The organism is Psychrobacter okhotskensis (genome assembly GCF_013248965.1).
Classification (GTDB): domain Bacteria; phylum Pseudomonadota; class Gammaproteobacteria; order Pseudomonadales; family Moraxellaceae; genus Psychrobacter; species Psychrobacter okhotskensis.
Genome location: NZ_JABRVQ010000009.1, coordinates 1 through 57,671 on the forward strand (window position 1 = coordinate 1; position 57,671 = coordinate 57,671).

At 43.8% G+C, this 57,671-nt stretch carries 51 protein-coding genes, 4 tRNA genes and 1 pseudogene (1 of these 56 running past the window's edge); 28 read left to right on the forward strand and 28 right to left on the reverse strand.

The genetic code is table 11. The features are described from left to right. Nucleotides 1-194: 194 nt before the first annotated feature. From HQR03_RS06030 to HQR03_RS06035, 3 genes and pseudogenes are all read left to right on the forward strand, one after another. Nucleotides 195-569 carry a tetratricopeptide repeat protein gene (locus tag HQR03_RS06030; protein WP_173239597.1) on the forward strand — a complete coding sequence of 125 codons (375 nt, stop codon included), beginning with the start codon at nt 195-197 and terminating at the stop codon, nt 567-569. 30 nt (nt 570-599) lie between these two features. Then, nucleotides 600-683, forward strand: a pseudogene (locus tag HQR03_RS14280) (SEL1-like repeat protein); the annotation flags it as partial. Then, nucleotides 660-911 (forward strand): tetratricopeptide repeat protein, encoded by a 252-nt coding sequence (locus tag HQR03_RS06035; RefSeq protein WP_272487613.1) that lies wholly within the window; start codon nt 660-662, stop codon nt 909-911. The pseudogene HQR03_RS14280 and the gene HQR03_RS06035, both read left to right, overlap by 24 nt. 25 nt (nt 912-936) lie before the next feature. On the opposite strand, the gene HQR03_RS06040 is transcribed toward HQR03_RS06035, so the two are convergent. After that, on the reverse strand, nt 937-2,139 hold the full coding sequence (locus HQR03_RS06040; protein WP_173239530.1) for a serine hydrolase domain-containing protein: 1,203 nt from the start codon (nt 2,137-2,139) through the stop codon (nt 937-939). Between the two features lie 165 nt (nt 2,140-2,304). Between HQR03_RS06040 and HQR03_RS06045 the strand changes: the two genes are divergently transcribed. After that, complete coding sequence (locus HQR03_RS06045) at nt 2,305-3,063, forward strand: lysozyme inhibitor LprI family protein (protein WP_173239531.1); 759 nt, start codon at nt 2,305-2,307, stop codon at nt 3,061-3,063. Nucleotides 3,064-3,173: 110 nt separating this feature from the next. Here the strand turns inward: HQR03_RS06045 and HQR03_RS06050 are convergent, their stop codons facing one another. Next, on the reverse strand, nt 3,174-4,130 hold the full coding sequence (locus tag HQR03_RS06050; RefSeq protein WP_101211666.1) for a hypothetical protein: 957 nt from the start codon (nt 4,128-4,130) through the stop codon (nt 3,174-3,176). Between the two features lie 150 nt (nt 4,131-4,280). Next, nucleotides 4,281-6,416, reverse strand: coding sequence for an NADPH-dependent 2,4-dienoyl-CoA reductase (locus HQR03_RS06055; protein ID WP_173239532.1), 2,136 nt, complete (start codon nt 6,414-6,416; stop codon nt 4,281-4,283). A 336-nt stretch (nt 6,417-6,752) separates the two neighbouring features. Between HQR03_RS06055 and HQR03_RS06060 the strand changes: the two genes are divergently transcribed. Continuing rightward, nucleotides 6,753-8,417 (forward strand): AMP-binding protein, encoded by a 1,665-nt coding sequence (locus tag HQR03_RS06060; RefSeq protein WP_173239533.1) that lies wholly within the window; start codon nt 6,753-6,755, stop codon nt 8,415-8,417. A gap of 258 nt (nt 8,418-8,675) precedes the next feature. On the opposite strand, the gene HQR03_RS06065 is transcribed toward HQR03_RS06060, so the two are convergent. The 4 genes from HQR03_RS06065 to hemA form a co-directional block, all read right to left on the reverse strand. Beyond that, on the reverse strand, nt 8,676-9,095 hold the full coding sequence (locus HQR03_RS06065; RefSeq protein WP_173239534.1) for a DUF6691 family protein: 420 nt from the start codon (nt 9,093-9,095) through the stop codon (nt 8,676-8,678). Nucleotides 9,096-9,193: 98 nt separating this feature from the next. Then, on the reverse strand, nt 9,194-9,631 hold the full coding sequence (locus HQR03_RS06070) for a YeeE/YedE family protein (RefSeq protein WP_173239535.1): 438 nt from the start codon (nt 9,629-9,631) through the stop codon (nt 9,194-9,196). A gap of 242 nt (nt 9,632-9,873) precedes the next feature. Then, complete coding sequence (locus HQR03_RS06075) at nt 9,874-11,010, reverse strand: aminotransferase class V-fold PLP-dependent enzyme (protein WP_173239536.1); 1,137 nt, start codon at nt 11,008-11,010, stop codon at nt 9,874-9,876. A gap of 330 nt (nt 11,011-11,340) precedes the next feature. Then, a complete protein-coding gene (hemA, locus tag HQR03_RS06080) occupies nt 11,341-12,702 on the reverse strand; it encodes a glutamyl-tRNA reductase (protein WP_173239537.1) in 1,362 nt (453 codons plus the stop codon). Nucleotides 12,703-13,434: 732 nt separating this feature from the next. Between hemA and HQR03_RS06085 the strand changes: the two genes are divergently transcribed. The 11 genes from HQR03_RS06085 to HQR03_RS06135 all read left to right on the forward strand — a co-directional run bounded on the left by HQR03_RS06085 (nt 13,435) and on the right by HQR03_RS06135 (nt 23,068). After that, nucleotides 13,435-15,408 carry a tetratricopeptide repeat protein gene (locus tag HQR03_RS06085; protein WP_173239538.1) on the forward strand — a complete coding sequence of 658 codons (1,974 nt, stop codon included), beginning with the start codon at nt 13,435-13,437 and terminating at the stop codon, nt 15,406-15,408. 180 nt (nt 15,409-15,588) lie between these two features. Further along, on the forward strand, nt 15,589-16,233 hold the full coding sequence (lolB, locus tag HQR03_RS06090; RefSeq protein ID WP_173239539.1) for a lipoprotein insertase outer membrane protein LolB: 645 nt from the start codon (nt 15,589-15,591) through the stop codon (nt 16,231-16,233). A 146-nt stretch (nt 16,234-16,379) separates the two neighbouring features. Then, on the forward strand, nt 16,380-17,336 hold the full coding sequence (ispE, locus tag HQR03_RS06095; RefSeq protein ID WP_173239540.1) for a 4-(cytidine 5'-diphospho)-2-C-methyl-D-erythritol kinase: 957 nt from the start codon (nt 16,380-16,382) through the stop codon (nt 17,334-17,336). A 109-nt stretch (nt 17,337-17,445) separates the two neighbouring features. Beyond that, nucleotides 17,446-18,024, forward strand: coding sequence for a hypothetical protein (locus HQR03_RS06100; RefSeq protein WP_173239541.1), 579 nt, complete (start codon nt 17,446-17,448; stop codon nt 18,022-18,024). 172 nt (nt 18,025-18,196) lie between these two features. Continuing rightward, nucleotides 18,197-18,272 (forward strand) — tRNA-Gln (locus HQR03_RS06105). A gap of 164 nt (nt 18,273-18,436) precedes the next feature. Then, nucleotides 18,437-18,512, forward strand: a tRNA-Gln gene (locus HQR03_RS06110). A gap of 110 nt (nt 18,513-18,622) precedes the next feature. Then, on the forward strand, nt 18,623-19,570 hold the full coding sequence (locus HQR03_RS06115; protein WP_173239542.1) for a ribose-phosphate pyrophosphokinase: 948 nt from the start codon (nt 18,623-18,625) through the stop codon (nt 19,568-19,570). A gap of 331 nt (nt 19,571-19,901) precedes the next feature. Beyond that, on the forward strand, nt 19,902-20,594 hold the full coding sequence (locus tag HQR03_RS06120) for a 50S ribosomal protein L25/general stress protein Ctc (RefSeq protein WP_173239543.1): 693 nt from the start codon (nt 19,902-19,904) through the stop codon (nt 20,592-20,594). 205 nt (nt 20,595-20,799) lie between these two features. Beyond that, a complete protein-coding gene (gene pth / locus HQR03_RS06125; protein ID WP_173239544.1) occupies nt 20,800-21,381 on the forward strand; it encodes an aminoacyl-tRNA hydrolase in 582 nt (193 codons plus the stop codon). 159 nt (nt 21,382-21,540) lie between these two features. Then, nucleotides 21,541-21,921 carry an aspartate 1-decarboxylase gene (gene panD, locus HQR03_RS06130; RefSeq protein WP_025651868.1) on the forward strand — a complete coding sequence of 127 codons (381 nt, stop codon included), beginning with the start codon at nt 21,541-21,543 and terminating at the stop codon, nt 21,919-21,921. Between the two features lie 169 nt (nt 21,922-22,090). Next, nucleotides 22,091-23,068, forward strand: coding sequence for a calcium/sodium antiporter (locus tag HQR03_RS06135; protein WP_173239545.1), 978 nt, complete (start codon nt 22,091-22,093; stop codon nt 23,066-23,068). A 42-nt stretch (nt 23,069-23,110) separates the two neighbouring features. On the opposite strand, the gene HQR03_RS06140 is transcribed toward HQR03_RS06135, so the two are convergent. From HQR03_RS06140 to HQR03_RS06150, 3 genes are all read right to left on the reverse strand, one after another. Further along, nucleotides 23,111-23,764, reverse strand: a complete 654-nt coding sequence (locus HQR03_RS06140; RefSeq protein WP_173239546.1) for an RDD family protein — start codon at nt 23,762-23,764, stop codon at nt 23,111-23,113. A gap of 300 nt (nt 23,765-24,064) precedes the next feature. Further along, nucleotides 24,065-24,141 (reverse strand) — tRNA-Arg (locus tag HQR03_RS06145). Nucleotides 24,142-24,325: 184 nt separating this feature from the next. After that, a tRNA-Ser gene (locus HQR03_RS06150) sits at nt 24,326-24,415 on the reverse strand. A 354-nt stretch (nt 24,416-24,769) separates the two neighbouring features. Here HQR03_RS06150 and HQR03_RS06155 point away from each other — a divergent pair. Further along, nucleotides 24,770-25,576 carry a hydroxymethylpyrimidine/phosphomethylpyrimidine kinase gene (locus HQR03_RS06155; protein WP_173239547.1) on the forward strand — a complete coding sequence of 269 codons (807 nt, stop codon included), beginning with the start codon at nt 24,770-24,772 and terminating at the stop codon, nt 25,574-25,576. A 79-nt stretch (nt 25,577-25,655) separates the two neighbouring features. Here HQR03_RS06155 and HQR03_RS06160 read toward each other — a convergent pair whose 3' ends face one another. Both HQR03_RS06160 and proC read right to left on the reverse strand, forming a co-directional pair. Continuing rightward, a complete protein-coding gene (locus HQR03_RS06160; RefSeq protein WP_025651863.1) occupies nt 25,656-26,225 on the reverse strand; it encodes a YggT family protein in 570 nt (189 codons plus the stop codon). A gap of 132 nt (nt 26,226-26,357) precedes the next feature. Further along, entirely contained in the window at nt 26,358-27,188 is an 831-nt protein-coding gene (gene proC / locus HQR03_RS06165; RefSeq protein WP_173239548.1) for a pyrroline-5-carboxylate reductase, read from the reverse strand. Between the two features lie 227 nt (nt 27,189-27,415). Between proC and HQR03_RS06170 the strand changes: the two genes are divergently transcribed. After that, entirely contained in the window at nt 27,416-27,913 is a 498-nt protein-coding gene (locus HQR03_RS06170) for a GNAT family N-acetyltransferase (protein WP_025651861.1), read from the forward strand. A gap of 33 nt (nt 27,914-27,946) precedes the next feature. Here the strand turns inward: HQR03_RS06170 and tilS are convergent, their stop codons facing one another. The 3 genes from tilS to ppx form a co-directional block, all read right to left on the reverse strand. After that, nucleotides 27,947-29,527: a tRNA lysidine(34) synthetase TilS gene (gene tilS, locus HQR03_RS06175; protein WP_173239549.1), complete on the reverse strand. Its 1,581-nt coding sequence runs from the start codon at nt 29,525-29,527 to the stop codon at nt 27,947-27,949. A 363-nt stretch (nt 29,528-29,890) separates the two neighbouring features. Then, a complete protein-coding gene (locus tag HQR03_RS06180; RefSeq protein ID WP_173239550.1) occupies nt 29,891-30,694 on the reverse strand; it encodes an acetyl-CoA carboxylase carboxyltransferase subunit alpha in 804 nt (267 codons plus the stop codon). 198 nt (nt 30,695-30,892) lie between these two features. Continuing rightward, nucleotides 30,893-32,419 (reverse strand): exopolyphosphatase, encoded by a 1,527-nt coding sequence (gene ppx, locus HQR03_RS06185; RefSeq protein ID WP_173239551.1) that lies wholly within the window; start codon nt 32,417-32,419, stop codon nt 30,893-30,895. A 433-nt stretch (nt 32,420-32,852) separates the two neighbouring features. Between ppx and HQR03_RS06190 the strand changes: the two genes are divergently transcribed. Beyond that, nucleotides 32,853-33,185 carry an Mpo1-like protein gene (locus HQR03_RS06190; protein WP_227502370.1) on the forward strand — a complete coding sequence of 111 codons (333 nt, stop codon included), beginning with the start codon at nt 32,853-32,855 and terminating at the stop codon, nt 33,183-33,185. An 88-nt stretch (nt 33,186-33,273) separates the two neighbouring features. On the opposite strand, the gene HQR03_RS06195 is transcribed toward HQR03_RS06190, so the two are convergent. Both HQR03_RS06195 and hemL read right to left on the reverse strand, forming a co-directional pair. Further along, nucleotides 33,274-35,028, reverse strand: coding sequence for an AMP-binding protein (locus tag HQR03_RS06195; protein ID WP_173239552.1), 1,755 nt, complete (start codon nt 35,026-35,028; stop codon nt 33,274-33,276). 247 nt (nt 35,029-35,275) lie between these two features. Continuing rightward, nucleotides 35,276-36,577, reverse strand: a complete 1,302-nt coding sequence (gene hemL, locus HQR03_RS06200) for a glutamate-1-semialdehyde 2,1-aminomutase (RefSeq protein WP_173239553.1) — start codon at nt 36,575-36,577, stop codon at nt 35,276-35,278. A gap of 293 nt (nt 36,578-36,870) precedes the next feature. Here hemL and HQR03_RS06205 point away from each other — a divergent pair, with 293 nt between their 5' ends. Further along, nucleotides 36,871-37,257: a hypothetical protein gene (locus HQR03_RS06205; protein ID WP_157824022.1), complete on the forward strand. Its 387-nt coding sequence runs from the start codon at nt 36,871-36,873 to the stop codon at nt 37,255-37,257. 96 nt (nt 37,258-37,353) lie between these two features. Continuing rightward, nucleotides 37,354-39,426 carry an SWIM zinc finger family protein gene (locus HQR03_RS06210; RefSeq protein ID WP_173239554.1) on the forward strand — a complete coding sequence of 691 codons (2,073 nt, stop codon included), beginning with the start codon at nt 37,354-37,356 and terminating at the stop codon, nt 39,424-39,426. On the opposite strand, the gene HQR03_RS06215 is transcribed toward HQR03_RS06210, so the two are convergent. Continuing rightward, a complete protein-coding gene (locus tag HQR03_RS06215; RefSeq protein ID WP_217271551.1) occupies nt 39,423-39,776 on the reverse strand; it encodes a zinc ribbon domain-containing protein YjdM in 354 nt (117 codons plus the stop codon). The two genes, HQR03_RS06210 and HQR03_RS06215, sit on opposite strands and share 4 nt — an antisense overlap. A 322-nt stretch (nt 39,777-40,098) precedes the next feature. On the opposite strand from HQR03_RS06215, the gene ygfZ reads away from it, so the two are divergent. Both ygfZ and HQR03_RS06225 read left to right on the forward strand, forming a co-directional pair. Further along, nucleotides 40,099-40,851 (forward strand): CAF17-like 4Fe-4S cluster assembly/insertion protein YgfZ, encoded by a 753-nt coding sequence (gene ygfZ, locus HQR03_RS06220; protein ID WP_025651853.1) that lies wholly within the window; start codon nt 40,099-40,101, stop codon nt 40,849-40,851. Between the two features lie 66 nt (nt 40,852-40,917). Further along, nucleotides 40,918-42,243: a D-amino acid dehydrogenase gene (locus HQR03_RS06225; RefSeq protein WP_173239555.1), complete on the forward strand. Its 1,326-nt coding sequence runs from the start codon at nt 40,918-40,920 to the stop codon at nt 42,241-42,243. 56 nt (nt 42,244-42,299) lie between these two features. Here the strand turns inward: HQR03_RS06225 and HQR03_RS06230 are convergent, their stop codons facing one another. Then, nucleotides 42,300-44,498 carry a molybdopterin oxidoreductase family protein gene (locus HQR03_RS06230; protein WP_173239556.1) on the reverse strand — a complete coding sequence of 733 codons (2,199 nt, stop codon included), beginning with the start codon at nt 44,496-44,498 and terminating at the stop codon, nt 42,300-42,302. A gap of 85 nt (nt 44,499-44,583) precedes the next feature. After that, a complete protein-coding gene (locus tag HQR03_RS06235) occupies nt 44,584-45,366 on the reverse strand; it encodes a TetR/AcrR family transcriptional regulator (protein ID WP_173239557.1) in 783 nt (260 codons plus the stop codon). A gap of 288 nt (nt 45,367-45,654) precedes the next feature. Between HQR03_RS06235 and HQR03_RS06240 the strand changes: the two genes are divergently transcribed. Continuing rightward, nucleotides 45,655-46,884, forward strand: coding sequence for an NADH:flavin oxidoreductase/NADH oxidase family protein (locus tag HQR03_RS06240; RefSeq protein ID WP_173239558.1), 1,230 nt, complete (start codon nt 45,655-45,657; stop codon nt 46,882-46,884). Between the two features lie 456 nt (nt 46,885-47,340). Beyond that, on the forward strand, nt 47,341-47,544 hold the full coding sequence (locus HQR03_RS06245) for a CsbD family protein (RefSeq protein WP_101211315.1): 204 nt from the start codon (nt 47,341-47,343) through the stop codon (nt 47,542-47,544). A gap of 552 nt (nt 47,545-48,096) precedes the next feature. Here HQR03_RS06245 and HQR03_RS06250 read toward each other — a convergent pair. Further along, nucleotides 48,097-48,804, reverse strand: coding sequence for a ZIP family metal transporter (locus HQR03_RS06250; protein ID WP_173239559.1), 708 nt, complete (start codon nt 48,802-48,804; stop codon nt 48,097-48,099). A 327-nt stretch (nt 48,805-49,131) separates the two neighbouring features. Between HQR03_RS06250 and HQR03_RS06255 the strand changes: the two genes are divergently transcribed. Both HQR03_RS06255 and HQR03_RS06260 read left to right on the forward strand, forming a co-directional pair. Next, the gene (locus HQR03_RS06255; RefSeq protein ID WP_173239560.1) at nt 49,132-49,620 is read left to right on the forward strand and encodes a hypothetical protein; all 489 of its coding nucleotides are present in this window, start codon (nt 49,132-49,134) and stop codon (nt 49,618-49,620) included. A 245-nt stretch (nt 49,621-49,865) separates the two neighbouring features. Beyond that, complete coding sequence (locus HQR03_RS06260; RefSeq protein ID WP_173239561.1) at nt 49,866-50,228, forward strand: hypothetical protein; 363 nt, start codon at nt 49,866-49,868, stop codon at nt 50,226-50,228. A gap of 34 nt (nt 50,229-50,262) precedes the next feature. Here the strand turns inward: HQR03_RS06260 and HQR03_RS06265 are convergent, their stop codons facing one another. Both HQR03_RS06265 and HQR03_RS06270 read right to left on the reverse strand, forming a co-directional pair. Then, the gene (locus HQR03_RS06265) at nt 50,263-50,574 is read right to left on the reverse strand and encodes a YqfO family protein (RefSeq protein WP_173239562.1); all 312 of its coding nucleotides are present in this window, start codon (nt 50,572-50,574) and stop codon (nt 50,263-50,265) included. Between the two features lie 70 nt (nt 50,575-50,644). After that, the gene (locus HQR03_RS06270; protein WP_173239563.1) at nt 50,645-51,277 is read right to left on the reverse strand and encodes a DNA-3-methyladenine glycosylase; all 633 of its coding nucleotides are present in this window, start codon (nt 51,275-51,277) and stop codon (nt 50,645-50,647) included. A gap of 424 nt (nt 51,278-51,701) precedes the next feature. Here HQR03_RS06270 and HQR03_RS06275 point away from each other — a divergent pair, with 424 nt between their 5' ends. Then, nucleotides 51,702-52,103, forward strand: a complete 402-nt coding sequence (locus tag HQR03_RS06275; RefSeq protein ID WP_025651081.1) for a hypothetical protein — start codon at nt 51,702-51,704, stop codon at nt 52,101-52,103. Nucleotides 52,104-52,335: 232 nt separating this feature from the next. On the opposite strand, the gene purC is transcribed toward HQR03_RS06275, so the two are convergent. The 5 genes from purC to HQR03_RS06300 all read right to left on the reverse strand — a co-directional run. Next, entirely contained in the window at nt 52,336-53,049 is a 714-nt protein-coding gene (purC, locus tag HQR03_RS06280) for a phosphoribosylaminoimidazolesuccinocarboxamide synthase (protein WP_025651082.1), read from the reverse strand. A gap of 140 nt (nt 53,050-53,189) precedes the next feature. Then, a complete protein-coding gene (locus tag HQR03_RS06285; protein ID WP_244951990.1) occupies nt 53,190-53,510 on the reverse strand; it encodes a hypothetical protein in 321 nt (106 codons plus the stop codon). A 131-nt stretch (nt 53,511-53,641) separates the two neighbouring features. Beyond that, on the reverse strand, nt 53,642-54,547 hold the full coding sequence (gene dapA / locus HQR03_RS06290) for a 4-hydroxy-tetrahydrodipicolinate synthase (protein ID WP_173239565.1): 906 nt from the start codon (nt 54,545-54,547) through the stop codon (nt 53,642-53,644). A 487-nt stretch (nt 54,548-55,034) separates the two neighbouring features. Then, a complete protein-coding gene (locus HQR03_RS06295) occupies nt 55,035-56,243 on the reverse strand; it encodes a metallophosphoesterase family protein (RefSeq protein WP_173239566.1) in 1,209 nt (402 codons plus the stop codon). 255 nt (nt 56,244-56,498) lie between these two features. Further along, on the reverse strand, nt 56,499-57,671 hold the 3' portion of the coding sequence (locus tag HQR03_RS06300) for a Do family serine endopeptidase (protein ID WP_418889565.1). It continues 192 nt past the right edge of the window; the window shows 1,173 of its 1,365 coding nt (coding positions 193-1,365); its start codon lies off the right edge, out of view — the gene reads right to left on this strand; its stop codon occupies nt 56,499-56,501.

Here is a 57,671-nt window from a genome sequence, read left to right on the forward strand (position 1 = left end):
AACTGTAAGCCTGTGGGTCCGACAACACTAAATCCTGTAAAAGAGCAACAACAGCAAAGATTAAAAGCCGCTTAATTCGGCTTATGGTGACAACTACCTTGAAAAACTCCGAACCCTATGTATTATCATAAGCCTTCACTCGAACAGAGTAACTAGGTTACACACTAGTACTAAAAGGTAAAACCTATAAGCAAATGAGTACAAATCACCCTATTAAATATATAATTTCGAATAAGATTTCAATGTATCAAAAAAACATCACGCCTTTAATTCAGTCTTTACTAATAGCCACAATGCTATCCAGTAGCTTAATAACTTCTGCTTGCTCAGCGGAATCATCAAACACACCTATATTATCAAATCAAAGCACCCCTACCGAGATATACAAACTTGGGCTAGCCTACTACGAGGGCGACTCAGTTCCTGAAGATGATGACAAAGCTTTTAAACTGTTTCAAAAAGCTGCCGATCAAGGCTACGCACCTGCTAAACATTATCTAGGTATTATGTATTATGAAGGTATTGGTGTAGATCAAGATTATCACAAAGCATTTGAGTGGGTTCAGTGAGCTGCTAACCAAGGAGTTTCTGATGCTCAATATCGTATAGGCATTATGTATTATGAAGGTAGTGGTGTTGAGCAAGATTACCAAAAAGCAATGGAGTGGTATGTATTAGCTGCTGATAATGGATCTTTTGATGCTCAAAACAATATTGGCAATCTTTATGAAAACGGCTATGACGAAGCTTTTGAATGGTACAAAAAATCTGCCGACCAAGGCAATCAAGAAGCCAGTAATCGCATTGGTAGATTGGTCATGAATGATAAAATCGATGATACAGGCATCACTATCTACAGCACCCAAGAAACTGGTCTCACATTAGGTGATATTGAAGATATGAGCCATTAATTTTACGAAATGTCTAACAATCCCCTCACTCCGCTAACCCATCCAAAATCATTTTTACCTCACTGACATACTGACCCAAATCTGGCTCTAAATGAAATCCCTCTATTGGTGTGGGCAAACCTTTCTGCTTGCCAAGTCTGACGATAATTACGTTCTCTTCGGGCAGCACTAATACTCTCTGACCTAAATGACCCAGCATGGCATAAAACGGAATCGGACTGTCCATATCCGTCCACACCGAATGACCGTAAACTTGCGCTTGCCCGTCTGCAAATGCTGCGGCATTGGGCGTAATCATAAACTTAACATGTTCTTTACTGAGTAGCTGCTCGCCTTGCCACTCGCCACCGTTTAATAATAGCTGCCCAAATTTGGCAAAATCTAAAGCGCTGGCATTGAGACAGCAATATACTTTTTCGATGCTCTCTGAGCCATCAAGCGACCAATAAGCGTCACCTTGCATACCGAGTGGTTGCCAAAACTTCTCTTCTAGATAACTAGAGATGGTATAGCCATGCGGCTCTAAAGCACGTGATAGAGCAATACCGAGCATTTGTGTATCGCCGGACGAGTATTCAAACTGGTCAACACAAGGCTCAACAAAGTCACGATTGACCATTTGCTTGACCAAGTCATGACCATAATAGGATTCTGCAGTGGGGTTAATTGGGAAGTAGTAATCCTCGGTCCAATCGTAGCCAGAAGTCATCGCTGAGAAATCAGCAAGGGTACAATTTTGCGCATACTTGTTATCCGCATATTCAGGTAGCCACTTGGTAATTGGCTCATCAACGCTTGATATATAGCCATCTTCCACGGCTTTGAGATACAGCATGGTGGTGACGGTTTTTGCCATCGAGAAGCTGTTGGTATGCGAGTCGGCACTGTAACCTTGCCAATAATTTTCGTACAGCAGCTTGCCATCTTTGATAATGGCAAAGGCAACGGTTTCGTCAGTATCCAAAGCATTTTTCAAGGTAGGCGTAAGTTTGACTTGCCCAAAGTTAGCATCTTTGTCCCATTCAATAGTATCTTTTGCGCGGATAGTACGGTTATCAAAATCGATATAATCATCGATATTGGCGGTATTTTCACCTTTCAGATAAGTGAGCTGTAAGCCACGAAAAATATAAGCGTTGCCTGTCACCACTAAGCCTAAGCTGATAATAATGAGTAGCGCTACAATAGGCAAAACGATCCATTTAAACAGGGTCTTTAACACTACCATTATAAAATCCTTTTTTATGGCGTGAGTGATGAGTACGATTGAGTGTTGCTGATAGGTTTAGCGTAGCATTTATAGGTTATTTAATAGTGACAATGCTATATTCATATTCAGCTTTAGAACAATAGTATCAATTTTCGAAATTAAGCATTAAACGATGAGAATAACATGAAAAAATCAGCCGTAGCTATCATTACCACTTTAGGTGTTTGTCTACTATCTACTTATGCAAATTCAGCAAGTTTTGATTGTAAAAAAGCGACTACTTGGGTAGAAAAAACCATTTGCGAAAGCACTGAGCTATCCAAGCTTGATGAAGCGATGACAAAGAAATATAAAAATGATCTCATTAACGAGTCAAATGATAAAGACAGTAAAGATTGGGTGATTTATGAGCAACGAACATGGCTAAAGTTCCAACGTAATACCTGTAAAGATACATCGTGTCTTATCCGTGAGTATAAAGAGTATATTGAAGAAAAAAGTCATGATGCTTTGTCTAAAAGTGATTCAAGCAAGCCGAATCGTTCCGATTTACCTAGCAAAAATGCGTTTGGTAAATTTTCAGAGTCTACTCAAATCTCAATGTATAATCCAGATACTGAGCGTTGGGATGATGCCGAAGAAGCTGAAAACTCTATATCCATTCATAAAGTCGCTAACAAGCCTTACCTTGCCATAATTGAAGGCGTTTTAATTTTTACCAATGCGCATACCTGTGAGATTGAAGTTAGTAAGGCAACATGGTCACAGAATCACTGGGTTATCAGTGATGAGCAGCAAAACGAAGCTACTGAATTGCATTTATACCCAGCATCTCATAAAGGCAAAACGCAGTTAGTGTTAACAGATCCTGATAATCAATTTAGAGAGCGGCATTGTGGTATGCGAGGTTATTTTGACGGTATTGTATTAGAACGTGAGTAAAAAGAGTTTGTCTGTTCGAACTTTCGGAGCAACGATAAGCTAAACTTTATCTATATTGAAATTAAAAATATTAAGTCAAAACGCGGGGTTAAAAACCCAGCCTACGCTTGCTAATCGCTATAACTTTCTCTACATTTAATTTTAGTCTCCAGTATCTTTTCGAGATGCTTAATAAATACTTTAGTCTCAGGTCTACTATGCTCGTCAGTAATCACTAAACCTCCTATCGAGACATAGCAGACACCACCAAACTTGGTGGGTAGCAGGTTATTCCAACTACAGTTAAGATCTTTTTCTAGTTTTACCGTTTGCCAATATTCCGACAGATAATAATCTCCTGCTAAAGATTGCCACGTACAAATTTGAGATTCAGTTATGCTTGATCGTATCGCTAATGGGGTCTGAAAAAGGGCTTCTTTATGTAGTCCATCAAATGCTCGGACAACAAAGTCAGCGGGATAATCTGAGAACATATCTCTTTCCCTTGATCGTCGCATATCTTGTGCCTGCTTCGTCTGGAAGGACTCAATAGAGCTAAGAACCATTTGATCCGCCATTTTAGCTTCCATATCTCTTATGGGCTTTGAATATAAGGCATCTAAAAGCCCTACGTCAGTCAACCATATTGACAAACAGCCAATAATTCTTTCATCGTCTTCCTCTCTTACGCCACCATACATACTGACGCTGATCCTACAATTATCAAATACCCATTCACAGTGTTCTACTACATTATCACTATAGTAATGGCTATCGGAGGAATAGTCTGACCCTTGTCCTAAATAGGCTATAAGCTTTTTAATAACTTGTTGCCTATTTATCAGTTGTGCTGGAATATTAATCCATATTGAATCAATCAGTCGGTCATCATCTACTGCACTAAAATGACAGTGAGCAACATTAAGAGTCCAAAAATTAGGTAGTTTTATGGTGACTACTTCAGGCATGTAACTTACCTCATCAGAAAGAGTTATCGTATCTTTCTCAGGGAGTTGAGACTTAACGTCAGCTAACTTGTCACCCCATTTAAAATTTACGTCACCAAATTGAAAGTTTTCTTTTCTCATACCTCTTATCCTTTACCCAAATAGTTATTTAAAGACAAATATAACTTTTTGCGATCATCTATATACTGAGCAAGTGTATATTATCTAACAAAAAAAACGGCAAGATAATTAATCTCGCCGTTTCTGTATTCACTACAAAAAATCAAACCCTCAAATACTCGCCGCAACCTCTGCCCCATCACGAATGGCACGTTTAGCATCCAGTTCAGCAGCCAGTTTCGCCCCACCAATCAAATGATATTGCGCGTCTGGCGCATCGCCAACATTTGGCATCAGCTCAACCACCGACTCTTGACCGGCACAGACGACCACGCTATCGACACGCAGCAGCTGGCTTTGGCCTTGCGGATTGGTGACCCAAATGCCCTCGTTGGTGATTTTTTCGTACTGAACGCCCGCCACTTGGATGACGCCGTGCGACTTGATGTGGGCGCGATGCACCCAGCCAGAGGTTTTATTGAGACCTGCGCCTAAGCGGCCTTTGGTGCGCTGCATCAGATACACTTGGCGAATTGGCTTGATGCCTTCAGGACGGATTAAACCGCCATCGCTTTGATAGTTAGTATCGTCAGTGACGCCCCACTCTGCGCGCCACTCGCTGATAGACTGCGGCTCAGGGCGGTAGCTTGGGTCTTTTAAGGTCTCAGGGCCGAGCTCATCTAAAGGCTGACCATGACGCGCGGTTAGATATTCGCTGACATCGAAGCCAATACCGCCAGCGCCGATGACTGCCACCGTATCGCCGACTGATTTTTCACCAGAGAGCAATTCGGCATAGCTCATCACTTGTGGCAGCTCAGCACCTTCTAGCTTGCCTTCTAAGCTTCTTGGTACTACGCCTGTCGCAACGATGACATGATGGAACTTGGCTTTCTCAAGCATGGCTTTATCGACTTTGGTATTGAGCTTAATCTCCACGCCTAAGTGCTCAAGCTCATTGATATAGTAGCGAATGGTCTCAAAGAATTCTTCTTTACCAGGGATGACTTTGGCGTAATTAAACTGTCCGCCTAAGATGTCTTTTGCTTCAAATAAGGTAACGTCATGCCCACGTAGCGCGGCAACGTGCGCCGCTGACATGCCCGCGACACCGCCACCGATGACGGCGACCTTTTTAGGTTTTTTAGTTTTCTTATAGACCAATTCCGTCTCGTAGCAGGCTTGGGGGTTGACCAAACACGTCGAGCGTTTATTGGCAAAAGTATGGTCGAGGCAAGCTTGGTTACAAGCGATACAAGTATTAATGCGATCGGATTGACCATTTTTGGCTTTGTTGACCCAATGGGCATCGGCTAAAAATGGACGCGCCATTTGAATCATGTCCGCCTGACCACTGGCGACAATCTCTTCAGCCGTATCGGGCATGTTAATACGGTTGGCCGCCATCATCGGAATAGTGATATGCTTTTTAATTTCAGCGGTAAAGTCCACAAAAGCGGCACGCGGTACGCTGGTTACGATAGTCGGTACACGGGCTTCATGCCAGCCGATACCCGTATTCATGATGGTTACACCCGCTTCTTCTAGCGCCTTGGCAACGATGATAACTTCATCCATGACGTTGCCGTCTTTGACCAAATCAATGACTGACAAACGAAACAGGATAATAAAATCTTCACCAGTCGCCGCGCGTACTGCTTTGACGATATCAACAGCGAATTTCATACGATTTTGAATGTCACCGCCATACTCGTCCGTTCGTTTATTGACATGACGCGATAAAAACTGATTCAGCAAATATCCTTCTGAGCCCATGATTTCAACACCATCATAACCCGCCTGCTTAGCCAATTTTGCAGAGCGAGCATAGTCTTCGACCGTTTGCTCGATGTTTTTGATGCTCATCTTACGGGGTTTAAATGGCGAGATTGGTGACTTAATCGGGCTTGATGACACCACAAATGGCTGATAGCCATAACGACCACTGTGCAAGATTTGCATAATGATTTTGCTGTCATGTTTATGCGCTGCACGAGTGACACGCTGATGATTAATCACGTCAGCTTTACTGTTCATCGTGCCACCAACAGGCGACAACCAGCCTTCGCGATTGGGCGCAATACCACCCGTAATCATCATCGCCACGCCGCCTTTGGCACGCTCTGCGAAGTATGCTGCCAGCTTACCGTAATTATAAAAACGGTCTTCAAGCCCTGTGTGCATCGAGCCCATAACCATGCGGTTTTTAAGCGTGGTAAAGCCCAAATCTAACGGCTCAAATAAATGCGGATAGTGTTCGTTGGTGCTGGCGGTGTCAATCGTATTGGCAGTGCGGCTGGCGGTCATATCATTTTCCTTATGAATAATTTGCTGGGAGTGTTTCGTGAGAATAGTGATGCTATGGGATTTAGCGTTACCGCTATCGTAACACACCGCCATTATTATCAGCTATGCAGACAAACGACTGATCAGTGAACACTAAGCTAATAACAGCGCTAAGTGACATCTTTTAGAAATAAGTGACTTCTTTTAGAAAGGATCTTGCTGGTAAATGGTTAAAAAAACGCCACAAAACCCGCTGAATTTTTGCTTGTGACTGTCTATACTTAACAGTTACTGCTACAGTAGTTTCAATACATATTGCCTCACTGCATACTAGAACGACGATAAAGGATTATCAACATGACTGACTTTCATACGGGTCTGGGCAAAAATGCTGCCAACTACCAACCGCTTACTCCTATAGATTTTATTATTCGCAGCGCGCAGGTTTATCCTGACAAAACCGCCATCATCTATGACGACCTAGAACATAATAATCTGACCCAAAGCTGGCAACAGACTTACGATCGTTGCAGACAACTGGCGGATGGTCTGCGTAAATTGGGCATTGATAAAAACGATACCGTTGCGGTTATGATGCCAAACACGCCAGCGATGGTCGAGTGCGCGTTTGGTGTGCCGATGTCAGGCGGGGTGCTTTGCACCTTAAATACCCGTCTCGATATCAACGCGCTGACCTTTTGTTTACAACATTCAGAGGCCAAAGTCTTAATTTTAGACAGCGAATTTGCTGAGCATGCTGAGATAATTGACGAAACTTTTCCTAACTTAATCATCATTCATGCAACCGATGCTGCTGTCGATACCGAGCATTTTGGGCAAATGACTTATGACGAGCTACTTGCCAGCTCCGACAGTTTAGACAATTGGGAAAAACCATTAGACGAATGGGATGCCATTGCCCTCAATTATACCTCTGGTACCACGGGTAAACCCAAAGGGGTGGTCTATCATCATCGCGGTGCGACGCTCAATGCGCTCTCTAATATTTTAGATTGGGATATGCCTAAGCACCCCATGTATCTGTGGACGCTGCCATTGTTTCATTGTAATGGTTGGTGTTTCCCATGGACGATCGCTGAGCGTGCTGGGGTCAATGTCTGCTTGCGTAAGATTGACGCTGATTTAATTTTGCAGCTAATTGCTAAGCATAAAGTCAGCCATTATTGTTCAGCGCCTATCGTTCACAATATGATTGCTGGCGGTAAACCGGAGTATCAACAAGCGATTACCCATAAGGTTAAGGGCTGGGTTGCCGGTGCGCCGCCATCTGAGACTATGCTAGCAAAGATGGAAGCGATGGGTTTCGATATTACTCATACTTACGGCCTGACCGAAGTATATGGGCCAGTGACTGTCTGCGCTGAACAAGAAGAATGGAGCGACCTTGATATTACCGCGCGTGCACAAAAGAAATCGCGCCAAGGCGTAGCTTCTCACTTGATGAGCGGCTTTGATGTGTTTAAGCAAGGTACGATAGAGCCAGTCAAAGCCGATGGCGAAGAAATGGGCGAGCTGGCCCTGCGTGGCAATATGGTGATGAAAGGTTATCTAAAAAGCCGCAAAGCAACCGAAGTCGCCTTTGCTGACGGCTGGTTTCGCACCGGTGATTTGGGCGTAAAATACCCCGATGGCTATATCAAAATCATGGACAGGCTTAAAGACGTTATTATCTCCGGCGGTGAAAACATCTCTAGTATTGAAGTCGAAAACATCCTATATAAAATGCCAGAAATTCAAAGCTGTGCCGTTGTCGCCGCACCGCATGATAAATGGGGCGAAGTTCCCGTTGCCTTTATCGAGATTTATGCTGGCAGCACCTTACAGCGTGATACCGTTATAGAGCATTGTAAGCAGCATCTCGCTGGTTTTAAAGTCCCTAAATATATCGTGTTTGCCGAAATACCTAAGACCAGCACGGGTAAAGTACAGAAGTTTGAGCTGCGTCAAGCCGCCAAATCATTGGCACATGAAACGCCTAAAGTCACGGCCAGTACTAAATAATAGCTTTTGAGAAACTTGCGCTTTGAGCAACGTGCATAAAAAAGGGTCAGTCTAATCATTAGGCTGACCCTCTTTTCTTTAATTAAAAACATAAAACTTATTATTATAGGCGGTCCGCCATAACATGAACACAGAGCTACTGGTATTAATTTTGCGCAGCCTCTGTCTGCATAGGCACAGCAAGCAAGGAAAATTAATATCAGTAGCGCGTTATAATACTGGTACTGATTTTATTTAGGACTGACTATAACCAAACGACTAATCAAGCTTAGGTTCAAGCCATTGATAAACTAGCATGCCGACGATCATCGCTGGGATAAAGACATAGGCCTGCCATTGTCCTGTCCCAAGTAGCACGATACCCGGTCCTGGGCAAATACCCACCAAGCCCCAGCCGATACCAAAGAGCATCGCCCCGACTAGCAACTTCTTATTAATATCAGTTTTAGTTGGCATCTCGATTAAGGTGCCAATCCAGCTATTCTTTTGGCGCTTAGCGAATTGCACGCCGACCATTGCCACTATCAATCCGCCACCCATCACCAGTGCTAGAGAAATATCCCATGCACCAAAAACGTCCAAGAATCCTTGGACTTTCACAGGATCAGTCATGCCTGATATCAGCAGCCCCAAGCCAAATAATAGCCCAGCCAGTAATCCAATTATATTTTTTAGCATTATTGTGTCTCGCACTTAACATGTTAATCCAAGCTGTTATAAGCAGCTTTTATAAATAGTATTAACGCCGCCTGAGCAACGTGCCGCCTATGAGCTATTTAAATCATGCCTAAGACATGCCGACCAAGATAAACCGTCATAACACCAAAGAGCATAAAGGTTACTGTTGCTACCATCGAGCGTGGTGACAGGCGTGCATTACCGCAGATTCCATGACCGCTGGTACAGCCTGAGCCCAAACGCGTACCGAAGCCGACCAGCAATCCTGCCCCAATTAATAATGGCAAAGAGGTACTCATCTCTACATCAGGTAACGGTCTTCCTAGACTATATAGTATCGGTGAGACAACCATGCCAACTATGAACAATACCTGCCACATCTCTACCTGCTTGGGTTTCAGCAGATTTGAGAAAATACCACTGACACCAGCGATACGCCCAATACCTAATAGTAGAATAACTGTCGCTACACCCAGTATCAGACCACCCACTAAGGAGATAGGCGTAAATGCTTGCCAGTCTATTTGTATATTCATAATATTTACCTAAGCTTATTTTCATCCAAAATAACTTTAAAATCATTTTATAAAAAAACATTATATTATAAAATATAATAAAAAGGTAAAAAAAATACTGAACCTATTGTTATAAAGGCTCAGTATTTTTAAGTTGAACATACCTTTTGCAAAAATTTGAGTAGTAAGTAAAACAAGCGTAAGCACTACACCAAGTAGGCTAAGTAAGTTTTACGCAGATAATCATATTTTTTGGATAGGTACTATTTCGCCAATACTTTATCAAGCGCGCTTTCAAAGCGTTGTACCGCACCATCAACGCCTGTCAATTTATCTAAACCGAATAGACCCAAACGGAAGGTTTTAAAATTTTCTGGCTCGCCAACTTTTAGCGGTACGCCAGCAGCGATTTGCAAGCCCGCCTCAGCAAAGGCACTACCTTTATGCATGTCATCACGCTCAGTGTAAGCCACCACAACGCCTGGCGCTTCAAAACCTTTTGCCGCAACGCTTTCGACGCCTTTGTCTTCTAGTACTTTACGAATACGGTTGCCAAGCTCCCACTGCGCCTCAGACAGTTTGTCGAAGCCAACTTCTTTGGCCTCATTAATAGTATCGCGGAACTGACGCAGGCCATCGGTTGGCATCGTTGCATGGTAAGCATGACCACCATTTTCATAGGCGCGCATGATGTTTAACCATTGCTTAAGATCGAGACTAAAGCTATCAGATTCTGTGCTCTCGACTTTTTTGACTGCAGCATCACTTAGCATCACCAAACCAGCACAAGGGGTGCTGCTCCAGCCTTTTTGTGGCGCGCTGATGAGTACGTCAATGCCCAAGGCTTTCATATCGAGCCATACACAACCTGATGCGATGCAATCGATGACTAATAAGCCACCAACGCTATGGACGGCTTCGCCCAATGCTTTGATATAGTCATCTGGTAAAATGATGCCAGCTGAAGTTTCGACGTGCGGAGCAAAGACAATGGCGGGTTTTTGTTCTTTGATTTTTACTACAGCGACGTCGATATCGACTGGTGTAAATGGCTCTGGCGCTTCCGTATCTTCCGTACGATCAGCGGTTAATACCGTCGATGACTTAGCAATGTTGCCTTTTTCTAAGATTTGCGTCCAACGATAGCTAAACCAGCCATTACGGATAATCAGACAATCTTCATCCTTTGCCAATTGACGCGCGACAGCTTCCATCCCATAAGTGCCAGAACCCGGCACGATAGCAACGGCATCGGCGTTATAGACTGACTTTAGCTCACTAGATAAGTCGTTCATTACTTGTTGAAAGACTTTGGACATATGGTTAAGGGCGCGGTCAGTGTAAACCACTGAATATTCTAATAGGCCATTTGGATCAATATCTTGACGTAATGCAGTCATGGAACGCTCCTAGTTTATGGTTAGATAATTTGATGGCGCTTAAGTCTCAGTACAGCCATATCCAAATATGGATAAAGCTTAGGTATTAATACCGGATAAGAAACCAGAAAGCGACTAAATAGGCTAAAAATGAATATTGATAAAGCCTATAAACACTAAGCCAATATATTCATAGCCACACGCTTAGCGAACACCAGTACGGTATCTTAATCCAAACCATTTAATTAATGAGAGCTTGATATTAGCACTGATACCGAGGGTTGACAACGATACGTCTAGGCAATGATATGACTTGCACTGTTGACTGTTTATTGGTAAATGCGGCGCTCATCAACGTCGACGATTGGTATCTTTTAGCCCTGAAACCACAAAGTCTAGCAACTCACTGTCCCCTTCACGGGCAGCTTTGCGCATCAGCTTAGACGGTGCATGGGTCAGCGTCTGCGTCAGACGACGTGACAGCTCGGTTATGATGTCCTCTGGACTGGCATTGTCTTGCTGTAATTTAGCAATGGACTCATGCAGGAGTTTGTCCACTTGGTCATGCGTACGCGCACGATACTGCTGAATGTCCTTGCCCACTTGACGCACCTGAAAGCTGCGATCCATCTCAACCACTAACTGACTGACGAGCAACTCTGCATCAACTGCCGCCTGCCTGCGCTGCTCGATGTTACCGGCTATCACGTGCTGCAAATCATCGACAGAGTACAGATAAACATCATCAATACGACTAATGGTCGAATCAATATCACGCGGGACTGCCAAGTCAATCATCAGCATCGGCTGATAACGACGACGCTTTAATGCCTGCAAAGTCATGGTTTTATCAATCAACAAATCCATACTGCCACTACAACTACTGACTATATCGGCCTCTCCCAATACTTGCGGCAGCTCTTGTAATGTTCTGACTTCGACACGGCGGTTAGTGTTACGCAGCTCAGCGGCCAATGCTTCAGCACGCTCAGGATTACGGTTACAAATAATCACCCGCCCCACCCCAAGCCCTGCGATATGAGTCGCCACCAAGCGATTCATCTCACCTGCCGCGACCACCAATAAGGTACGACTGGGCAAATCATCAAATATTTGCGTCACTAATTTGGCGGCGGCATAGCTAAGGGACACCGCTTGCGCACCGACTTGGGTTTCATTACGCACCCGTTTGGCAGCAGCAAAGACTTGATCGACAATCCAGCCAAGCTGATTGCTTAGGGCTTTTTGATCTTGTGCGAGATGGACAGAGCGTTTTATTTGACCGAGGATTTGCGGCTCACCCAATATCATAGAATCGAGACCTGCGGCAACTCTGAGCCAATGGGTCAAAGCATGAGTATCACGGTGCACGTATAGATAGGGGTCGACCTCAGTCAATGGCAGCTGCTTAAATTCAGCCAACCACTTTTTAATTTTGATAATATGAGCGCTGATAGCAGCCGAGGACAAGTTAGCGCTTGCCTGTATAGACTTATCAGTAACTTGCGGCGCTGTTGATGGGGCTGTAGCTAAAATTTGAGGCACCAGTGCATAAATCTCAGTGCGGTTACAGGTCGAGACTATCACGCTGCCATCGGTAAATGCCTCTAGCTGTTTCAGTGCGACATTCACATCGTCACCCACAAGCGCCAAGCGCTCTCGTAGAGCGACTGGTGCAGTTTTGTGATTGACCCCAATGACCACTAATCTCATTATTGATAGACCATAAATATGACGCGCACCTGCCAGCCCTACTATCTGCTTGTTTTTAAAGAAACAGTTTTGGGCGACAGCGCTGAAAGGAAAACCCTAAAACCGCTTATTATATCATTATTGCGGCTTCAATTAACACTCACTCACCTATGCTGGCTATTTGCTTGTATCTGGGCACATGAGTGACAAATCAACTACCTAGACGACTTTTATAGGTAATAGTGTTGTTTCGTCTATATATTGGTGATGAAGGTCAGGAAAATAGTAGATTATTCGCTTTATCTTCGCTAAGCCATTATATTTGTAACGTATTTTGAAAGTCTTTTGAAAAGGTCTTTGACTATAGATAGTGAAAAATAATATAGATACATTACGCGCTGCTGATATCAATTTTTCTTGCTTGCTGTGCTTACGCAGACAGAAGCTACAAAAAATTGATATCAGCAATACCGTAGCGTTTTTAGGGTATTTTGACTATGAGTGCTGCTAAAACGAGATTCTTTAAGTTGCTTTACCCTATCAAATGACGTCACCATTAGCGATACGTGAGTCACAGACAGTCGAGTAACACGGCCACTATTGTTTATGTTGTCAATCTACTCTTATAATGTTTGTCATACATAATTTGTCATATATAAAACAGTATCGATATAAGTTTTAGTCTTCAGATTTGAGATGATAAAAATACAGTTACCTTGTCAATAGGTAAAGATTGGGCGAACACAGTTATCTATGATTTTTTTTGGATCATTATTTCGAGTACAACCGGCACTTAACGAGCAATTGAGCCTTCGTGCTTTATTAAATATCGTTATCGAGCGTCTATGCCAACGTTACAAGCTAACCTTATCGTTGGCCATTTGCTTGTGCCTAGCCTCACCCACTCAGGCCAATTCGCTCGACCCATCTGATATTCACAACAGTCAATCCTCAGTAAACCAGCCTTCAGCCGCAATGATGAATACAGATGCGGCTAATCGCGAATGGTCTATCAAGGATTATGATGTCGATAATACATTTGCCAATGAGCCAACACAGAATGAGTCAACAACGACCGTAACCAGCGTAGCAAATGTAAATAGCTTAGCACCGACGATTGCCGCACAACCGACGCTGACAGAACCAAGCTTATATGCGCTTTTGGACGCAGAATTTGCTGCTGATCGCAACGATACACGCCGTGCTGTGACTATCTATAAGCAGCAATCCTTTAAAGAAGATGCGACCGCCGTTTTTGAGCGTGCGCTTAGTTTATCTCTACGTAATGAAAGTATTGGCGACTCGTTACAGTTTGCCAAAACCTGGCAAGACCAAAACCCTGATCACGTACCGGCTTGGTTTTATGTCGCGCATTTGGCATTACGCGCCCATGATTATGTCTTAGCGGGTGAAACGCTTAACCGCATTTTACGTTATGACCCGCGGGCAGATCTCAGCGAAATCCTGATTGGTATCTATCCCAATACCGATGCTGATAAACGCGACCTACTCGCCGCATTGCAGCCGCTTGATAGTGAACAAAATGCCTCGCTATCGGTATTAAAGGCCGGTCTACTCTATCAATTTAATGAGCCTGAGATTGCCATTGTCCATATCAATCGTGCCTTGGAGCGCCAACCTGATTACGTGCCTTTTATTACCCTAAAGGCAGATATCTTGCGCAAAATCGTCACCGCTGAAACTGTGGTCAATTACCTCAGCCAAGCACGCCTGCGTAACCCCGACAGCAAAAACTTATACCTATATGAGATTCGCTACTTATTGGATCTGAAACAAAGCGAGCAAGCGTGGCAGCTATTACTAGCGGCGCACAATCGTTTTAGTGATGACGCCGAGATTACTCTGCTTGCGGCCTTGGTCAGCTTGGATATCGAAGAATACGATAGCGCTGACCAACTACTCAATATATTGGCAAAAAGCCCACGCTATCTTGATCAAGCTTACTACTATTTGGGTATCAGCGCCGAGCGCCAACAACGCTTTGAGCAAGCCAAATACTATCTCAATGGTGTCATGCAAGAAGACTTGGTGTTAGAGGCACGTAGAAAGGTCGTGGCGTTTGAATTGCTTAATGATGATGTCGATGCGGCAATCGCTACCTTACAAAAATTGCGCAAACAATTCAGTGTATTTGCCCCTGACACCTATGTGATGCAAGCCGACATACTATGGCAGCAAAACGAGTCAGAAGAGGCGCTACGCCTATTGACGCGGGCTGCCCGCAAATACCCTGATAATGAAATGTTGCTGTTCGCGCGCGTGCAGCTCCTCGACGACCAAAACGACTATATCGTCAAGCGCACCCTGCTTAACCATCTACAAGCGCTAGATCCGAGCAACTTAACCTATCAGCTCAGTTACGCGCAGCTGCTGCTAGCCAACGAGCGTAGCTCTGAGCAAGGCTTGGCGCTCGCAACCAACATCATACAAATCCCGTATGATGACCCACGCTATGATAATGAACTGCACTTACAAGCGCTCAACGTCTTGGCAGGCAGCGCTTTGGCCAATGAAAACTATCAGCAAGTCATTGATTATTTGCAGACACCTTATGATGTCTTCCCGACCCTACGCTCTGGGACGTTGCTCCTACGCGCCTATCAAGGCTTGGGTAATAATGAAAAGGTCGATGCCTTATTGGTGGATTTACAGCAGCGTTTCTCATTTGGTCAAAGCAATATCAATGACCGAATACAGCTGTATTAAATTGAGTTGTTAGTACACTCTATCGCTGATGAGCTATTTTTTTAGGCAATACCCATTCATGATTACAAGGCACTTATAAGAAGCTAACAGCCACGTATAAGCGAGTAACAAATAAAGCTTAAGCTACCCTCTGATGAACATCATTACTTTTGCAAACTTGTCTATTTTTGAGGATATATCATGTCAGTCGCCATCACGTCTTTTAAGCCAAACCCTAAGTCTAATAAGATAGCCCTACTCTCTGCAATGGCCGCCGCAATGCTCATTACCTCTGGTTGCCAGTCTCTAAAAACCGCCAATGCGACCCATCAATCAGGTACGATGATTCAAGGGCAAAACAGCGAGCAACCACAGAAACTTGAGAGCTTTAACATCACTGGTAAGATTGGGGTGACAACACCAGCAACTGATAGCAATGGTGCGCAAGGTGGTAGCGCCTTTTATGCATGGGGTCAGCAAAACGACCGCTTTGCTATTGAACTGATTGGTGCGCTCGGTATCGGCAAAACCAATATCGAATATGATGGCCAGACTGCGACTTTGGTCAGTGAAAAAACCGGCACATTGACCGCTGACGACCCTGAAACACTGCTAAAAAAAGCCACTGGCTGGCAAGCACCTATTTCACAAATGCCCTACTGGATTTCTGGTCACCCAGCGCCTTCAGACAGCGCGCCACAGCTCGATGAGCAGAACCGTTTAGTCAGCTCGGTCAACGGCGAATGGACTGCAAGCTTCACTTACAAAGGTTCTGAAAAACTGCCTGTGAAGATTAGCGCGGTTCAGCCTAACGGCAATAAAGTCGTCATGACTATTAATCATTAACGCAACCAATTAGTCATCAGGGCAACCCATAAGCGGTTATCGATGAGCCAGTAACCATTTATCAAATCATCACTGCATACCAACACCCGCGTCTGTCATGAAGAGCCATGAATCCTCACGATGACTGAGAATTACGATTAACCACTATGATTAAAAAATTGCCTGCGTCATCCACTACTACCATCACTCGCTTATCTCCGGCAAAGATTAATTTATTTTTGCACATCACCGGTAAGCGTGCCGATGGTTATCACAATCTGCAAACGGTTTTTCGTCTGGTTGATTGGGGCGATTATCTGCATTTTTCAGCCACAGATGAAGTGATCACTACTGATGGCTCTTTAGACATTGATACGCTATGTAGTCAGGTGTTAGTATTAACAGGCGCAGAAGCGATAACTACGAGCATAGAAGACAATCTAATCTTTAAGGCCGCACGCGCCCTATTAAAGGCAGCCATAGCATCGTACAAACTACCTAGCCAGCTTTCGCCAATACAAATCATCTTAGACAAGCATTTACCGATGGGCGCAGGCTTAGGCGGTGGCTCTTCCAATGCTGCCACTACCTTATTGGCTTTAAACGAGATTTGGCAGCTTAACTTTACTCAAGATGAGCTGATAAAAATCGGTGCTACGATTGGCGCAGATGTACCCATATTTATCTTTGGTCAAGACGCCATTGCCATGGGTATTGGTGAAGAACTGACAGCCATTGATTTGCCTGAGCAGCAGTATTTAGTATTGACGCCTGATGCGCATGTCAATACGGCTGAACTGTTTGCGCACTCTAAATTGCGTCGTGATATCGGCCCACTATCGATTGAGACCATCAAAAATCAGTTCAATGATTATGATCAACATTTAAATAAACCTTATCAAAATGTATTCACTCCAGTAGTGACGAGCCTCGCCCCTGCTGTCGATAAGGCGTTACAGTATTTGCATGGTCTAGAAAAAGCGGCGTTGGCCACAGCACGCATGACTGGCTCTGGTAGCGCGGTGTTTTTGCCATTGGATGCAAGTGTTGCCAGTGATGAAAAGCTTTTGGAAAAGTGGGTTGACGAGGCGCCTTGTGCGGGCCATGTGGTGAAGAGTTTATAGGGTATTATTAAAAAGATGGGCTGCGAACAGCGTACAAAATGGACACGGATGGCTAAAAATGGTGCGCTAGGCATACCCTATTCAAACTCTCAAATAAGTTGGTATTAATATGAACCATTCATATCTAAATAAGAGTCTAATAACCGCCACAGTTTTTATTTGCTTATCATCAAGTTTGACTGGATGTGCATTATTATCTAAATCTCACGATGAATCTAATGCGAATCGCTTATTCGATACAATAACTTTGCCACAACAGCTAGACGTAAAAGTAAAAGACAGCCCTCAAAATATAGAGGTTTCTCAGCAGGATTCCAAAGTCAGCTCGCCTACTGAACTATTCACTTATGCTGCTACGCTATCAATGCGCGAGATCAATTTTATTTTCAAAGGTAAATACGTTATCAAAAACAACTGCTTATACTTTGTCAAAAATAACAATGAGTATCTTAGCCCTATTTTTTATCCCGATAGAGCAATTCTTTTTGAGAATGAACAAGCCATTTCTCTAAATGGAACCAAAGCCAAACTCGGTGAGGAGGTTGTCACTAGCGGTATAATTAGAGAGCATATAGGCAGTTACTATTTACGAAAAGGGGATATTGTCATCGAAGACCCAGAGAATACAGCTTGTTTGACGGAACCTGCAATATTTATGAGTGGTAGAGTGGTCAATCCTCTCGTCTAAAAGAAAATCACACAACACCAGCTTACGATTGACAAACTTAATAAGAAACCTCTATTCACTACAATAGTAGTTATGCAACTCAAGATAATTCACTTAGTTTCGAATAAATGCCATAAAAAGCCGCAAATGACTTGCAAAATCTGAAAATTTACTTATAATAGGTCGCCTCAATAGGGGTATAGCCAAGTTGGTAAGGCATCAGGTTTTGATCCTGACATCCGTTGGTTCGAGTCCAGCTACCCCTGCCATTTTTAGTTCGGATTGCTGCTTTATAGCAATTGACAACACCTTCCCAATTTCGGTATAGTTCGCAATGAACACCGCTAGGGAACGCCGTCTTAGACGGTTAATAGGTAACGACGCTAGTCTAATGTTTTATTAGCATTCAGCGCTCGTACTACCTAGACATTACAGGGGTATAGCCAAGTTGGTAAGGCATCAGGTTTTGATCCTGACATCCGTTGGTTCGAGTCCAGCTACCCCTGCCATTTTTTACTGTAATAGTAGTCTTCAATTAGTTTCACCACTCTTTTCTATATTTGGGCAGTTAGACACTGCTTAGCGGTCGCTGCTTGAGTCAATCAATAGGACTTCAGTCATGCCTTATTTGGCAATTTTTACGGGCAACGCCCATCCTGAATTAGCGAAAACCGTCGCCGACCACCTACACATCCCTCTTGGTAAAGCTGACATCACGCGTTTTTCTGATGGCGAAATTGCTGTGGAAATCAAAGAGCACGTGCGCGGTAAAGACGTGTTTATCATGCAGCCTACCTGTGCACCGACCAATGACAACTTGATGGAAATCATGATGATGGCCGATGCCTTGCGTCGTTCTAGTGCCGGTCGTATCACAGCTGTCATGCCATACTTTGGTTATGCGCGCCAAGACCGTCGTCCTCGTTCAGCTCGTGTACCTATCTCTGCTAAAGTCGTCGCTGACATGCTAAACATCGTTAGCATCGACCGCGTCATGACCGTTGATTTGCACTCAGATCAGATTCAGGGTTTCTTTGATATCCCAGTCGATAACATCTACGGCACGCCTGTACTTTTGAACGATTTACAAAAGCAAGACTACGATAACATCATGGTGGTTTCACCTGACGTTGGTGGTGTGGTTCGTGCCCGTGCGATGGCCAAGCAATTAGGCGACACTGACATGGCGATTATCGATAAGCGCCGTGCCCGTGCCAATGAATCACAAGTCATGCACATCATCGGTGATGTTCGTGACCGTGATTGCGTCATCGTTGATGATATGGTCGATACGGCAGGTACGCTCTGTAAAGCGGCTGAAGCCCTAAAAGAAAACGGCGCCCGTCGCGTATTGGCTTACATCACCCACCCTGTCCTATCGGGTAATGCACTGAAAAACATCAGCGAGTCGGCATTGGATGAAGTGGTTGTGACTGACACCATTCCATTGTCACCTGCGGCTCAAGCCTGTAGCAAAATCCGTCAAGTAAGTATCGCCCCGATGTTGGCTGAGAGCTTACGCCGCATCAATAACGAAGAATCTATCAGCGCGATGTTTGACGCCTAATCTGATGTTTGAATGGTTGCTCAGCGATTGTTTTAGCCTTTGAGCGCCATAGTCGTTATAAAAGTCTATTTGAATACTAAAAAACAACGTCAAGTGTCCCCACTTGGCGTTGTTTTTTGTTTAGGCATTTGACGTAGGTCTTTATTATTGCTACAAAAGCACGTATAATGCGCGCCTGTATACATCATTAGCTAACCTCTATTATTTTTAGATACTTTATAGGTAGCGACATGATTGATACTTTCTAAAGTATCGATTGTCCAGTGGTAGACTGGTCGCAAGTCTATTCTCTCTGGTAGATACCTCACATACTCTCTATAGGATTATATCCATGAGCATTAATCATTTTGAACTAAACGCCATTGATCGTGCTGCTGAACTACAAGGTAAAGGTGCGAGCCGCCGCCTACGTAAGCAGAACCTAGTTCCAGCTATCATTTATGGTGGCAATGAAGAGCCAATGGCTATCTCTATCAAAATCAACGAGCTAGTAAAGTCGCTTGAATATGAAGCCTTCTTTTCACAAATTTTGACCATCACTACTGATAAAGGCGATGAGCATCAAGTGGTTATCAAAGACCTACAGCGCCATCCAGCTAAAGGTTTCCCAATGCATGCTGACTTCCAGCGTATTGTGAAAGGTCAAAAAATCCACATGAATGTTCCTGTGCATTTCACTGGTCGTGAAGATGCGCCGGGTACTGCTGCTGCTGGTGTACTATCAACGCTAGTATCTGATATCGAAATCATCTGCCTACCATCACAGCTACCTGAATACCTAGAAGTAGACGTATCTGGTATGGAAATCGGTGATTTGTTCCGTTTATCAGACATCAAACTTCCTGAAGGTGTTGTTATTCATGAACTTGAACTAGAAGACGGTCATGATCGCACGATCGTTAACATGCAGCCACCAACGGTTGAAGAAGTTGACGAAGACGCTGAAGAAGTGGATGCAGCTGACGTTCCAGCCACTGAGCAAGATGCTGAAGGCGAAACTGAAGACAAGAAAGACGACGAATAGTAAACAATCGCTATGTAGTGACTTATCGTATGCTACGTAGATAAAGGTTTGTTTAGTTAGAAAGCAGCAGGTGATAAATATCTCCTGCTGTTTTTGTAAGTAAGGTTTGAAAAGTAGGACAACTATTGTGTAGCCTAAATATTATAGAGTCGTCTTACTTTTCAAACCTTATCACTCATTTATTACAGCTAAGAAAGGGGTTTTTATGGCCATAAAACTTATTGTCGGTCTTGGTAATCCCGGTCAGCAGTATATGTTTACGCGTCATAATGCAGGGTTTTGGTTCGTCCATCATTTGGCGCAGCAGTTCAACATCACGCTCGCCCTTGACAAAAAATTCCACGGGGTAACAGGACGCGGACAAATTCATGGGCATGACGTGCGGCTATTGATGCCACTGACCTTTATGAATAAATCCGGTCAGTCAGTGGTGCCTATGGTCAACTTTTATGGCATCCAAAATGATGAGTTGCTGATTGCCCATGATGAGCTCGATATTCCAGCGGGCAGCATCAAGCTCAAAACCGATGGCGGACATGGTGGTCATAACGGTTTGCGCGATATTACGCCGCATATTGGCAACGACTTTCATCGCCTGCGCGTGGGTATTGGGCATCCGGGACACAAGTCTAAAGTCAGCGGACACGTCCTATCAAAAGCTTCCCCCGATGAGCAAATTGCCATTGATAGCGCCTTGAGCGCCGCGTTTGAAGCTTTGCCCCTGCTGTTAAGTGGTGATATTGAAAAAGCTCGCTCTCAGATTAATAGTTTCAAAGGTCCAGAATAATAGGTCGAATGAATAACAGCGCCTTTTATTTTGGCGATATTGTCCCCATTAACCTCTTGATTTGGTTAATTAATAAGTCAGTTGATATCTCATTTTTCTAATGATAGTTTTTAATAGCAGTCACGCTCATTAATATCAGTTACGCTAAGGAAGCAACCTATGCTACTTAATATGCTTAAATGCAAGTTACACCGTGCCCGTGTTACCCATGCCGAGCTTCATTATGAAGGCTCGTGTGGTATCGATGGTGATTTACTAGATCTGGCTGGTTTACGTGAAAACGAATCTATCGATATCTATAATGTGACCAATGGCAAGCGCTTTCGCACCTATGCTATCCGTGCTGAAGCAGGCTCTGGTATTATTTCGTTAAATGGTGCCGCCGCTCATATGGCCGACTTAGGTGACATCGTCATTATCTGTGCCTATGCGCATTTTGATGAAGTGGAAGCCGAAACTTATCAGCCAAAACTGGTCTATTGCAACGAAGACAATACGGTCAAAGACACAGCGAATATCATTCCAGTACAAGTGGCTTAGTTGTAGTAACTTTCGTTTTGTAACTTAGCTGTGGTAGCTTAGTTGTTAACGGCGAGACGCTGCTGTTAAGTTTATAAAAAATTGTGTTCGATAAGGAAGCTGAATCTATATAGGATTCAGCTTTTTTTACGTTTTTTTATCCATTTACGAGTCACAAGGAAACCTACTAATGTGGTTGGCAGTTATTGCAGTATTAATCGGTTTAGCCATTTTGGTATGGAGTGCCGATATTTTTATTGATGGGGCAACTGCTCTGGCTATAAAGTTACGCGTGCCAAGTTTTTTGATTGGGGTGATTATTTTAGGATTGGGCACGTCGGCACCTGAGATGGTAGTGTCGTTACTTGCTGCCTTAGAAGGCAGTCCCGAGCTGGCGCTAGGTAACGCTTATGGTTCAAATATTATCAATATAGCCTTGGTATTGGGGGCAACGGTACTGATTAGCCCCATCATCATTCATAAAGGCATCATCAGGCGCGATTTGCCGATACTGGTAGCGATTACCGCATTGGCAGCATGGCAGCTACGTGACGGGCTGCTGAGCTTAAATGACGGGCTAGTGCTATTGGCAATGCTGGTCATTGTCTTAGGGGTTCAAATTGTACTGAGCTTACGCGACGGCAATTCAGATAACGCAGATGAGACTAAAGAGGTCATCGATGCTGATCATAATGCACCGAGTTTAATGCGGGGTTTGGGTAGTTTATTCATTGGTCTGTCAATGCTGGTAGCAAGCTCGCAAGCCATCGTCTGGGGTGCAGTAGAGTTGGCAACATTTTGGGGCTTGAGCGAGCTGATTATTGGCTTAACCATCGTGGCAGTTGGTACCTCATTGCCCGAACTGGTTGCCAGCTTATCAGCAGCGCGTAAAGGTGAGCATGACATGGCGCTGGGCAATATTATTGGCTCTAATATCTTTAATACCTTAGGCGTCGTTGGTCTGGCCGCCCTCATCGCCCCTATCACTGCCAATCCGATTATCTTGTCGCGTGATATTTTAGCGATGGGCTTGATCACTCTATTACTCGTGGTACTGTGCGTCTTTGCCTTTATGAGCAAGCGTCCATTTGGTCGTATATCTGGCGCGACCTTAGTCATGTTTTTCGTCGGCTATACTTTATGGCTGATGCAGACAGCCAACATGTAACGCTTAACGTGTGTTGACAGACTATGGCGATGATAGTGCGGTTTATTTTCCTTGCTTGCGGTTTCTAATGACCCGCCATAAACTTTCATTCTCGGTTTTTGGCATTTTTAAGGTAATGGTATTCGATAGCATATCTTGTACCGCGAGTCCGCGACGATTAAACAGGCAAAAAGCATAATTAAAGACGAAGCCCAATAAAGCACTGGTTAATAAAATAGCGCGAGTGCCACCGATGACACTACCAATAATGCCAAATATAAGCGGCATAAGACTAGCCGCTAAAATACGCTTAAAAGACTGACCCCACGTTAGCAAATGACCGCCATTGTTGACCGTCTTTAGGCGCCACGTTTGCATCCCTAGTGTTTGACCACTACGACGCCAAAACAGACCATAGAAGCCCACTAACGTCAGTATAAAAGACGGAGTCATAATAAAGTTTTGATACCATGTCGGCAGTGATTTGGCCTCTTGTGATTGCGTGCCGGTGTCCATAGTCAATAATGTGCCAATCACCGTCAGTATGGTGCCTACCAAAAATAACAACGCTAGAACCAACATACCGTCATAAAGAATAGCCGCCATACGCGTACCAGGTTTGGCAATCGTCGGTTCTTCGGCTTCAGAGATATGAGGCTTTGGGGTTTTTGGTGATAATTTGGCTTTAGTAGCCGCTTTTGACGACGTTTTTGACATGATACAAGCCCATAACAAGCGAAAAATAGAGCGCTCATTGTACCGTAATTCAAGCGCCTATCGTACATTATGATGTGAGAAGACGTCAGATGCAAAAGACTGTCTATTCAAATGTAGAAGGAAGATGGCAAGTAAGACAGTCGTTTTATAAATAGAAGACTTATAGAAGCTATAGAGATAAAAACTATAGAGATAAAAGCTACATACATAAAAAAATCGCCAAATTGTCATAAGACAGGCGATTGATTTAGATTTTCTGTTAGCTTACTTATTACATGAAAAAATAAACTAGTATGCAAATGGTGCGCTTGGAGAGATTCGAACTCCCGACCCCTTAGTTCGTAGCCAAGTGCTCTATCCAACTGAGCTACAAGCGCGTACTTTGCACATCATCTACTGCATTGTTAACAACAATTACAGCAAATTAGGTTGGTTATTATATAGATAATATCGCTTGTGTCAATATCTTTATTAGTTAAATTCAAATTATTTTTGAACCAAATACTAAAAAAACAATTAACGCCAATCTCTGCGTTATTACTCTACTAACAACTGAATAAATGGCGGTGAAGGAGGGATTCGAACCCTCGATACGCTTACACGTATGGTTCCTTAGCAGGGAACTGGTTTCAGCCACTCACCCACTTCACCTAACGATTTAAGACACTTATCAAAGTATTTTTGAAAAAACACTTCTTTAAACACAGTATCGATGCTAACAATACGTCTTATGTCGTGGGCGAGTATTATAGCAAAGCCAAAACGAATTGCAAGCACTGTCTACAGTTTTAATCACGCTTTTGCCATAATTATGAATTTTAGAGCTATTAAACAGGTTTTCTACGCTTTTTTAGGCGGCCAGCCTTACTATTCGTAAAAAAACGGTGTATCTAATAAATAGTTTTAACAGACATAGCATAGCGCGACATCTGAAGCTGCTATGGCTTTTTTGGTGGTGGATGGCTATAGTATTTGTTATTCATCTTAGCAATAAAAGGAAGGGTTATGCGACCAGTGGTATTGTGTTTTTCAGGATTAGATCCCTCCGGCGGTGCTGGACTACAAGCAGATATCGAAGCCATTGGTCAAGCAGGCGCTCATGCGGCGATTGCTTGCACGGCGGTCACCATCCAAAACTCGCAGCAGGTCTTCGGCTTTGAGGCTTGTAGCGCTGAACTAGTCAGAAATCAAGCGATGGCAGTACTCGAAGACTTGCCAGTAAAGGTTATCAAATCGGGCATGCTCGGCACTACTGATAATATAAAAATGATGACTAGATTATTTGCTAATAAAGTTATTAAAAAAAATACCTCTTTTGTACTTGATCCAGTATTGGTTGCTAATAGTGGCGGTAGTTTGGGCGATGAGGCAACTTTAGTAGCAGCTTTCAAACAGCTACTGCCCTATGCCACTTTAATTACGCCTAATACTCATGAGTTACGCGCTCTGAGCGGCGAGCAAGACTTGCATATTGGTGCGCAAAAACTATGCGCACAAGGATCTCATGCGATATTGGTCAAAACCTCACACGACTTTAATAGCGGTGATATCGAGCAGTATCTGTATATAGAAGGTGAGATGGTGCATCAAAGCACCTTACCGCGCTTAGAAGGCGAATTCCATGGCTCTGGCTGCTCGCTGGCTAGCTTTATCGCTGGACGTCTAGCAATAGGCGACGCGCTCATTGATGCCGTCAAGGCAGCCGATAACTGGATTACTCAAACCTTGCGCGCCGCCGATGCACCGCACCCTGAGAATGCAGAAGCCCAACTGATACCCAACCGTTTTATAGACTTTCAGAATAATCTATAAACGATAAATAAAAAAAGACGCTCTGTATTAATAGAGCGTCTTTTTTTGACTCTGTTCTTACTTTTCTGTCTTTACTTTATTAGCCCAACATTGGCATAAAGCTCGATGCCAAACCACCGATAAATATCTCAAGCAAATAAAAGGCAAAAAATGCAACCATCGGTGATAAATCAATCATGCCTAAGTTTGGCGTGATGCGGCGAAAAGGCGCTAAAATCGGCTCAGCCAAATTAATGATGATACCAATAATAGGATGCTCAGATTTAGTAAACACGACAATCCAGCTCACAATAATAGAACCGATCACTAAATAGCGACACATGCGTAAAAAGTCTAATACTAAACTTATGGTACCTGTAAAAAATAGCGGCACAGGCGCGATGCCTTTGTGGGTCAACGCGGCTTTTCCAGAGATATCAATCAGACGAATCAAAAACATCAACACAATCGCGGCAATACTGATGCGACCGTGCGCAACAGTAGGAAAAATACGCCCAAACACATCGACGATATGAGTCGCCTTGTAAGCCGGTGCAATCATCGGATTGCTGGCATCCATCCCTGCAAACTGCAGCATAAAACGGATAAACACCAACATCATAGCGAAAGTGGTGACCAAATCAAAAATTTGAAATAACAGGTTGTTCATGAAGTGCTACTCAATGGGCTTGTACGCTAATAACAATAAAAGTAATAAAAGACGAATAATCGAGACCAGTATTAACCATTTATGATGACAGCCACTCACAAAGTGGCTGGTTGTATCTGCTGGCTATTGGTATTACTTCATCTCTTCGCTAAGCGCTTGACTACGATCATAACAGGCTTGCATGGCTTCGCCGATTTGACGACCAATCTCATTGGCTTGCATCGACTCAATAGCGGCTTGAGTCGTACCGTTCGGTGAAGTAACTTTGCGGCGTAACTCGGCAGGTACATCATCGCTATCCATTGCCATTTTTGCAGCGCCCAACATGGTTTGCATGGCCAATGCTGAGGCTTGCTCTTTATCCAACCCTAAGGCGACTGCACCATCAACCATCGATTCAATAAAATAAAATACATAGGCTGGTGCTGAGCCTGAAACTGCCGTTACCGCGTGCATATGCTCTTCGTCACCAACCCACATGACCAGACCAGAGGCTTCCATTACTGCAGTGGCTAATTGCTTTTGTTCAGTAGAGATATCATCCGTACCATAAAGGCCCGTCGCCCCCATCTGAATCATGGCAGGTGTATTTGGCATTGCGCGCACGATATTGCGATAGCCGCCTAGCATGCCAGACAAAATATCCGTCGACAAGCCAGCTGCCACCGAAATCACTAGCTGCTTGTCCAATACATCTGCAAAAGCGCTGACGACTGGTTTCATCACTTGCGGTTTTACTGCCAGTACGACAATATCAGCATCGGTAATAGCGGCGGTTGGATTAGCGGTTGGATCTACAGTGTTTAATCCCTTAGCGGCTAGTTGCTCGCGCGCGTCGCCGCTAGGATCAGCCACGGTAATCAGACTGGGCTTAATGCCGCAGCTTACAAGACCGCTAATCAAGGCCTGCGCCATATTTCCGCCACCGACAAAACTGATTTTCTTATTATCTAATACTGACATGTGTGTCTCCTACTCAAAAATTTCAAAGGCAATCAAAGTAACATAATGGTATTTAAAATGACACTCAGTTTACCATACTGCTACTACGACCGTTTGATAAATTCCCGAGCTCATTATTAGCCTAAAATCCTATTCAACTACTAAATTATCACAGACTCTTTCATAGCTTAGTTAGTAAATTGAGAAATGTCATTTTCAAACTATTTTTAAGTTTTTTGGAGTAAACGATGTATTTTGTGCGTAGAGGCAATCTAGACGACTTTACAGATATTGCTAACATGCACTTTGAGAGTTGGGGTGCCGCCTACTTAGGTTTGCTACCAGAGTCTTATATTAGCAACAAAAACAACCTATTCGAAAAAACAGAAATGTGGCAAGCGTTAATCGTTCATCACGATGTCGTTGTGTGGGTAGCACATGATACTAACCATAAAAGCTTAGGATTTATTGGATATTTTAATAAAAATAATAGCTATGAAATTACGACTTTGTATGTTTTACCAGAATATCAGAGGCTAGGTATAGGAACTGAGTTAATGAAGACGTCGTTGCAAGACATCTTAGAGTCTAATATCAATACCCACTTTTATTTATGGGTACTAGAATCTAATACAGCAGCTATCGATTTTTATAAAAAATTCGGTTTTGTCTATACTGGAGATAATAGTGAAGAATGCTACGAAGGTACTAAAATTACAGATATCAAAATGGTAAGAAAAAAATAATCTAACTTCTTAACTCAGAATGAGTAAAATTTATCACAAAAAATTATTTACACTTAGAACACTTCCGATAGCACTGTCTAAAATACTACTATCATTTCTAATGGCTGTTGATGACTTATCAGTCCCTAACACCCAACTTTCAAACGGTGATACTAGCAATAATGGCAATTCTTCATCATAAGTGCACACTGCACTAATAACCATTAAACTCTCACGCATCCATGAAGGGATACCCAAGGTTTGATACAGCTTTTTACCGGATTGCGGACGCGACGCCAATGCCGTTTGCACACGCTGCTTGCGATCTAATGCTCTTATATTAAATACTGGCTTCACTACTGTCTGTAACGCATGCTCACCTTTTGTATTGTCTAATAACTGTGCCAATACCTGAGGTAATATCTGCAACTGCCATGTAAAATCAGCACTCGTTCGTAAACAAATCGATACCAAATTATCATCAAATACGCCAGTGCTAATATTGCTAGATAAATTGGCTGGCGCTAACGGTTGAGTTTGTTCATCAAGCGGCATATTCAGCCATGTCAGCCACTCATTGCTCAGCCGATAAAGCTGCTGGCGGTAGCGCCGAATGCTATAAGACTGTGTGCGACCTTGCCAAAAAAGTGCCGTTTGGTGATCATTATCATTACGCTCAACTAGGTTTAGTACCTCATCAACTAACTGCTTAGCCGGCGGTAATGGCTCATCTTGAGCTAGCCAACAGTGCAGTAATTGGCGCTGCCGGTAAAGTGGTAGTTTCTGCAGCTCGTCGATATCTAGCACTCGCTGTGCAGGTGGCAGTTGTAACGAGGTAATAGCCGTTTGCTGCATGTCTTGTTCTGCTTGAGCGCTGACCGTCGCTTGCGCGTCACTTAGTAGCTGCGCACTACGAGCAATGTTATCAATGACGTTGGGGTTATATTTTGCTAATACTGGCATAATGTCTCGACGTAATCCGCTACGTACATTGTCGCCAGCGTCATTGGTCGGGTCGTCGATATAGGGCAATTTCAGACGCTGAGCATAGGCACTAATACTGGTACGCTGGACGGTCAGCCAAGGTCGCCACAATATATTTCGCCGCCTACCTTGCGTCTGTAGATGCCATGGCTGCATACCCGACAAGCCATTCACCCCAGCGCCTTGAATCAACCGCATCAGTACCGTTTCTGCTTGGTCATCGGCATGATGCGCTAAGAGCAACACATCGTCTTGATTGAGTTGCGCTCGCATAACGTCATAGCGCGCTTGCCTAGCGGCTTGCTCATCATGACCGTCTACTTGCGCTGATAAAATCCGACAAGGTATCTCTTGAGCCTCCGCCCATTTCGCCACATGCTTCGCCCAGATGCCACTGTCCACTTGTAGACCATGATTAACATGCAGTAATTGCGGCAAAAATGGCAATTTACCGTGTCGATAGAGCTGCACACATAACGCCGCTAATGCCAAGGAATCGCGACCACCACTACAAGCCAGCCAAAGACGGTGACCATGTAGCTGTTCAGCATAATTAGCCAAACTGCTCAATAACGCCTCAGCCAAATGAGTGTCAATTGGCAGCTCAGCTATTGGCTCAATAGTATATTGGAGGATTGCACTACTGGTCATAATTCATCTTATCTATTAAGTTGTTATGGTTAAAATATCCTAAAAACGCGACGGTATTGCTGATATCAATTTTTTATCGCCTCTGTCTGCGCAGGCACGGCAAGCAAGAAAAATTGATATCAGCAGCGCATGATGGTTCGATATTACTTTTCACTGACTATATATACGTTATTAATGCAGAAGTTTGTTGGCACAAAAAAACGCGCCATAAAATGACACGTTTTTATTTTAGCATTTTTTGTTTTAACATTAAGGATAACTATCTAATATCAAAAGCTGAGCGTTAAATACTGAATAGGTGCTCAATAATAAATTGACCTTACTCTAAACAAGCCAAATCTAAAAAAGCACAATGTTAGCCTATTAAGCAGGCAACATTACCTCCGAGTTAAAGGTTTTTAGCTTCTCATAACGCAGCTCACAACGCTCCTGCGCATCCAAATCCTTAATCTCATCTAACTGCTCAGCAATCAGCGCTTTCAAAGCCGTCATGACTGGTTGTGGCTGAATATGAGCGCCCTCGCCTTCATCAATCACTGCATCAATTAAGCCCATTTGATAGAGATTAATGGCATTTAATTTTAAGGCTTCACTGGCATCCTGCGCTTTTTCGGCTGTTTTCCACAGGATAGAGGCACAGCCTTCCGGAGAAATAACTGAGTAAATGCTATTCTGTAGCATATTGACCTTATCCCCAACGCCAATCGCTAACGCGCCACCTGAGCCACCTTCACCGATAATGGTCACGATAATCGGCACTTTTAGGCTAGAAAAAACCGCAATACTCTCAGCAATGGCTTGCGCCTGCCCGCGCTCTTCGGCACCAATACCCGGATAGGCGCCTTGGGTATCAACAAAGGTCATCACCGGAATATTAAAACGTTCCGCCATCTTTACCAAGCGAATGACTTTGCGATAGCCTTCAGGATTGGCCATACCAAAGTTATGGGCGATACGCTCGCGCGTGCTGCGACCTCGATGCTGACCGATAACCATCACTGGCATACCGTCAAAGCGCGCAAGGCCACCCAGAATCGCTTTGTCATCGGCAAACGCACGATCGCCATGCAATTCATCAAATTCGGTAAACAGCTGATTAACATAGTCCATAAATAATGGACGCTTGGCGTGCCGTGCAAGCTGCACACTATCCCAGACAGTGCTCATAGACCTTTCCCTTTAATAATTATATTTAACAATAGCATCGTTATCGGTTTGTAGATAATAAAAGTACAGTTGTAAACTCAGTAGGAGCTATAGTAGCACATCTTAAATGCCATGACATTACTGACAAAGCCGCTTTTGTTACGTTAATCTGTAGCTTACTCATCACAATAGTAACGACTCAATGCTAGCGCTCAGCACTTATGCCTCAAGCACAGTTAACGTCACACCCCACTTGGCAAACTGCTCCACCTCATTATGTAAATCTGATAATAAGAACGCATAATGCTCATTGTTATCCGTCACTGTGATTTGCCAACAGTTGGTATCAACGACTTGAAGCTGCAACGTTGGTAGTTCGTTATCGCTACGGCTGTGATGCGCGAGTACGGCTAACCGTAACAATAAGCATAAATACACCAGCGAATCACCGCCAATAGTACCAGTCTGCTCTAACATATCCGATTTGAGCTTGCGGCGATGATTGAGCATCAGCTGCGCCATACGCTTTTGATCGACTTGTGAAAACCCAGGAATATCAGAATGTTCAAGTAAATATGCGCTGTGCTTGTGGTAGCTACTGTGGCTAATGGCTAGGCCTATTTCATGCAAAAACGCTGCCCGCCTGAGCAAATCGCCATCGTCGCTACTGAGTGATAGCTTCGCCTTCACCTGTTCAAACAAATTGCGACTGGTTCTTACTACTTGTTTGGCTTGTTTTTTATCGCCTGAGTAGCGTTTAATAAGTGCCAGCACACTACGGTCACGCACGTCTTCACTGGCAAAGCGCCCCAACATGTCATACATAACGCCTTCGCGTAGCGCGCCATCTGAGTAAACAATGGTCTCAATGCCCAGCACCTTCATCACCGCCCGTAGCACCGCCACGCCTGCGGGGAAGACGGCTTTACGATGCTCCTTGACGCCTTCTAATTCAATGTCATTGACATTGCCAATCTTAATCAATAATTTTTCTAGTTTTTTGACGCCTTTATAAGTAATGCGTTCTTGCTCATCCGCCCAGCCTTTAGAGACGAGGACGTTACGCACCGCCTTAATCGTGCCACTAGAGCCAACCACACTACTCCAACCGGTTTTTTGGTAGCGACCATTAATCGCTAATACTTCTTTGCGCGCGCCTGATATCGCATTGTTAAACGCTTCTTTGGTAATTTGCCCGTCATCAAAATATTTTTTGGTAAAGGCAACACAGCCCATCTGTAAACTTTCGGTCAATAGCGGATCGAACTCTTGACCAATGATGAACTCGGTCGAGCCACCGCCGATATCGATGACCAAACGCTTATCGCTACTGGCGTTGGTGTGCGAGACGCCCAAATAAATTAGACGCGCCTCTTCTCGTCCAGCGATGATTTCGATCGGCTTGGGTAAGATTTTATTGGCCCGAGTGATAAAGTCATTGGCATTCTTAGCTTGGCGCAAGGCATTGGTCGCCACCACACGAATACGCTCAGGTGGTACTGAATCAAGACGCGCCACAAACCGACTTAGACATTCAAGTCCTCGCTGTTCAGCCGCCGCGCCCAATATATTATTCTCATCCAATCCTGCTGCCAACTGCACCTTTTCGGACATCGAAACCACTTTTCGTACCTCACCGTGGTCAAGACGGGCAATGGCTAAATGAAAGCTGTTGGAACCAATATCAATGGCTGCCATCATTTCATCATCGGCGATCGGTGGGTTTGCTAGGTAGTTATTAGGCATAGGATATATCGTTACCGTGTTAGATAAAAAGGATAGGATATTTGCTGAAAAATAAGAAAACGGATAGATAAAAAACACAGCTCACTGAGCGAAACACAGCGAGTTTTGCCATTAAAGCATTTATGCCAAATAGTGGCAAGTAAGACGCAACCTTGGCTAGTACCCGATGACAACACAGACAAGTAGCCCACACTTGACGCTTGTGTTACTCATGGCGATTTGCTACATTAAAAATCATGAATATTGTAATAAAGAACAAACACTTACTTATCAAGCATAAGTTTTAATGAATTAAAAAATCTCTCAATGATTTGCCCTAATGCCTGTTTTCGATAGACGATTAGCAAGGAAGCTAAAAATGAATCAAGTTGCCACACAAAACACTACGAAATATACCGACGCTGCTACTATCGGCACGGCCAAAAAAGACATCATGAAGACGGTCAGTCCAACGAAGCCAAACTTTTATGATTTTTATTTGGATGAACATCAAAATATGGCATGCCGACGACTGCATTTTGCAGGCAGTAGTTTTGGCTTATTAGGCTTGGCAAAGTCGGTCAAAACCCGTTCGCCAAAACCATTACTCAAAGGCATCGCTGCAGGCTACGCTTGTGCTTGGGTCGGGCATTTCTTTTTTGAGAAAAACAAGCCCGCCTCTTTTAAATTTCCGCTAAAAAGCTTTGCCAGCGATTTTCGTATGTATAGCGACGTGCTACGCGGTAATGTAAGTTTAAAAGATCGCAAGTTTGATAAAGCGCGCTAAAGCTAGGCAGATGATTGTTATAGAGAAAATATAAAAACTGGGCTGCTAAAATAGCAGACCCGTTTTTTAGCTTTAATAAAACGCTGATTTAGCGTAAGGATTTACGCAATATTTTACCGACTGCTGTCTTAGGCAACTCATCGATAAACTCGTAGGACTGCGGGCGTTTATAGCCAGTCATACGTTCACTGGCAAAGGCTGCCAGCTCCTCAGCCGTTAAGCTCGAATCTTTTTTTACTACAAAAGCTTTGGGTACTTCACCGCTATGCGCATCTTCAATTCCGATGACCGCCACCTCGAGCACTTTTGGATGCTCAGTCAACGCTGCTTCTACTTCGTTAGGATACACGTTAAAGCCTGACACCAATATCATGTCTTTCTTACGATCAACGAGGGTCAAAAAGCCCTGTTTATTCAGTAGCCCAATATCACCTGATTTAAAGTAGCCATCATTAGTAAAGGTATCGCTATTGTCTTGGCGCCAATAACCCTGCATTACTTGTGGCCCTTTGATACCGACTTCTCCCCGCGTTCCGATAGCACATGCTGAGCCATTGTCGTCTATGATTTTGATATCCATCATAGCGAGCGGTAGACCGACGCTACCATTAAAACCATCTATACCTGGTGGGTTAAAAGAGATAACTGGCGCGGTCTCCGACATGCCATAACCTTCGTTGATAATCATGCCAGTGACTTGTTGCCATTGATCAGACACTGCTTTGATAATCGCGGTGCCGCCCCCGATAGATAAGGCCAAGCGACTAAAATCAAGGCTAGCAAATTTTGGATGATGCAGCATCCCAATGAATAAGGTATTGACCGACGGAATGACATGCGGACGATGCTGCTCGATGGTCTTGACCAGCCCACCAATATCACGCGGGTTGGTGACCAGTATGTCTTCCCAACCACCATAGATGCCGAGCAGACCACAAACGGTGAATGAGAAAATATGGTACAGCGGTAGCGGATTGAGTATTTTAATCTGCTCACTGCGACCTGTTTCAATCGCACTGCCAAACATCGCATAACACTGACTGACATTGGCCATCACATTATAGTGTGTGAGCATCGCGCCTTTTGGCTTGCCAGTCGTGCCGCCCGTATACTGTAACAAGGCTAAATCTTCGCGCGTGATAGTAACGGGCTTATATTGCTCAGCGTGGCATGCACTCATAATGTGGGCAAAGCTGACACCCTGTGCTGAAGTACTGTTTGTAGCGCTATCGTCTGTGGTTGTGCGAACACTGTTGGCTTGGCTATTAGTTGTGTTTGCTGTCTGGTCGATGCGCGTCAGTAAGGCGATATCGTTATCGGCAGGTTCGGCATTGGGGTCTACGGAACAATGTACGACCAAGGATAATTGCGCTTTTACCTCTTCATCGAGCTGATCGTAAGCGGCTGTCATCCCATCAAGGACGATCAATCCGCAGGCTTGAGAGTCAGTCAGCTGATGCGCCAATTCATAATGGGTATACATCGGATTGACATTGACCAATACCGCGCCTGCCCGTAGACAACCGAGCAATGCCACCGCGTACTGCAATATATTTGGCAGCTGTACGGCAATTCGTGCCCCTTTTTCGATATTTTCTGCTTGTAGAAAGGCAGCAAAACGGCGGCTAGCAATATCTAGTTGGGCAAAGGTTACTGTGGCTGCTCCCATACTAAAAGCCACCGACTCACTATGCTGCTCAATTTTTGGTTGTAGTAAATCCAGCAGATTGTGCTTACCTTCTAACACATCCAAGTTATTTTTTAGTCCATATTGCTCATAGGCGGCTTGCCACAATGGAGGAACCGTGGCGCTAGGCGAGTTATTTTCAAAGCTATTACTCATTAGGTCGCGTCCTTGCTCAGTCATTATCGTTGGTTTTAGAATAGCACAGCTTACTGTCTGTTTTATATATAGGATAATGACAGTATCTTTTGGCTGCCAACCATTTTTTACGATGATCAGCACTCAAAGTTAATTGCAAACACCCATAAGACTCGCTAAAATTTTGTCACAAAAAAAACCAGCACAGTAGCTGGTTTTTATTTTTAAAATTTAAAACTTTGAGTTTTTAAAACGATGAATATTTAGATTATGCTTTGGCCATTTCTGCAAATATCTCATCAGCGGCTTTGATTGACGCTTCAATGTCTGCTTCGCTATGTTTGATAGACATAAAACCCGCCTCATAAGCAGAGGGTGCCAGATAAATACCGCGATCGAGCATACCGTGAAAGAAGGTATTAAACACGGTCATATCGCACTCTGTCACATCATCAAAATTCTTTGGCGTTTCGGTTGCACTGTCTTTGACAAAGAACATGCCAAACATGCCGCCCAATTTATTGGTACGCATATTAATGCCATGTTTGTCCGCAGCTGCTTGGAAACCATCAACTAGATGGTCTACTTTCGCTGCTAATTCATCATAAAACCCGTCTGCCGTTAAGTCTTCAAACATAGCAATACCGGCACGCATCGCCAGTGGGTTGCCTGATAATGTGCCGGCTTGATAGACACCGCCGAGTGGCGCAATACACGACATAATGTCTTTTTTACCACCGAAAGCGCCAACGGGCAAGCCTGCACCGATAATTTTACCAAAGCAAGTTAGGTCAGGGTCGATACCGAAATGCGCTTGTGCACCGCCAAGTCCAACACGAAAGCCCGTCATAACTTCATCAAAGATAAGCACTGAACCGTTGGCAGTACACTCTGCACGCAAGGTATCATGAAACTCTTGGCTCGGAATGACCATATTCATATTGCCAGCGATCGGCTCCAAGATAACGCAGGCAATTTCATCACCCCATTTTTCAAAGCAATCTTTAATCGCTTGTGGGTCATTATAAGGAATCGTAATCGTGTGCTTAGCGAAGTCTGCTGGCACGCCTTTTGACGTTGGCTCACCGATATCAAGCATACCTGAGCCTGCTTTTACCAATAAGCTGTCTGAATGTCCATGGTAACAACCTTCAAATTTGACGATTTTGTCTCGCTCAGTAAACCCGCGCGCTAAACGAATCGCACTCATGGTCGCTTCTGTGCCAGAGCTGGTCATACGAATCATCTCAACGCTCGGAACGATTTCGCAAATCTTATCAGCTACCGTCGTTTCAAACGGCGTTGGCGTACCAAAGCTGAGACCATCATCGGCCGCTTTTTTGACCGCATCGATGACTTTTGGATGCGCATGACCCAAAATCATGGGACCCCACGAGCCGACATAATCGATATACGCATTGTCTTCGGTGTCATAAATCTTGCTACCATTGGCACGGTGCATGAAGATGGGCGTACCACCGACCCCTGCAAAGGCACGGACGGGCGAGTTGACGCCACCGGGAATATGCTTGCGAGCTTGGGCAAAAAGTTGTTCATTTTTAGTGCTCATAATTATTACCTTTAGCTATTAGAGTTTAAAATTGATAGCCCATTGTAGCGATTATCGCGTCGCTCTTAAATCTTACTCACGAAAAAACACAGTAGCAGGCAATTTTCACAATAAATAATTGCTGCGATATTCTAAATATTCGTGGTTATGAATAGTTATAAGTAGTGAATAAAAGTAGTATTTATCAAAAAAAGGTAGCAAATCGTAATCGAATTTAACTTTGCTAAATTACTGCTACTTAGTCTATAGTAAAACAGCACCACAAACTTTTGTTGATAACGGAGTAAGCAAACATGGACACTATAGATAAGGATACTACAAACACGCAGCCCCTTGCGCTAATGAATAATCAAGAAGCTATAAACATTATCCAAGCGCTTATAGATGGCATTAACCCACTATCGGATGAACCTTTAGCCAACAGTAGCTTATGCTTGAATAGCGACATTCAACGAGCTTTGCAAGCGACTATCCCTGCGCTTGAAAGTCGAATCAGATACGATGAGCGCAAAGCCAAACTGCCTGCTAATGCTGGTTTGCCTTGGACTGACGAAGAAGACCAGCAGCTTATAGCAGCTTTTGATGAGGGTAATTCTATAGCTAACTTAGTTGAACAGCATCAACGTACCAAAGGTTCAATCACTTCACGGCTGCTTAAGTTTGGCAAAATTGTTGGTTAATCACTGTATTTCAAGTACTCACTACAAGTACTCACTAAATGCTATATTCGGTTTATAATTGAGCGAATCAATAGATAAATTAGTGAGGAGATAACGATGGCGCTAGGTAAGCTCTCACGGCTTGAGCGATTATTTTTACCCATCATCATTGAGCGTGGTATTGACTATAAAAATACGAACAGCGTTAGGCAGTTAATAGGACAAAAAATAACTGCCGATGCTATCGCTGCTGGCAAACAGCAACAGTGGTCAGCTACTGTCTATGGTACTGATCGCTATCGAGTACAAGTAGAGCTTACTCAAATGCCTGATGGTGATATGGCCATTGAGGCGATGCACTGCTCATGTCCTTATGACGATTATTGCAAGCATCTAGGTGCCACGCTGTTATGTATTCGTGAGCTGCTTAAAAGCGGTCAAGCGCTTATAAAAGAAAATAGCGCTATTATAGCAAATGGCGGGTTAGACGACATCTCTATAATAGACAGTGAAGCGCTACTACAGTCTCTGGACATGCCAGCACTTAGAGGCTTTATCCAGCAATGCCTGTTACACCATCCTAATATGTTAGATGAACTAGTCATTTGGTCAAGCGCGTATCAGGATAGTAAGGTTGCTGCTAGTGTTGCTGACAATGTCGGTAGTGCTATTAGTGTAACGCGCGACCCTAAAGTCATAACCTCCATGCGTCGGCAAATCAATACGATTTTAGACATCGATAATAAATATTATAACTGCCATGATAGTTACGACTATGACTATGAATACGAAAGCGACTTTGATGAAGAGAACACCAAGTTTGAGCACTTATTTGCACAGTTTGGCAACCAACCTCAATATCAAATCGCTTGTATCTTATACTGGCTTGAACAATTAATCGCTATCAGTGAAGAGTATCCAGAGATTGATGTCAGTCAAGGACTCTATACAGGATTTGCCAAGTTCGGTCGCATAGTATTTGGATTGGCTCAAGACCAAAATAAAGGTAAGCGCAACTATGACATAGACTACTGCCCCAGTTGGCGCGATGTTTTGAGTTTTTATACTATCGACTTAGCAGATAAAGCGTTGCTGCAAGAGGTACAGCAACAAGTTAATGAGTGGCAAAGGGCTGGTAATATCAACGAAACGGGGTTGGACTGTCAGCCTGCGCGTGTGGCTTTTGATTTATATATTGCCAAGCAAGATTGGTACCCTGCAGTGATACTCTTAAACGAGCATATCGAGACGGAAAAATCCTCAAGATATGGCGACCATCAGCTTGAGGGTTTAGTGATGCTTAAAATTGCACTACTGGCTCATTTACAAGCCCCTGAACAGAACCAAAAATCGCTCGTCAATCAAAATATTGCTAATGAGCAAGTTAATGACGTATTGGCTGAATTTGCTTATTTGCCTAGTATTCGTCACTTATTAATAAAGCGCGCTTTAGATTTGGGCGCGTTAGATATTGTCTTGAGCTTACTCCATAAAGGCATTACCATCGCAGAAGAAAATGGTCATGCCGGTACCGTTACCGAGTGGCAAAAGCAGTTGGTAGACATTTTGACACAAACAGATCATCTATCAGTAGATGCAGATACAACAGCCATTATTCGTCAAAATTGCAAAGCCTTAGCTTTTGATAGAGGCTCTATGATTGATGAGCCCTACTATAAACAATGGCGCGAGACTTATCAGCCTGATGAATGGCAGCAAGTTATCAGTGCCGAACAAGAGCGCCTAAAACAGTCGATAAAAAAGAGTGAGTCTCAAACCAAACCACTTTTTATTGTTACAAACTCTAAACTTGAAATGCTAGCACAGATTTATGGGTTAGAAAAACAGACCGAAGCCTTGGTCGCTTTGCTAAAATGCCATCCTAATGCCAAGCTGCTAAAACAATACCAAGCGCAGATTATTGATATAGATGCGCCTTGGCTCATCGCATTTTATGCCCAGCGCTGGACACAAATGATAGAGAGTATAAATGGGCGTAAAGCGTATAAGGAGCTGGCACAAGATATTCAGCGTATGATAAATGACTTGCCATCGGGTATCGCGGTGTGGCAACCATTAGTTGATAAATGGCAAACAAGGTTCAGTGAGCATCCCAGAAAACCCGCCTTATTGGACGAGCTTAGCAACATACGCTGGTCTAAAACATCCTACACACTAGACACGCCCTAAGCTTTTTTAACGACGGAAGACTTAAGCTTCATGGGGCCATAGCCATCCAATTTACAGTCGATATCATGACCATCGGTGGCATCTGGCAATAGGCGAATGCTTTTGGCCTTAGTGCCTACTTTGATGACGAGTGATGAGCCTTTGACTTTTAAGTCTTTGATGACAGTCACAGCATCGCCATCTTGCAGCTCGTTACCAACTGCATCACGAATGACCGCGTCTTGGTCTTCAGCTTGCGCTGCATCCGTCTCCGCTACCGTCCATTCATGAGCGCACATGGGACATACCAGTAACGCGCCATCTTCATACGTATATTCAGCATCACATTTTGGGCAATTGGGTAAGCTCATAATTTCCTCGGCAGCCATCATCATTTAGGTTTATTCTAGACCCAGCATAGACCTCAGCCTAGATATCACATTGTATCGTAACTCGCTACTTTTAACCAATTTGTGCACTTGAAAATGGGGTGCTCAGCCCTATTTATACCTTAACTTAGCGATTGGATAGGACGTTTTTTATCACAGGGTTTTTTGTGGTACTCTTCTTTAGCCGTAATGACTTTTGGACCATCTTGTCTGCAAATGGTAAAAACTTCGCTACCCCTCTTTAACCCTTGCGTTTTAGTGACCATATATTGATACATGCACGCTTATAAATAGGATAATAACAATGACTCAAACTTCGAACGCTTCAACGCTGCCACAATTTTCTCAACTAACCATTCAAGGCGAGGATGCCGAAAAATTCTTACAGGGTCAGTTAACTTGTGATGTCACCAAGCTCGGGCTTAGCTATCAAGCAGCGGCGCTTAGCAATTTAAAAGGTCGTATTGAGTTTGGCATTTGGATTAAAAAACAAGCAGAGAAACATTACGACGTGGTTGTTAGTGGGGATTGCGCAGAGTCGCTACAATCGCATTTAAAAAAGTTTGGTGCCTTTTCAAAGTTCGATACGAGCGCGCCAACGCCGATTTATCCTTGTGTGCTCGCTGATGAGCCGACTTTTAGTCATAAGGATGATCATAATAATGCTGAAGATACGCAAGCGTGGATGCAGTGTAGTATTGAAAACGGCAATTATTGGATCGTGTCAGCAACGCAGGCCCAGTTTCAACCACAAGAGCTGCGTCTGCATCAGCGCGGCGGTATGGACTACGATAAAGGCTGTTATCTTGGTCAAGAAGTCATCGCTCGCATTTACTTTAAAGCAGCACCAAAAGCATTTTTGCATTATGTCAGCGGCATAGGTGACGTGCCAGCCGCAGGTGACAAGCTAGAGAAAATTCAGATAGTCAATGCGATTGCCACTGCCGAAGGCTTTGAGGCATTAGTGGTTGCCCGTCCTGAGCATTTGGCCGATAGCGAGCTTACGATATTAGACTTACCGCCAGCACTACAAGCGGATGTGGCGCGCCAAAAGTAACGCCAAATAACCAAAACAGTAAGCACTATTTAAAGCACTTTTACTAAAAACGCAACAGAGCAATCTATGACCCATATTGCGGTACTCGGAGCGGGTGTGGTGGGCGTAACCAGCGCCTGGTATCTTTGCCAAGCAGGCTACGATGTAACCGTGATTGAGCGTGAGTCGGCAGCAGGTATGCAAACCTCCTTTGCCAATGGTGGGCAGATATCGGTTTCGCATGCGACCCCTTGGGCGAATCCTGCCACACCAATGAAGGCGCTTAAATGGCTGTTTCGCGAGGACGCACCATTGCTCTATCGCTTGCGTGCTGATAAGGCACAGCTCAAATGGGCGATGCAATTTTTGCAAGAATGTCGTGCTGAACGAGCCGATGCCAATCTGGTACAAATGGTGCGCTTGGGTCTGTATTCACGCGATGCTTTGCAGCAACTACGTGCTGACATCGGTATCAATTATGAGCAGCAAACGCGCGGCATCATGCATTTTTATACCAACCAAGCAGAGTTTGACGCTGCTATTGCGCCAACAGAGCGTATGCAAGCGCTGGGCTGTGAGCGCCATGTCGTCGACATTAATAACGCGGTCAGTTTGGAGCCAGCACTCTACCCTATTGCCCATAAGCTCACGGGCGCAACCTATACCAGCCATGATGAATCGGGTAACGCGCACTTATTTACTCAGCGTCTAGCTGAGCGTTGCGCCGATGCTGGCGTGCAATTCTTATATGATACGGAAGTGTTGGCGTTAAACGCAGATGCCAACTCTACCAGTCCACATATCCATAGTATTACCATTCGTCCCAAGGGTGAAAACGCGCAAACTTTTAGTGCTGATAGCCATGTATTAGCCCTCGGTAGCTATAGCGTGTCATTACTAAAACCTTTGGGAATACACGCACCCATATTTCCAGCCAAAGGCTACTCAGCCACTTATCAAATCAATCCTCGCGCCCCGCATCTCGCTCCTTTTGTCAGTCTTATTGATGATGAGTTTAAGTTAGTAACCTCACGCCTTGGCGATAAATTACGCGTCGCAGGAACGGCTGAATTTAACGGCTATAATTTGGACTTAAATAGTACCCGCTGTGAAGCGATTACTCGCCGTGTGCAGCAACTATTCCCGAAAGGTATCATTGCCAATTCTGTGCAATATTGGACAGGATTACGCCCGATGACCCCTTCTAATGTGCCATTAATTGGGCGCGCACATAGTGGTCAAGTGCGGCATGGCAGTCATAATACGCACGCGACTTTTGATAATTTATGGCTAAATACGGGGCATGGTACGCTTGGTTGGACTCATGCTTGCGGTTCTGCGAAGGCTATTAGTTTATTGATGCAAGGCGAGACGCCGCAGGTAGATTTTGATTTTATTGGTCTAAAAGTATAAAAAAAGGCACTAATATAAGTACCTTCTTCATTTAAACTAAAATTTTTAAAGTTATTTTATGCCGCACTAGTAGATTCAACCTTAGCATCAGTCGTGTTCAAATCAACCCCTTCTAGCTCGATTGCTTCTAGCTGTACTGGTACACCATTGACCGCTGCATTACCACTTAGCTGATCGATTAACGTATCGTCCGTCAAGTCGTTAACACTAACGCCAGCATGCGCTTGCGCGATTTTCTGCTTCACGCCTTTGCGCCCATGACCCCAACCATGAGGAATACTAACCACGCCCGGCATCAGCTCATCAGTCACTTCTGCGACGATCGTCACGTGACCAACGCGCGAGGTAACTTTCACCTCTTGACCATCTTTAATACCATAGTTTTCCGCTGTTTCAGGATGCAGCATCAGGGTACAGCGTGGTTTGCCTTTGACCAAACGATGGCTATTGTGTAGCCACGAGTTGTTGCTACGCACATGGCGACGACCAATCAATAGAATCTGTTTATCATTATATTGCTCCATCATATCTTGTACACGCTCTAGATCCGCCTGATAAAAATCAACGTTAAGATGAATCTGCTGGTCTTTATGTTTTAACGCTTGCGGCAGCATCGTTTTTAGTGGCCCAAGATCCATACCATGGGGATGTTTCTTTAGTTTCCTCAAACTCATATGGTAATAAGGCCCACGCTTTAAGCCTTGATCGAGTATTACTTTTGGCCCTAGCGCCTTTACCAATCGACGCTCAATTTTGGTCGCCAAAGGGGCTTTTTTATCCAGTCGCTCTGCTAATTCTAGGTAGATTTGCCAATCGTGTTTGGCGTCTTTTTGCTTAGCAAATAACGCTGGAGAGTATTTAGCGACGTTGTGCACCGCAAAACCATTAAAGGTGACGTCATAATGATCACGCTCTAGCGGTGATACGGGTGGCAAAATAATATTGGCGTGGCGACTGGTTTCTGTCACGAAATAATCAAATGAAACCATAAAGTCCAACTTTGCTAAAGCTTCATCTAGTTTTTCACCGTTCGGAGTGCTGAGCACCGGGTTGCCTGCGACAGTGATAAAGCCTTTTAGCTGTCCTTCGCCTTCCACGAGCATCTCATCTGCCATCGCAACCACGGGGTAATCGCCATTAAAATCAGGCAAATTGCTGACGCGGCTGTGGCGCTTACCTAAATAGCCGGGGCCAGAGTTATTCACCACATCGACCGCCGGATTAGGGAACATCAGACCACCTACTTCATCTAAGCGACCGCTGACGATATTAATCGCCATAATCAAATACTGGCTTAATAAGCCAAACTCTTGTACCGATACGCCCATGCGACCGTAGCAGACCGAACTTTCTGCTTCACAAAACTCTTTGACGAGGCGTTTGATTTCAGACGCAGTGATACCCGTAATACTGGCAACCGACTGTGCACTATAGTCTTTAGCAAAGTCTGCGAGTCGTGAAATTTCTGGCGTTAGAGCCGCCGCCCTATTATCAATCTGTGCCTTATCCGCATAGCCTTGTAGATAGATTTCGTTGAGCATTGCTAGCAGTAATAAGACATCGGTCGCTGGACGAATAAAATGGTGCTCGCTAGCAATATCTGCCGTTTCTGTGCGCCTTGGATCAATCACCACCACCTTGCCATCACGGGCTTTGATATCTTTTAGCTTCTGGCGCATATTGGGGGCAGTCATAATACTGCCGTTAGATGCCAGCGGATTGCCGCCAATAATCAGCATATACTGGGTACGATTGACATCGGGTACTGGGATGCGCAGCATATGACCAAAGAGATGCATGCAGACGATATGATGCGGTAGTTGGTCGATTGAGGTGGCAGAAAAACGACTGCGCGTCTTTATACTGGTTAATAAGTGCTTAACGGTTAACATCCCGCCTAGGTTATGCACGTTGGGGTTGCCCAGATAGATACCGAGCGCATTTTTACCATATTTTTTTTGTACCGTTTGGATGCCCGCTGCTACTTTATCTAGCGCTTCAGGCCAGCTGATTTCCTTCCAGCCATTCGCCGTTCTCTCAACGGGTTGACGCAAGCGATCAGGATCTTCATGCAAATCTTGCAAAGCCGTCGCTTTCGGGCAAATATAACCTTGCGAAAAAGGGTCATCTTTATCGCCTTTAATCGATAGCACCTTATCGCCATCGTGTTTGATGACGATACCGCACATCGCTTCACATAAGTTGCAAGTTCTAAAATGGGTTTGTTCATTATTTTTGGTTGGCTCATTACTCATCGTCGCGCTCCCTATTATTTTTTATCCGCGTTTTTACTATGTAAATTCCGTTTAAATCTTTTTATAAATTGGACTGCCTTGATGATTAGCCGCTCATTTCTTGCCATTCTGTGGTAAAGAATTGACTAAAAAGCGCATCGAAATTTGTGCTTAACATCGAGATAGCTTGCTGTCTGCTATAACGCTGTTGATGACAGCCAATTATTAATTCATGGACTTGAGCGGCGGCGATATCGACACAAAGATTGACTTCTGATCGTTCAAAAGAACATCCAGATAAGGACAATCCTTTTATAAATATTGCCGTCCACTCTTCTTGTATTTCGGTCATTAAATTGCCTAAACCCTTATCCAATAGGCTGTTATTTTCTTGGGCTGGATTTTTTGAATCGCTAGTTAATAAACATTCATTCAATAAATCTTGCTCTTTTATACTTGGGGCAAAGCGCAGACGGTCTTCGAGCAAACGCTGAAATAAAGCAATATTCTGAAATGCTGCATCAAAAATCATATTTAAGCAGTGCTGACAACGCTCATTGAACTGCGCTTTAGTTAATCTAGGATAATCCTTTAGCATATCAATCCACGCCATACGCATGGGCGATAAATAGTTCTCCTTAAGCTGAGCACCCAGCTCTTGTTGCAGCGCCTCTAAGCTCGCAAAATGATTGTAAAAACTCGGCTGCGCGATGCCTGCGCCCTTGGCCACTTTATTCATACTCATGCCACAAGCACCTTCCACACGATAGAGCTGCAAGGCACTTTTTAGGAGCGCGCGTCGTGTCTTGGCTTTTGCCAGCTCACGCTTTGTTTCAGTTGTTGCACTGTCATCTGCACTGATGAAGTCTGTTTTAGCATTTGCCTTCAATGTTGACCTCGATTTATATTTTAAAATGACTTACAGGAATAATTACTACATCGACTATAAGACTATAGTCATTTAAACTATAAGTCTATAGCTTAAATTTTTAGTACAAAGTTTTTAGAAAAAGAGGGTTATAAAAACCTCCCCAAAACCACATGCAGTCGTTTCAAGATAAGTTGGATACAAGAAAGGCTCGCTAAGTCTTAGCAATAACAGACTGAGCAAGCCTGACACTGCACGTCATTTATATAGAATCGACTTATATAGAATTGACGATACTTAGGATTTATTATGACATCAGCCGTTTTCTCTCCTTTTACCTTGCCATGTGGCGCTGTGCTGCCAAACCGCTTAGCCAAAGCCGCTATGGAAGAAAACATGGCAGATAAAGGGCAAATCCCCGGTCCTACTATTTTGCGCCTATACCAACGCTGGGCGGAAGGCGGTACTGGGTTACTGATTACTGGTAATGTTATGGTTGATGGCCGAGCAATGACGGGACCTGGTGGCATCGTATTAGAAAAAGACAGTGATTTAGCACCCTTTCAAGCATGGGCGCAAACGGTTAAAAAGAACCATAGCCACATTTGGATGCAAATCAATCATCCGGGTCGCCAAGTCTATGCAGCGATGGGAGGCGATGTGTTGTCACCTTCTGACGTTTCCCTTGATTTAGGAAAGCACTCTCATCTGTTTGGCAAGCCTCGTGCCATGACCCACGAGGATATTGAGCAGCTGGTTCAACGCTTCGTCGATACCGCTGTCAAAGCTGAACAAGCGGGCTTCGATGGTGTGCAAATTCACGGGGCTCATGGTTACTTGATATCACAGTTTTTATCGCCGTTGACCAATAAGCGCACTGATGAATTTGGCGGTTCAATCGAGAATCGTATGCGCTTATTAATTTCGGTGATTAAAGCCGTCCGTTCCCAAGTCGCCCCTAGCTTTGCGGTATCAGTCAAATTAAATTCGGCTGATTTTCAACGTGGTGGCTTTGATGCTGATGATGCCAAAGCTGTTGTTTTAGCGATGCGCGGGCTTGGTGTTGATTTGGTTGAACTGTCGGGTGGCAGCTATGAGAGTCCGGCGATGCAAGGTACAACGGCAGATGGTAGAACCTTACAGCGAGAAGCCTACTTTTTAACGTTCGCCGCCGAGATTGCACAAGTGGCCAGCATGCCGATGATGACTACTGGTGGGGTCAGGCGTTTAGCGGTAGCAGAATCCGTATTGGCTCAAGGTATCGATATCGTCGGCATGGGCACTGCGCTCGCCATGAACCCATCTTTGCCCAATGATTGGCAACACAATGAGCAACTAAGTGCGCACGACCCAGCCGTACGCTGGAAAGACAAAACCTTGAGCGCTATCGCCACCATGGCGGTCATTAAGCGTCAGCTACAACGCATAGGGCAAGGAAAAACACCTAAGACCAATGCCTCGCCACTATTTTCGTTAATTAGCGACCGCATACGCTTAAAGAAATTAACAAAACGTTATCAAGATTATTTGGCTAAGTAGCCTAAATCGATTAATAACCACAGTAAAAAGCAGACGCCATTTTATTAATCGCGCCTGTTTTTTATTTGCCTATACGAATATAGGGTTCGCGTTATTGAGAAAGCACGCTCATTTTTATTTTTCAATAAACCCTTTCTTAATTCATTTACCTATTGCACTGATAAAACCCTTGCTTTATTACACAAAGATGGTCTCCATAACATAGCCATGCAGATTGCTATCATGAAGTAACACTCTAAACATTGCGCATACAGACAGCCGAATTCTTGACGCCTATATTAGAGACATCAGCTAGCTTGTTTTTATAAATTTTTTATAACGACTCGACGAGTTCTTATTAAACAAGAGCTTATCAAGTAAAACGGTTATTAGAAAAAAGCTACTGAATAAAATGTTAAGAAAGGCCAGATGGGATAAATGTCTGGATAAACAAATAATCAAAAAAGGAATATAACAATGAACGAACATACTCTAAAAGGCGAATGGAACCAAGTGAAAGGCTCAGTAAAACAAAAATGGGCTGATCTGACTGATGATGATTTAACCCATATCGAAGGTAGCCGCGATAAGCTGGTCGGTCGTGTACAAGAGCGTTATGGCCATGCAAAAGAAGATGCTGAACGTGAAGTAGATGACTGGCGTCGCGAAAACAAATACTAAGTTATCAGTCAAATAGCGAACAATGCTATTGATGATTTAATTCGATGATCTAATAAGTCAAAAAACCGCATAAATCTTATGCGGTTTTTTTGTTAGCAGCCATTTAACGCTTTATACACTACTCAATAACGTATCTAAAAAAGGTTGAATAAAAAATTCTTAAGCTCTAGACACGATAAAACCGCATAGCAATTGATTGTTATGCGGTTTTATTGTTAACCATCCATGTTACCTATCACGACTGTAATCTATGCATCCTTGCATAACGTTCAGTGTGTTGCGATATCGGGCATCCTGCCCTGTTTACTACCGTTATTAGCATTAATAATGCTACTAGCAAAGGTTATGTATCCTTTCTTCGTTCACTATTATCATCCTGACGCTAGTAAACGAATCATTATCCTTAATGCGGTCAACTCAATCCTTGAGTTACATTCCCTTATGCCGTGTATGTATAATGCCTAATTCTCACTCCGATGTTAAGTCGCGTAAACGTCATTGTGTGTAAGCATATGCTTACACGAGAACCTGATAACGATTTTATTGCTATTTTCAAATCAGCATTTCCCCAAAAATACCGACCAAAAAGCCGAGCGTTGCCCCAAGCGAGGTCAGATAACTCTTATCCAGCTTACTGGCAGGAATGATATCTTGGATAAGTAGATATAAAATACCCCCACTCGCAAGAATCATAAGATGGGCGGTAAGATTAGGATGCTCGCTCAATAAAAAATGCCCGATCAGCGCAGATATAACGCCAAAAAAACTGAGTCCAAAAAAGATGGTCAACGTCCTTTTAACACTAAAACCGCTCTGCACCATATCACGAAAGGCATTGAATGACTCTGGAAGGTTTTGCAGTCCAATAAACAATGCTAATAATAGCGACAGCTGCGGTTCAATCGCGAATACCGCTCCTAGCGCGATGGACTCCGGTACAAAGTCCATCATCATAGCGAGTAAGGTTGCCTGCTGACTATTCGATTCAGCCAGCTTACGATCTAGCAGCATAAACAGGATGGCCCCTGATAAAAATGAGCCTGTGACACCCCAAACACTCAATACCTCCATACCCTTTGGCAATAAAACGAATGCCAATGCCGATAAAATAATACCCGCACCGAACGACATCGAGGTATGAATAAATTCATATTTGACTGGGCTGTCTGTGACATGGTGGTCAAAAACATTGGCCAATAAACCGCCTATAAACACGGTTATACCTGCAAAAGCTGAAAACAAAATAAGCTTGAATAGCATTTATGGTTCCTTTTCATCGCTACCATTCAGAGATATGCTGCTTTGTTAGCTAAGTGATCAATTAAGCGATATATCATTAAACGGGCAATTACAACTTATTAACGCAAATGACACTTAACATCAAGTTTTGTGTCTTATCATAGATAATGTAAGAAAATGTTTCTAGCCATCAGATAAATAAGAAAGTCAGTTAGTCATGCAATTATTACTTCTGCATTTATAAAGGCTACCAAGTGACATAGACATCAACCACATGACGCTGTTCGATGTGAAAAGCAATCCGGTAATTATTAATCTAAGTCCAAAAATATCGTAGGAGATTTTATCATGAAGATTTTGCAGCTATTTTCATTGAAGACAGCGATGTCTGCAGGCCTTTCGCTTACCTTGCTAGGCACGATGGTCGGTTGTACCGTCGTTGGTCCAGGCTATGACAATCAGTCCGTCTATCGCGGTGATAAGGGTTACAGCAATGCTAACTATAACCGCGTTAGCCAACAGCTGCGCAACGATTTACGTCGTAAAGGGTATCAGGTCACGGACATCAGATCTGACAGTTATCGCGGTAATCGATTGCTCACAGCCTATGCCAAAAAGAACAATCAAGCCTACGAGCTCAAGTATACCTACCCTGATTTAAGGCTTATCAGCTCAAACAGGCAAGACTGGTCGAAAAAACGCGACGATGACAGGTATGATAACGACCGTGATTACGATAAGCACGACTATGATAAAAAAGGTAAGTATAAAAATAAAGGTAAATACAAAAAGAACAATAAGTATAAAAACAAAGACAAATATAAAAACAACTGGTGATACTGATAAAGCCAATGTCAGTGAAAACAGTAATCCAGTTAAATTTGCATAGGTTCAATTGATAGATTTCAGACAATGTATCGCAGTTTATGGAAAAGTAATGCCAAGTCTGCTTTAGTGCGTCTAAAAGTAACATTGTGGCATCGTTAACCGATTGATGCCTAAGGTCAAATAAGCCAGCCCTTGGTTTGTTTGGCCATTTTTTATAACACTGTCAAAAAACTTGAACTTGATAAGAGGATATTATGAATATCACAACCCTACCAAAGCCAACCATTGCCACCGCTATGGTCACAGCGTTAATGATAACGACAGGTTGCGTCACTGCCCCCGGCTACAATGCGTACGGCGACCTTTACGAGGACGTTTATAAAGACAGTAAAGTCTATAAGAAGCATAAAAAAGCTATCAAAAACGTTGATAAAGAGCTTTATCAACCAGCTATCGAACAACGAGCCGCCAATAAAGTCAGTAATATGGGCTACCGTGTCAAAGACGTCAAATATAAAAGAGGCGTTAGCAAAATAAAGGTAAAGGCCACACGTGGTAGTAAAGATTATAAAATAGAACTTGGCTATCCAGGCTATCAAGTAATTAAGATAAAATAAGCCTAAACCACTGCTAATAACCTACCTTTAAAGCTCAAAAGTCTAGCACTTCGATGACATCATAGGCAGGCGTCTCATAAGGGTGCGCCTGCTTTAGTGCTTCAATGACTTGAGCAATATTAGCAGTAGCAACCACCATCTCAACTCGCCACTCATCAACTTTTTCGAGCTTATCTTGCGCGCCAATATGCGGATCACTGCCTGCCAGCGGCATAAACTGCCCCACCCCTTGTACTTGCCAGCAGCAGCACTCGTAATTGCCAATCGTACCAGCGCCTGCTGCAAACAAAGCAGACTTAACTGGCTCTAATGCTGCTTCGGGAACAAAAACTGTCAATTTGTACATAGTGTTACCCTTTGTTTTATCTATTAGTATGAAAGAGCAGCTCTATTACCATCAGAGAGTAGCCATCGTTTTATTTTTTTGACAGTGAAGGATGGTCGCTCCAGATATAGCGCAATAGCCAGTTTTTGGCATCGCCAGCGTAGTCAATGCCGATACGAGGACGCAGCGATACCGGTGGCTGACAGCCATCATCTTCGAGCCAAACTGCTGACTCCACACTGATAGATTTGCCATTTAACGCGCGATCAATTTGTAAGCGCTTCGTTAATTTGCCAGGACCTGCCAGCTGGGTTGGATGAGTAAGTTGCTTATTCGTACTCAGGAATTGTTCTTCTATCAAACGATCACTATCGTCGGTCAAAAATCCAGCCCGTATTAATACTGACTCAGGAGACTCTTCTCCACCGCTGACCAGATTGAGCATATGATGCACACCGTAAGTCAGATAGACGTAAAACATGCCGCCTTGCGCATACATAATTTCAGTACGAGCCGTTCGGCTACCCGCATGCGAATGACAAGCAGGGTCGTCCTTACCGATATAGGCTTCGGTTTCTGAGATACGCATGCGCAAGATTTTCACTGTGCCATCGGTATCCGTTAACTTTCTACACAGTACTTTGCCAATCAAATCAGCGGCGACCACACAGGTTGGTCGAGTAAACCAACTAGGGTCTAAAACAGTTGATGAAGCAGTAGACATTAGCAAAACCTTTTCTTATTTTTATCATCTAATTGACATGACCAAATATTAATAAATTAGCATAAAAGTAAGATAAAATATTGAAGACAATGTTGGCGCTATGTTTGATTTTTTATACGAGTTAGACTATAAATCTGTGGTCGGAAGGCTAATATTAATAGTGCGTGGTAAGCATCAATACTTATGGATAAAGAGGGTTTCGTCATTAAGTATTATTGATAAACAGATAAAAATCGCAGTCTGTTTTGAGTAGTTCCACAAATCTAGTCTATTTTAAGTGGTTTGTTAATAGGTTTGAGGGGCAAAATAACTGGTTCCGTTGGGGTATACCTTTAACAGTTTTTATGAGTTCTTAACTAAACACAGTAACGAAGGATTTGTGATAAATTTATAATTTGGAAAGAGCTACAGAAGGTAAGTTTTAATGATTACATCAGCTGAAGAGTTTCTCTTACTCAGAACAAGTGACCACACCCAAGATTATGGAAGAGCGATTAACGAGTGTGCAGCATTGGAAACGTGGTTTGAAATAATACGTCACTACCCAACTATGCGCGAGTGGGTAGCTCTAAATAAAACAGTTCCAATAGAAGTTCTTGAAACGTTGACGTACGATGACAGTCCTACCGTTAGAGGGAATATTGCTATGAAAAACAAAATAACTAGAGAAATATTTGAGGTATTGGCAGATGATAAAGACGCCTCTGTCAGAAATAGACTCGTCTATAATAAAAACATACCAAAAGACTTGCTATTGAAGTTAACCAATGATGATGAATCGTTCATCAGAAAAAACGCTATAAATAAGATTAGTGAAAAATTTTGAGTAAGCAAAGCCAAACAGTTCGATACCTATATAGCGCATCAATCACGATAGAATATGTATGGTAAGTACACACCATGAGGTACACTGTGACTATTTCAGCGATTTGAAACGTTGATACCATTAGCCTACAGCCGAAGGTTTAAGTCCTCACTAGGGAACCATCATTAATATGATGACATAAAAAACTGAGCACATGGCTCAGTTTTTTTGTGTTGCGCTAGACATTTACGACTTAGCTAAGTGGCACACCAATACGGTTGGCCACTTCTTCGTAAGCTTCGATAACATCGCCTAATGATTGACGGAAACGGTCTTTATCCAATTTCTTCTTGGTGTTTTTGTCCCAAATACGGCAGCCATCTGGTGAGAACTCATCACCCAAAACGATACGGTCGTGGAATACACCAAACTCTAATTTGAAATCGACCAGTATTAAATCGCCAACTGCAAACAGTGCTGTTAGCACCTCATTGACTTGATGCGTCAGCGCTTCCATGCTCGCAAGCTGTGCTTGAGTTGCCCACCCAAGAGAAATCGATAGTGACTCATTAACCATCGGATCGCCAAGCGCATCATCTTTATAAAACAGCTCATAAGTAGGCGGCGTCAATGCTTGCCCTTCTTCTAGGCCTAAACGGCGCACCAAACTGCCCGCTGCAAAGTTACGTACGACGCACTCAACGGGAATCATATCTAGGCGCTTGACCAATACTTCGTCTTCAGATAGCTGCTTTTCAAAATGCGTTTCAATACCAGCGTCAGCCAATTTTTGCATAATAAAAGCATTAAAGCGGTTATTAACTACGCCCTTACGTGCTAACTGTTCGATACGCTTACCATCGAGCGCCGAGGTGTCATCACGGAAGTGTAAAATCAAAAGATCGTTGTCTTCTGTTTCATAGACAGATTTGGCTTTGCCTTTATATAGCAGTTGTTGCTTTTGCATTATGGAGTTCCTGTTCGTTCAAGCTTATGTGGTAAAAACGCGCAGCGACCGCTGGACTCTGTACGACGTCATTCATTAATCTATTAGATCATAAATAACCATAGTAAAAAGTCAGCGGTATAAATAGGGAAACACAGTGTTTAGTTTGATGACTCGCTCACGGCAACAGCGCGTTGCGGCTTAGGTAATTGATACTGCTTACCCGCTTCGTTCTGTAAGGTGAGTGTATTGGCACCTGCATTTGGGGTGGCGTATAACGGTACAAAAGGTGATGGCTCCTGAGCAACCGGTAGCTCTAGAGGCGCAAGCTTTTTGCTTTCTTGATATTCTAAGCTGCCATTATCGCGCTTACCAAGAAAACCTTTGGTCATTTGACAGCCACTTAATACTAAGGTGCTACCCAATATCAAAACCATCATAGCAGGAAATGTTTTGGTAGGGCTTGATGATACTTTCATCATATTATCTCTCTGAGTTAGCAATTTTTGCTTATTTGGGCGACTGACTTATCGTTACCGTTAAGTGACTCACTAAGCCCTAAATCATTAATAATAATGTAGGCCTTAGTGTTTAACCATTCAATCGTCAATACTTATCGTAAATTCGCACGAACCAACGCTTCATCAATGGCGGCATGATGTTGTTCTGCCAACCATACCAACGGCAGACGAATACCAGTATCTATCATACCCATCTTATGTAACGCATATTTTGCTGGAATGGGACTAGATTCAATAAACAAATCACGGTGTAAGTGTTTAATCACATCATGCGCTTTATTGGCGGTATCAAGGTCGCCGCGTAGCGCTGCCGAAAACGTTTCGCTCATCGCTTTTGGCGCGACGTTAGCCGTTACCGAAATATTACCTTTGGCACCCATCTGCATCAAATCAAGCGCCGTACCATCATCGCCAGATAGCACAACGATACGGTCGCCAACCGCTTTAATCAACTGCTCACCACGAGCAACTGAGCCAGTCGCGTCTTTAATCGCCACGATATTATCGATATCAGCCAAACGCTCAACCGTATTCTGCGCGATATCAACTACAGTACGCCCTGGTACGTTATAGAGCATCTGCGGGATCTTTACGGCTTGGGCAATCGCTTTATAATGCTGATACAAGCCTTCTTGTGGCGGCTTATTGTAGTAAGGAGCGACCAATAATGCACAGTCTGCACCAGCATCTGCCGCATCTTGGGTGAGCTTGATGGCTTCAGTCGTATTATTCGCGCCTGTACCCGCTATCACTGGTACACGGCCTTTGACGTGCTGCACAAAGTAGCGAATCACATCGCTATGCTCTTGCATCGACAAAGTCGCTGATTCGCCAGTGGTGCCCACGGCAACGAGGCAATGGGTGCCCTGCTCGATCTGCCAGTCTATGAGGTCGGCCAGACGTTTATAATCGACCGTGCCGTCAGGATGCATGGGCGTTACCAAGGCCACCATAGAGCCTTGTAGTCGGGTTTTAATCTCGTCATATGCTGTGCTCATAACTGTGCCTTACTGTTGTATTGTCCTAGCTTTATTCAAGCTGTCACATGATCCATCGTTTGCAATCGCCAATGTCTATTTTTACATTAATAACCAGATCAATGGTAGCTATTGCATGATGTTCATACTGGGCATTTATATACAGATGATAGTGACATTCTCATTATAGAATCATGTGTATATCTATCCGCATGGACATTATTTTTGTCCATTGCCGATGCTATCTATCAATCATAATAAAAACGCCTACTAGTGTAGCATATTTTGATTTAACCGCTATCAGTCAATTAATGCTCAGTCCAGATATACCCTATCTATTTGCGCGCTATTCCAAGCGCTGTTTAGCGCTAATGTTATGCAACATAGACACAAGGGCGGCTACTTATAGACCTTATTATTTAAGGCTTACTGTTTAGGGCTTACTGAACATTGATAAATAGTTAGTTTAGCGTAATTATGCAAGCGGGATAAATGCTTTTGAATTATTTTAACGAATCGTCAACACATCGATGGTCGGACGATACCAGCGAAAAGGTAACCCTCGGGTGCCCACTCCACTACTGACAAATATCTGCGCGCTACCATGCTGGTATAAGCCGCGCTGCTTACCCATGCGACTGTTATCCAATAATGACGACTGCTTGCCTATACGGCGAATGTCTTGCTTTTTTTGCGCCGTTAATATGTTTTTCTGTATTGCTTTGGCCGCACCGGTAATCAATAAAGGTCGGGGCTGCAACGATTTTGGTAAGTCGCTAATACTATCAAATCGTGACGCAAGAATAATGACAGGTTTAGTTGCCTGCTCAATTTCAGCACTCAGCACAGCTTTATTAGGCACATTCAAAGTGTCATCATCGTTCAATTGTTTCGGGATATCTTGCCAGCCGCAAAGTATGGCCACGACTGGATTGTCCTGTAGATATTTTTGCGTGCTGGTATCTGGATGGCCTTTTATATAACTTGCTTGATTTGCTATCAATCGACCGTTGCCAGTTCGAGCACATTTAAGCGGCAACGACGTACATTGCTGCCCGATATAGTTGATATCCAGTACGTCAAAAGCATTGGCCAAGGTGTCTTCTAACAATGGCTGACCTTGCTTGGTAGTATTGATCGACTGATAACGCAAATCCGAGGTACTCATGACCGTATAAACGGGCTTATTTACCCCTTTAAATAGCATCAACTGCCCGACCAAATCGGCGCTTGGATAATAGAGCCAATCACCTGTGATCAATACCGCATCTGCTGACAAGGCATTGATGGTAGCGACCAGCTTGCTGATATGACGCGGTTTGCCACTATATAAACCAATGCGCAAATCGGCTAATACCGCCACCGTAAGCGGAGTTGTTAAGCCCAAATCAACAGCATGATGCTGCAAACGCAAACGATTGGGCTGCACAACCACCGTATAAAAATACAGACCCATGGCAATGACAGCCATCAACATGGCATTCGGTGACAATTGTGCCAGCATGGGTGTCACTTGTTGTACTCGCCCAATAATCAATAACAGTGCCCAAAAAGGCATGGTATAGGCAGCGTAATATAGCAACAACTTTGACCAAATACGCCAAAAGCGTTTTGTGGGATTGGCATTGAATGTCTGTAATCCTGACCACAATATGATATACGCTAGCAAGGCTGCTGCTATAGTGATGCTAAGCGTATAAAAAGCGTGGTCAGTCATAATTACCTAGCTATATATAAAGGTATGAATAGTCGTTTGTGCCGTTGGGCGCGCAATCAAATCGATGTTGGTCAATCAAACCAATGTCCAAATCAATGTGACTTGCTCACCGTTAAATTGAGCAACAGCAACTCATCAAAACCAATCGATAAAAAAATCAGCCATTATAGAGGTCGAGCTCTATGATAGACAAGTATAATTATCAATGCTTATCGAGATACGTCATTTAAGCATAGTCGATTGACTATATGATAACTATTCAATACGCAGGCCAATAATACCAGGGATGCCTTGGCGCATGACTTCAATCGTTACCACACCCTTTTTGGGAAGTGAGGAGATAGCACTAGAAAAATCAGTGACCTTGGCAATAGGCTTTTGGTGAAAATTAGTAATAATATCGCCCGCCAAAATGCCCGAGCGCGCGGCTAAGCCTGTCGGGTCAACGGTCGTGACCAATATCCCTGTTTTATTGTCCACTGCCAGCTCTGCTTGCTCATCTGGGGTCAAATTGCGCAGACGTAAGCCTAATTGCACCTCATCATCTTGCTGCGAGCCGCTTTGTGCCCTGACATCATTTGGCGCATAAGTGAGCTTGCCTTTTACGAGCATTTGCTTGCCATCACGCTGAATCTGGGCGCTGAACGGATCATTGGGTCGCGCTCGATTGATCAGGTTCAATAAATCTGCAGCACGCATAATCTGCACATTATTGTATTGCAAAATGATGTCGCCTGCTTGTAGACCTGATGTTTGGGCGGGCGAGTCTGGTGAGACGCGGGTAAGTAGTGCGCCCTGTGGACGCGCTAAATTATACGCTTCCGCTAAATTACGATCGATGTCTTGAGGATAAATACCCATATAGGCACGTGCGACTTCGCCATTGGTTTTGAGCTGCTCGTAGATATCCATCGCCGCATCAATAGGAATTGAGAACGACAAGCCCATATAACCGCCCGTACCACTAAAGATACGTGAGTTGATACCGATGACTTCGCCGCGCTGATTAAATAATGGCCCGCCTGAGTTACCCGGATTTAATGCCACATCAGTTTGGATAAAGGGCACGCTGGTCTCACGTGAAAAGCTGCGCGACTTGGCACTGACGATACCTGCGGATGCCGAATAATCAAAACCAAAGGGCGACCCTATCGCCAATACCGGCTCACCTACCTTTAGACTGTCTGAATCACCAATCGGTAAGGCTGGGAACTGATTGCCTGTGACTTTGAGCACCGCCACATCTGAGCGCTCATCGCTACCCACCAAGGTCACATCCAGCTCTGTTCTGTCATTAAGGGTCACGGTGATTTTGTCTGCACCAGCAACCACATGGTGATTGGTCAACATATAACCATCGGTGGTGACAAAAAAAGCGGTGCCATAAGCGTGTTCAATCGCAGGCGTCGCTGCTTGATCCGGAATACG

Excerpts from the sequence above, each read along its gene's own strand:
- HQR03_RS06030 (WP_173239597.1), top strand. The coding sequence starts at position 195 with ATGAGTACAAATCACCCTATTAAATATATAATTTCGAATAAGATTTCA.
- HQR03_RS06035 (WP_272487613.1), top strand. The coding sequence starts at position 660 with ATGGAGTGGTATGTATTAGCTGCTGATAATGGATCTTTTGATGCTCAA.
- HQR03_RS06040 (WP_173239530.1), bottom strand. The coding sequence starts at position 2,139 with ATGGTAGTGTTAAAGACCCTGTTTAAATGGATCGTTTTGCCTATTGTA.
- HQR03_RS06045 (WP_173239531.1), top strand. The coding sequence starts at position 2,305 with ATGAAAAAATCAGCCGTAGCTATCATTACCACTTTAGGTGTTTGTCTA.
- HQR03_RS06050 (WP_101211666.1), bottom strand. The coding sequence starts at position 4,130 with ATGAGAAAAGAAAACTTTCAATTTGGTGACGTAAATTTTAAATGGGGT.
- HQR03_RS06055 (WP_173239532.1), bottom strand. The coding sequence starts at position 6,416 with ATGACCGCCAGCCGCACTGCCAATACGATTGACACCGCCAGCACCAAC.
- HQR03_RS06060 (WP_173239533.1), top strand. The coding sequence starts at position 6,753 with ATGACTGACTTTCATACGGGTCTGGGCAAAAATGCTGCCAACTACCAA.
- HQR03_RS06065 (WP_173239534.1), bottom strand. The coding sequence starts at position 9,095 with ATGCTAAAAAATATAATTGGATTACTGGCTGGGCTATTATTTGGCTTG.
- HQR03_RS06070 (WP_173239535.1), bottom strand. The coding sequence starts at position 9,631 with ATGAATATACAAATAGACTGGCAAGCATTTACGCCTATCTCCTTAGTG.
- HQR03_RS06075 (WP_173239536.1), bottom strand. The coding sequence starts at position 11,010 with ATGACTGCATTACGTCAAGATATTGATCCAAATGGCCTATTAGAATAT.
- hemA (WP_173239537.1), bottom strand. The coding sequence starts at position 12,702 with ATGAGATTAGTGGTCATTGGGGTCAATCACAAAACTGCACCAGTCGCT.
- HQR03_RS06085 (WP_173239538.1), top strand. The coding sequence starts at position 13,435 with ATGATTTTTTTTGGATCATTATTTCGAGTACAACCGGCACTTAACGAG.
- lolB (WP_173239539.1), top strand. The coding sequence starts at position 15,589 with ATGTCAGTCGCCATCACGTCTTTTAAGCCAAACCCTAAGTCTAATAAG.
- ispE (WP_173239540.1), top strand. The coding sequence starts at position 16,380 with ATGATTAAAAAATTGCCTGCGTCATCCACTACTACCATCACTCGCTTA.
- HQR03_RS06100 (WP_173239541.1), top strand. The coding sequence starts at position 17,446 with ATGAACCATTCATATCTAAATAAGAGTCTAATAACCGCCACAGTTTTT.
- HQR03_RS06115 (WP_173239542.1), top strand. The coding sequence starts at position 18,623 with ATGCCTTATTTGGCAATTTTTACGGGCAACGCCCATCCTGAATTAGCG.
- HQR03_RS06120 (WP_173239543.1), top strand. The coding sequence starts at position 19,902 with ATGAGCATTAATCATTTTGAACTAAACGCCATTGATCGTGCTGCTGAA.
- pth (WP_173239544.1), top strand. The coding sequence starts at position 20,800 with ATGGCCATAAAACTTATTGTCGGTCTTGGTAATCCCGGTCAGCAGTAT.
- panD (WP_025651868.1), top strand. The coding sequence starts at position 21,541 with ATGCTACTTAATATGCTTAAATGCAAGTTACACCGTGCCCGTGTTACC.
- HQR03_RS06135 (WP_173239545.1), top strand. The coding sequence starts at position 22,091 with ATGTGGTTGGCAGTTATTGCAGTATTAATCGGTTTAGCCATTTTGGTA.
- HQR03_RS06140 (WP_173239546.1), bottom strand. The coding sequence starts at position 23,764 with ATGTCAAAAACGTCGTCAAAAGCGGCTACTAAAGCCAAATTATCACCA.
- HQR03_RS06155 (WP_173239547.1), top strand. The coding sequence starts at position 24,770 with ATGCGACCAGTGGTATTGTGTTTTTCAGGATTAGATCCCTCCGGCGGT.
- HQR03_RS06160 (WP_025651863.1), bottom strand. The coding sequence starts at position 26,225 with ATGAACAACCTGTTATTTCAAATTTTTGATTTGGTCACCACTTTCGCT.
- proC (WP_173239548.1), bottom strand. The coding sequence starts at position 27,188 with ATGTCAGTATTAGATAATAAGAAAATCAGTTTTGTCGGTGGCGGAAAT.
- HQR03_RS06170 (WP_025651861.1), top strand. The coding sequence starts at position 27,416 with ATGTATTTTGTGCGTAGAGGCAATCTAGACGACTTTACAGATATTGCT.
- tilS (WP_173239549.1), bottom strand. The coding sequence starts at position 29,527 with ATGACCAGTAGTGCAATCCTCCAATATACTATTGAGCCAATAGCTGAG.
- HQR03_RS06180 (WP_173239550.1), bottom strand. The coding sequence starts at position 30,694 with ATGAGCACTGTCTGGGATAGTGTGCAGCTTGCACGGCACGCCAAGCGT.
- ppx (WP_173239551.1), bottom strand. The coding sequence starts at position 32,419 with ATGCCTAATAACTACCTAGCAAACCCACCGATCGCCGATGATGAAATG.
- HQR03_RS06190 (WP_227502370.1), top strand. The coding sequence starts at position 32,853 with ATGAAGACGGTCAGTCCAACGAAGCCAAACTTTTATGATTTTTATTTG.
- HQR03_RS06195 (WP_173239552.1), bottom strand. The coding sequence starts at position 35,028 with ATGAGTAATAGCTTTGAAAATAACTCGCCTAGCGCCACGGTTCCTCCA.
- hemL (WP_173239553.1), bottom strand. The coding sequence starts at position 36,577 with ATGAGCACTAAAAATGAACAACTTTTTGCCCAAGCTCGCAAGCATATT.
- HQR03_RS06205 (WP_157824022.1), top strand. The coding sequence starts at position 36,871 with ATGGACACTATAGATAAGGATACTACAAACACGCAGCCCCTTGCGCTA.
- HQR03_RS06210 (WP_173239554.1), top strand. The coding sequence starts at position 37,354 with ATGGCGCTAGGTAAGCTCTCACGGCTTGAGCGATTATTTTTACCCATC.
- HQR03_RS06215 (WP_217271551.1), bottom strand. The coding sequence starts at position 39,776 with ATGAGCTTACCCAATTGCCCAAAATGTGATGCTGAATATACGTATGAA.
- ygfZ (WP_025651853.1), top strand. The coding sequence starts at position 40,099 with ATGACTCAAACTTCGAACGCTTCAACGCTGCCACAATTTTCTCAACTA.
- HQR03_RS06225 (WP_173239555.1), top strand. The coding sequence starts at position 40,918 with ATGACCCATATTGCGGTACTCGGAGCGGGTGTGGTGGGCGTAACCAGC.
- HQR03_RS06230 (WP_173239556.1), bottom strand. The coding sequence starts at position 44,498 with ATGAGTAATGAGCCAACCAAAAATAATGAACAAACCCATTTTAGAACT.
- HQR03_RS06240 (WP_173239558.1), top strand. The coding sequence starts at position 45,655 with ATGACATCAGCCGTTTTCTCTCCTTTTACCTTGCCATGTGGCGCTGTG.
- HQR03_RS06245 (WP_101211315.1), top strand. The coding sequence starts at position 47,341 with ATGAACGAACATACTCTAAAAGGCGAATGGAACCAAGTGAAAGGCTCA.
- HQR03_RS06250 (WP_173239559.1), bottom strand. The coding sequence starts at position 48,804 with ATGCTATTCAAGCTTATTTTGTTTTCAGCTTTTGCAGGTATAACCGTG.
- HQR03_RS06255 (WP_173239560.1), top strand. The coding sequence starts at position 49,132 with ATGAAGATTTTGCAGCTATTTTCATTGAAGACAGCGATGTCTGCAGGC.
- HQR03_RS06260 (WP_173239561.1), top strand. The coding sequence starts at position 49,866 with ATGAATATCACAACCCTACCAAAGCCAACCATTGCCACCGCTATGGTC.
- HQR03_RS06265 (WP_173239562.1), bottom strand. The coding sequence starts at position 50,574 with ATGTACAAATTGACAGTTTTTGTTCCCGAAGCAGCATTAGAGCCAGTT.
- HQR03_RS06270 (WP_173239563.1), bottom strand. The coding sequence starts at position 51,277 with ATGTCTACTGCTTCATCAACTGTTTTAGACCCTAGTTGGTTTACTCGA.
- HQR03_RS06275 (WP_025651081.1), top strand. The coding sequence starts at position 51,702 with ATGATTACATCAGCTGAAGAGTTTCTCTTACTCAGAACAAGTGACCAC.
- purC (WP_025651082.1), bottom strand. The coding sequence starts at position 53,049 with ATGCAAAAGCAACAACTGCTATATAAAGGCAAAGCCAAATCTGTCTAT.
- HQR03_RS06285 (WP_244951990.1), bottom strand. The coding sequence starts at position 53,510 with ATGATGAAAGTATCATCAAGCCCTACCAAAACATTTCCTGCTATGATG.
- dapA (WP_173239565.1), bottom strand. The coding sequence starts at position 54,547 with ATGAGCACAGCATATGACGAGATTAAAACCCGACTACAAGGCTCTATG.
- HQR03_RS06295 (WP_173239566.1), bottom strand. The coding sequence starts at position 56,243 with ATGACTGACCACGCTTTTTATACGCTTAGCATCACTATAGCAGCAGCC.